This is a genomic window from Bacillus crepusculi, from assembly GCF_014764715.1.
GTDB lineage: Bacteria > Bacillota > Bacilli > Bacillales > Bacillaceae > Bacillus.
The window spans coordinates 1-47385 of the sequence record NZ_JACXXE010000016.1 but is presented as its reverse complement, the minus strand read 5'-3'; the positions used below and the strand labels follow the sequence as shown (position 1 = coordinate 47385).

Below are 47385 nucleotides of genomic sequence, written 5' to 3'. Positions count from 1 at the left end.
CGTTTAAGTCTGTGGTCTTTTCTTTATAATAGATCCAGCCAAATTTTGATCGCTGTCGCTGTAATCATCATAGCAAGCAGCCATTGCAGGTAGACGGCATTGATTTTCTGACCAACCTTAGCACCAATCGGAGCGGCAATCAAACTTGCCGCCATTAACACAACAGCAGGAAGAATCATGACTTGACCCGTCAATACCTTTCCAGTAGATGCACCGATGGCAGAAAGAAACGTAATCGCCAGTGACGACGCAATCGTCATCCGTACAGGAATTTTTAATATAGACAGCATGACCGGTACCAAAATAAATGCCCCGCCAGCGCCTAACACCCCTGATACACTGCCGATCACAAAGGCAATCCCAACAGCCAGCCCTTTATGAAAAGTCAATTCTCCCTCTACGTCTGCACGCTGTCCTTTTTTCGGAATCAGCATAAGGATAACAGCCACAATGGCGAGCAACCCATAAACGAGATTCATCCCTTTCTCCGGCAAAAAGTGTGAACCATAACTGCCTAATAAACTGCCCGCCAATATACTGCTCCCCATATATAAAATCAACGGACGGTGTAAAAATCCGCTTTTCCGATACGCCAGCACTCCACCGAGCGTCGAAAAGAGCACTTGGATAGCGCCAATCCCCGATACCTCATGCGCTGACAGTGCCATCACACCAACAAGAGGCGGGATATACAGCAGCATGGGATAGTTAATCACAGATCCGCCGATCCCCACCATTCCTGATAAGAAGGAACCAATACATCCGATGATAAAAAGTGTAATTAAAAACGCAAAATCCACGCTGGTCTCCTCCTTTGCAAAAGGAAAAGGGGCTCTTTAGCAGATACCCCTACATCCTTCAGGACCCTTTTCTCACCCAGAACTTCAGCACGTGGCCTTCTTCTGTCTGCGAAAGCAATTCATGTCCGCTTGACTTCGCCCATGCGGCCAAATCAGCTTTCGCCCCTTTATCTGTTGCATGTATTTCTAATACTTGGCCTTCTGCCAAGTCGTTCATTTTTTTCTTCGTTCGAATAATCGGCATTGGGCACGCAAGCCCTTTGACGTCTAGCATTTGATCTGATGTCATCTAATCGTCCCTCTCTTCTATTTTATTGAACATTATCGAATCGCACAACGGTTTGGACCAATTTCCATTTCACGCTGCGCTTCCTCGTCTAGATTCAGTTTCCCCATGTTGGTTTGCCGAATGTCTTGATACGCATTTGGCTGTGCAGGCAGATCCCGGGTAACCATTTGTCTAAATACGTCTTCATCTTCAATGTTCAGCCCATGATTTTCTTCAAACAGAGCGCCCAGTTCCTTCCAAACGCTTCCATCATCATTGACCTCTTCCATGATCATGAAATGCGCAGGCAGCACAATCAATTCTGTCGAAAGCGCCGTATATCGTGAATAAAGCGTTTCTCTCAAATCACCTACCCAGTCCTCCGCCATACCGGCTAGATCCGGTCTTCCGATCGAATCAATGAACAAAATATCGCCTGAAAGAAGATATTGGCCGTCCACGATAAAGGATGTGGAACCGATCGTATGCCCCGGTGAGTAAAGGGCGTGAATATCAATCGTCTCCGCTCCAATCGTCACACGCTGTCCTTCTTCAAGATGGTTGTACTCAAACGTCACCTCTTCTGCATCCTTTGGCGGTAGCCAGTAGATGGCCCCAGTCTGTTCAGCTAGCTTTTTCCCGCCTGATATATGATCCGCATGAAGGTGTGTATCAAACACATGCGTCACCGTGACATGATGCTTTTTAGCAAAATGAAGATAGACATCTGTCATTCTCGTTGCATCCACAATTGCGGCTTCTCCATTCGACATAATCATATAGGACAAGCATCCCTTGCCCATCCGAACAAATTGATACAACTCTCCACCACCAGTTAAATCACCTATCTTCACTGGCTCTACATGCTCACTCCACGCCTTCATACCGCCTTCTAAATAATGGACCGTTCTGCCTGCCTCTGACAGCATCTCCGCCACCATGATAGAGGAACCCTCTTTGGCACAAACCACCAGCACGTCTCGGTCAGTCGGTACTTTCTCCAACATATTCTCTACGCCATCGAGCAGCTCAAAGTAAGGCACATTGACATATTCAACGGCTTTTCCTTCAATCTTCCAGTCCCGAGCATCTGATTCGTTTCGTACATCTAACAAAAAGAGAGGCTCTTTATTGATGATCTTTTTTGTTAACTGCTCTGCTGTCATAGCTTTTACAGTCATGGTTCATTCAGCTCCTATTTTTCAATCTCTCCTGTCCAGCTATTCATGCCTGGCACTACATTGATTAATTGATGAAATCCTTTTTCTTTTAACTTTTGCGCAGCTAACTCACTTCTTCTGCCTGAATGACAAATGAGGTAAATGAGCGTCTCCCGGCTTAATTCTTCAGTGCGGTGTTCCACCTCTCCAAGAGGGATATGAACAGCACCTGGAATATGTCCCGCCTCGTATTCATCCATCTCTCGTACATCTAAAATAAATAAAGACTGCTCTTGTTCTACCTTTTGTTGAAAGGTATGCAAAGACATCTCCGAAATCTTCGACTGCACCTCTTCCTCTTTTGCTCCGCCCTTACGGATCAAATGATGGAGCACCTGTCCTTCTACTGTTGTTCCTAAAAATTCGTGACCAGCGCTTTTCGCCCAAGCCGCTAGATCCGCTGTCGACCCTTTATCAGTTGCTTGCACCTCAAGCACATCACCTGACAATAGTTCGTTCATTTGCTTTTTTGTTTTGACGATGGGCATTGGGCATGCTAGTCCTTTTGCATCTAGAATGACAGTTGGTTGCTGCATTGTATTTCCTCCTTTTTATAGGGGTGGGGGTATATTTTCACCCAAATTTAATGCCAAGCATTCATGCCACCCTTGATATTTGTAATATGAGTAAAGCCCTGTTTCTTCAACATTTTCGCCGCCTGCATACTTCTCATCCCGCTTTGGCATATCACATAGACCTCTTCATTTTTCTCAAGCTCATGAGCTCGTTCCTTTAAATGAGACAATGGAATATTTCGAAATCCTTTGATATGGTTTGTTTGAAATTCTACAGGAGAGCGCACATCAATGAGCTGTTGATCTTTTCTTCGCAGCTTCTCTTTCATATGGGCTACATCTATTTGCTTCACACCTCGTACCGGCAGAAAGCGGCTCACGAGTAATGCAATCACAATGATGAATAAAATCGTCTGCACCATGCTTGATCACCTCACTATATAAATAAATTCACACGTCCAATTTCAGCCTCTGCTAAATAAGCGGCCACACCGGCATATTGAATATCATCTAACAATTCCTTCTCCTGCAATCCTAAAAGATCCATCGTCATCGTACATGCCACGAGATTGATCTCCTGTTCCTTTGCCATATCAATGAGCTGCGGCAAGGTCATCGCGTTGTGCTTTTTCATCACATGCTTGATCATCTTCGGCCCCATTCCTGCAAAATTCATCTTGGACAGCCCCATACGATCAGCACCGCGCGGCATCATTTTGCCAAACATTTTTTCTAAAAATCCCTTCTTCATTGGCACCATCTCATCCTTACGTAAGGCATTCAGCCCCCAAAAGGTATGAAAAATAGTGACCTCGTGATCATAAGCTGCTGCGCCATTCGCAATAATATAAGCCGCCATCGCTTTATCATAATCTCCACTAAATAAAACAATTGTCGTCCGTTTCTTCTGCTCCTCCATCATACTCCTCCTCACTCTAAGTACCCATATGGGTATATAAAAAACAAAAAATATATACTTATACCGGTAAGGGTATATTATAACAAGTAAAAAAATCCGTCAACCTCCAAAGGCTGAGGAATTTCTTACCGGCTTTTCACCAAGAGCTCGACCGCTTCTTTCACAAGACCCTCCGTATCCTTACCTTGCTCAAGACTTTCACGGACACACTGCTCAAGATTTGTACTCACAATCACACCCATCGCCCGGTCAATCGCATTACGAGATGCAGATAGCTGCGTGACCACTTCGCGGCAATCCTTTCCCTGCTCCATCATCGCAAGAACCCCTTTAATTTGCCCTTCAATCCGGCGAAGACGGTTCTTCATCTGTTGATTATATTCCACGTTTAACACTCCTTTCTCTTTTCCCTATGATCAGATAGTATACCCTGATAGGTATTTAGTCAAACATGATGATGGTATTAAAAAGAAGAACTACTGATATAAATATCACAGCAGCTCCTCAATTTTAAGTACTTTATTCCTCCATAGATCGAGTAAATTTAGATTTCAAAATCTCCAGGATACTATAGGGTTATAAAATCTCATTCCTTTTCCGTATCACTTATTAAATCATACTTAGATAGATAAATTCCCCCAACTATCGAAAAAACAATACAGAGAATAGGAACTATAATTAGTATCATAATAATTGAGACAACTGGAGATAAACCAAACATAGGATGCCTAATCAGCATAAATTCATTCCCAAGTAGCATTGGATTATCTGAGAAAATGGAAAGAAATAAAATACAGATACAAATTATGAAACTATAAATTGTTTTAAAAATTAATGTTAAAAAAGCAAAGATAAAAGTGAAAAGAAATGTGCCAGCTATATTTAAGAGAATTGAATAAACAATAATTTGACTATAAGAGAATTGAAAGGACGAATATCTTAAAATACTCTCGCCGTAATCTGTCAGGTTATTTACTGTGCCCCCACTCAACTTCCATACAAACCAGGTTAAGGACAATATTATTATGTAAAAGATCAATATTGCGGTGGAACCAAATAATAGTTTACTTATCCACAATTTAAATATTGACTTTGTTCTAACTCTAATAAAGGCACTATGGGCAAATAGATCTTCTTTTATAAAAGTATTGACCAATATTGCACCACTTAATTGAAATATAATCCATCCAAAAGGAAATTCAATTGTTTGTTGTTCGACAAGTTTAAAGGGAACACCCGCAAAGGTTTTACCAATAACATCCCAAAATGCAACATTACTTTTAGTTAAACTAATATGCAGAAAATAAAGGTAGTATAGGAAATTAAACAACCCTAGAATAGATATAATGATAAAAGTCTTTGTAGTTCTATGAAACCCAAGAATCATATCTCTTTTAAAAAGTAATAATAAACCAATCATGTAAAAAGCCCTCTCTTATCAACTAACTAGAACATAGCATAACATAGCATTTTAAATAAAAAAATACAAAAAAAGGTGTATTTTTCTTTGTTTTATTGTATAATTCTCACGTACCGGTACAAATTATGGTTTTAGTGGGGAAAATAGTGAAAAAGTTATTTACATTTTTATTAATTTTAATAATGATATCTTTGATTAGTGCTTGTCAATCAAGTAATTTCAATAACACAATTAAAGACAAAGCTCCAGATCCTTCTGTAAGTATAGAAGATTTGGATAATAGCACAAAGGATGATTCTAAAATATTCTATTTTGATACTGAACAAAAGCAAAGTCTTTTTAAAGTTATATTTTGGGAAAATCTGAAAGAGGATCATTATTATCAAGGTCAGATAAAGAATAATGATGTGGCAATTGAGAATGTTTTCAAAGGAGAGGATATTGAAGTTGGACCACTTCCTAAAAATTATGAATTAGCGATGACCTTTAGTCAAAAAGAACCTCCCCCATCAAAAATCTTGGGAAAATTGAAAGATGATAGAGGAGTTACTCATCAATGGGAACAACCTTATGATAGATCAGATGTAGATCACGATTATTTAATTAATTTACCAACATTCAAAGGTCAGAAAGCAGAAATAGCATTAAGAATGATTTGGCTAAATAAAGATAATAATTGCATAGGTGTCGCAGATAAATACTTAATTGTAAGTAAACAATGAGGTGAAGACAGTTGAAAAACAAAATAATCATTAGCCTAACTTTAATTCTAGGAGTAACCTTTTCTACTATAGGAATTGTGCATGTCTATGCAGGAGAACCGACCGCAAACTATGAAGATACTAAATATAATTTTAGATTTTTAAAAGGAAATCCATATGACGAAACAGATTCTAGAATGAAATATACTAAATCTTACTATTATATGAAAAGTACAGAGAATAATACTTCATATGAAGCTTGGGCCAGATCTAAAGGAAAGGATGTTTCAGGTGGCCACTATTATACAATTCAAAAAAATTATAAAGGAAAAAAACTCCTATACAATTTGGCAGTTGAAAAAACATTCTTAGGAATAGGAACACCATTTGTTACGATAGGTGCTAAGAAGAATGCAGCTGGTCATGCTAATGGCAAATGGAGTCCCGATTACGATCCAAAAAGCCCTTGATTCTATTAGGCTCTTTAAATTCAAAAGAGAACTATGTGACACAGCGACTCAGAATTAACTGAGTCGCTTCTATATTTATTTTTAAATAAACGAAATGGAGAGATACATGTTTTATTTGCTTATATTACGATTAATAAAACGCCCATCTTTTTACATATCATTAGCCATTGGTGCAATTCTAGCAATTGCATATTTTTGGACAGAAGAAATGCCACTAAAAGAACATTTAGAACTTACTGGAGGAATTTCTTTTACCCCTTATACAAAATGGATAGGAATTGGTGGAATATCAGATTATCCAGCACTTTACATGTTCTTATTACCAATTTTAGCAACACTTCCATTTTCAGATCTGTACTCAAGAGATCGTTCAACTGGTTTTATTCGTTTTTTAATTATTAGAGGAAAACACAGACAATATTTCTTTAGCTTGTTTCTCATAAACTTTTTAGCTGGTGTGACCACAGCTGTCTTTCCTTTATTATTAAATATCTATTTGTCTTTCATGAGACTTCCAAATATAAAACCAGATAGAGCGATTAACAATGAGATGCCTTTGGCATCTGATAATACTTTCTTACCAGATCTATATTATACACATCCCTTTGTTCATATGCTTTTATATGTAATATTGATTGGTATTTTCTCTGGTATGTTTGCAAGTATAGCTTTGGGATTTGGAATGTTTATTAAAAAAGCATTTATCGTTCTACTTACACCTTTTGCAAGTTTATATGTCATAAATATGGTACTTTCAACAATAGGTCATCAAGAAATGATATCAACAAGCTTCTTGCAACAACAGGCTACTGATGGTGTGAGTCTAGCAAGTCTTGTTTTACACTTGTTTATCGGATTTATGTTAAGTTTTTCATTATACATTCTAGGGGTTAAAAAGAATGTTATTCGTTAAAGAACTCCATATCGTTTTAATCGATATATACCGTTATAAAGTGCGATTATTCATTTGGTTTTTTTGTTATTTGCTTTGTATTTTATATTTAGTCAAAGAAAGTATACCGCAGCAAGGAATAATGGGAATACCACAATCTTTAAATTTATTTTTCTCTTCTTATACATTTGTTTTTCCCGTATTACCTCTTTTTCTAATGTTTTTTTCATTTGGATTCGTACCTTTTTTTGACTCTTCTCGTTTTGTTCGTTATCAAAAAAGAGAAAGAGTATTTTTATCGTTATTATTACGTGTCTTTTGGATCTGTCTAATATTCACTCTTATATACCTAATCGGTGGTTTCCTTTTGGGTGGGTTCCTGTCAGGAAGGTGGGACAACGTTTGGCTATCTACAAAAGGATCTCCATACTTAATATATGGAGATCAACTACCTTTAGATGAATACTTTTCATCTAATATCATGTTAATGAGATATCTGATTACAAGTTTATTGGCATTCTACCTGATTGGACTATTTGTTGTGGTTTGCTATTTGTTAAGTAAAAATTATATATACAGCTTTATTATCATTTCATCTGCTGTGATTCTTGATAAAATGCTTAATGTTTATTTTGGTTTTTCTTTCATTAATGACTCACTGTCATTAGAAATGACATCTTGGCTTATACCAGGTTTATTTTCTAGAATGATTTATTTATTTAGTGGTTTTGGATTACTTTTTACTTTTCTAGCATATAAAATTTTTATCAAACAAGATTTTTTAACTGAATACGGCAATGATCATGAAAAAGAATGTTAATCGAGGTGAAACTCATGTCAGAAGAATATATTAAAATTGAGGCATTAAACAAATTTATTAAAAAAAACCACGTCCTTAAAAATATTAACTTATCATTAAAAAAGGGGAATATTTATGGTTTTCGTGGACCTAATGGATCCGGAAAAACAATGTTGTTTCGTGTATTATCCGGATTAGTAAAACCAAGTGATGGAAAAGTAACTGTAGGTGGGAAACAATTACACAGAGACATCTCATTTCCCGAAAATGTTGGAATACTAATAGAGTATCCTGGTTTTATCCCAGAATATACTGGTTTTGCTAACCTAAAATTACTCTCTATGATTCAGAATAAAATTAACGATAACGAAATTTCTGCTATGATTTCTCGTGTAGGGCTTGATCCAAATGACAAAAGAAAGTTTAAAAAGTATTCTCTTGGGATGAAACAACGTTTGGGAATAGCTCAAGCAATGATGGAAAAACCGGATTTGCTCATTTTAGATGAACCTACTAATGCTTTAGATGAGAAAGCAGTCGAAATAGTACATCAATTACTCGTAACATTAAAAAATGAAGGTAAAACAATTTTGATCGCTAGCCATGATAAAGAAACTCTTCAAAAGGTTTCAGATACGATTTATGATATTGAATCTGGTGAAATTATAAAAGAAACGATTGTTGATAGGGATAAAGAAAAATGAGAAAAAAAGTAATAGTAATTTCAGTTATGACTATAATTTTTATCTTAATCAGCATGTTCCGCTATCAACAAGTGAATAGTGAATACTCCAAATATAAAGTAACAGAAAAAAACCTTACGACAAATGAAACATTTGAATTTCTAAAAATAAGTCATACGTTTAAAAAAGCTAAGAAAATTAATACCATTGATGAAATGAGAAATAAAATAACTGAATACCGCATACCATTTACATTAAAAAATAAAACAAACGATAAACTTCCCCTACATCCTGAATTTTATAGAATGATGAGGGGAGAGGAAGAAACCCAGACCATAGACTTTATTAATAATAAGACAGGGAAAAGAATTAAAGATATAAATCCTCATCAATATTTAAATGGTACAGTCACCTTTACATTTGGAAATAATGGTGAGGGAAATTTAAAAACTCCTAAACTTCATATGATTGGGAGCGATGGAGTATCAGTTGAGAAATTCATTGTGGAAATTGATTACTTCAAGTAACATATACTATTCCAATCAAAAAAATACGTCCTTTTGTCCTCTTCTACTTTAAGAGGATTTTTTTATATAAAAAGACAAGTCTTACTAAAGTTAAAGTACAAAGTAAATTAATATATGAAAGCAGGTGAATTCATGCCAAACAATCAAAAATCCACCCCACTCATCACTGAAAAATCACCATACCTCCTTCAGCAAACAGACATGCCTTCATCCAAATACAAATAACCAATTGGAACTATACTCGTTGTTTTTTAAAAATCTACACAAAGTTAAAGAAGGATTCCTCATTCTCTCCAAACGATAGTTAGCCTTCAATTAAACGTTTTAACTTAAGCTCAGTTTCAGTATCCTTAACTGGAGTATAGACACTGCATCTTAAATCAGCATCCCCATACACTTGTAATGAAGTGAGATTAAACAACATTTTACCTACCTTAGCATGACGAAATTCAATTAATACTTCAGGAGCATAGCTTATCTCATTTTCATTCCAAATTTTACGAAACTCAGGATATGCCTGCTCCATTTCTTCTATAAATTGCTCATACCAGTCATCAGCCACATACTGTCCATAATACGTTCTAAATATTGCGATATATCCTCTAACAAAATGCTCCCAATTCACGGCTAAACTTTTAAATTCCTTTCTTGCGAATAGTAAGCGTATGATATTCCTTTCTGCAGGGATGATTTGTTCAAAGTCCAAAAATACATTAGCTGCTGCTTGATTCCACCCAACAATCTGACTTCTTCTATCAGATATAATCGTTGGGCAATAACGAAGTTCCTGCAAAATTTTTACTAAAGCCGGACTGATTTCCTTCTCATCCTCAATGATAAAGGATTGTTTCACTCCTTCCTCTAACGCTAAAGCGTACAAATATCTCCGTTCATCGTTATTTAATTGTAATGCTCGAGAAATAGCATCTAATACCGAAGTAGATACTTTTATATCTCTCCCTTGTTCTAACCATGTATACCAAGTAAGACTCACACCGGCTAGTTGAGCTACTTCTTCTCTTCTGAGTCCTGGTGTTCTTCTGCGGGTTCCTACAGGTAAACCAACCATTTGGGGCGTAATTTTCGAACGTTGGTTCTTTAGAAATTCTGACAATGCTTGAAGTCTTGTTTCAGGTTTCATTCAGATCTCCCTTTAAAATATTATTAATTATACTAGGATAAACAACAACTTGTAATAGGATAACACAATGGCTAAAGTTAATAAAAACAAGGAGGGAATGATCATGAAAAGAGTTGTCATTACTGGAATGGGAGTTATTTCTCCACTAGGAAATGATGTAAATAGCTTTTGGAATCAACTAATTAAAGGACAATCGGGAATATCTCTCATTGATTCTTTTGATACGACTGATTATAAAACAAAAATAGCTGGAATCGTTCGTGATTTCGATGCAGATGAAATATTAGGAAGAAAAGAAGCAAAACGATTAGATCGTTTTAGTCAATTTGCCTTAGCAGCAGCCGAACAAGCATTAGAACATTCACAATTACAGTTAGATCATGTTGATCTTGAACGTTTAGGGGTATATGTTGGTTCAGGAATCGGGGGCATCCAATCGCTTGTTGATAATGTGAATGTATTAGATAAACGAGGTCCCTCGAGAGTAAGCCCCAGCCTTGTACCCATGATGATTTCAAATGCAGCTGCGGCCCAAATCAGCATAAAATTAGGAGCACAAGGGCCATCATTGTCACCAGTCACAGCTTGTTCTATTGGGAACACCTCTATTGGTGAAGCTTTCAATGCTATCCGAAATGATGATGCAGATATTATATTTGCCGGAGGAGCAGAAGCTGCCGTCTCACAGATATCTTTGGCTAGTTTTGGAAACGCACATGCACTATCTACTAGAAACCAAGACCCAAGTCGAGCCAGCCGTCCATTCGATACAGATAGAGATGGCTTTGTTATGAGTGAAGGCGCAGGTATCTTAGTATTAGAATCATTAGAAAACGCGATTCTTAGAGATGCGCCGATATTATGTGAAGTAGTGGGGTACGGAGCTAGTTCAGATGCTCATCATATGGTAGCATCCCACCCAGAAGGTAAGGGTGCCTACTTAGCCATGAAGAAAGCATTGAGAAGTGCAAATATATCAACAGATGAAATTGATGTTATTAGTGCTCATGCAACAAGTACACAAGTAGGTGATCGTTCAGAAGTTCTAGCGATTAAGAAATTATTTGGTGAACGTTCAGGTGAAATTCCAACAACGGCAAACAAATCAATGACTGGGCACATGTTTGGTGCCGCCGGCGGAGTAGAAGCAATTGCTTTAGTCGAAAGTTTGAGACGAGGAATGATTCCGCCAACTATCAATGTAGAGAAGCAAGATCCAGATTGCAACTTAGATGTTGTATTAGAAGCGAGACACCTTCCATTGAAATATGGGCTATCCAATTCATTTGGTTTTGGAGGACATAATTCAGCCATCTTGTTAAAGCATTACGATTGAAGTAGTTAAAAGATGAAATAATGAATCTATCAAGGGTGTATAGCCCTTGTTTTTTTCATTTTGGAATACCTCACAGACAAAATATGACGAGCCTCAGCAATCTGATATATTAAATGGAGAAAGGAAAATACTAAAAAACATTTAGAAAGAAGGTGACCCATGCCAAACAACCAAACACCCAACCCACTCATCACGGAAAAATCACCCTACCTCCTTCAACACGCCCACAACCCAGTACACTGGTATCCGTGGGGGCAAGAAGCATTCGACAAAGCGAAACGTGAAAATAAACCGGTGCTTGTCAGCATCGGTTACGCCACTTGTCACTGGTGCCACGTCATGGCACACGAAAGCTTCGAAGATCAACAAGTCGCTGACATCTTAAACGAGCATTTCATTTCAATTAAAGTCGATCGTGAGGAGCGTCCAGACATCGACTCGATGTATATGTCTGTTTGTCAGATGATGACGGGGCAAGGCGGCTGGCCGCTCAACGTGTTTGTCACGCCTGATCAAAAGCCGTTTTATGCGGGGACGTATTTTCCAAAAAGAAGTGCTCATGGCCGTCCTGGCTTCATTGAAGCACTGACGCAATTGCTGGATGCGTATCACAACGACCGAGATCATATCGAATCATTGGCAGAAAAGGCGACAAATAATCTGCGGATCAAAGCAGCAGGACAGACAGAAAACACGCTGTCTCAAGACGTCATTCACAAAGCCTATTACCAGCTCATGAGTAGCTTTGATACGCTATATGGCGGCTTCGGTTCTGCGCCTAAATTTCCTGCACCTCATATGCTCACGTTTCTCATGCGCTATTTTGAATGGACAGGGCAAGAAAATGCATTATATGCTGTCACAAAAACGTTAAACGGTATGGCAAACGGCGGTATTTATGATCATATTGGTTCAGGATTTACTCGATATTCAACAGATGAAAAATGGCTTGTGCCGCATTTTGAAAAAATGCTTTATGATAATGCCTTGCTAATGGACGCTTACACAGAAGCGTATCAACTCACTCAACAACCTGAGTACAAAAAGCTTGTCCAGCGCCTGATCCAATTTATCAAACAAGATATGATGAATCCGGGCGGCTCCTTTTATTCAGCGATAGATGCAGATTCTGAGGGGAAAGAAGGACATTATTACGTCTGGTCAAAAGATGAGATCATCACTCATTTAGGCGAGGATCTCGGCGCGTTATTCTGCGCAGTCTATCACATCACAGAAGAGGGGAACTTTGAAGGAGCGAACATTCCTCATACCATTTCAACCTCTTTTGATGACATCAAAGCCTCTTTTTCGATGGATGACCATACGCTTCAGTCTAAGCTGCAAGAAGCCCGGCATATTTTACAATCAGTCAGACAACAGCGACCTGCACCGCTTGTCGATGACAAGGTGCTCACATCCTGGAATGCGCTGATGATCGCAGCTCTCGCCAAAGCTGGAAGGGTATTTGATGAAGAGGACGCCATCCGTATGGCAAAACAGGCGATGTCTTTCCTAGAAACACACCTCGTCCAACATGACCGGCTCATGGTTCGCTATAGAGAAGGAGACGTGAAGCACCTAGGTTTTATCGAGGATTATGCGCATATGCTTTCTGCCTATATGTCTTTATACGAAGCGACCTTTGAACTGGAATGGCTGACAAAAGCCACAACCGTTGCTGAGAACATGTTTGAGCTGTTTTGGGACAAGGAAAAAGGGGGCTTTTTCTTCTCAGGATCAGATGCAGAAGCGCTTATCGTTCGTGAAAAAGAAGTCTATGACGGGGCCATGCCGTCTGGTAACAGCACCGCATTCCATCAGCTTCTTAAACTGAGCAGAATGACCGGACGTCACGACTGGCTCGAAACATTGGAGCAGATGTTCAAAGCCTTTTACGTCGATGTCTCTTCCTACCCAAGCGGACATACCGCCTTTCTTCAAGGGCTCATGAGTCAATATGCGACGAAACGAGAAATCATCATTCTCGGGAGAAAGGGCGACCCGCAAAAAGAACAGCTTCTACAGGCACTTCAAAAACGATTCATGCCCTTTGATATCATTTTGACTGCCGAAACAGGACAGGAACTAGCAAAGCTCGCACCATTTGCAAAAGATTACAAAACAATCGGCGGCAGTACGACCGTGTATATTTGTGAAAACTACAGCTGCCGCCAGCCGATCACCAATATCGACGAGGCGATGGAACAATTATGCCACCATTGAGTTTGTCATATGATGACTGCGAGAAGACAAAATGAGGACAAACAGATAAAAAACATGTCAATCCGCTAACAATTCGTCTGTACGGTTTTAATTTCCCTAAAAAACGGTTAGAATGCGCACTAGATGTTCTCATACCGAAGGGAGAGAAAATAATGATGAAAAAGATATCATATACACTTATCGCTTGTCTGTTATCTGTTGGACTTGCAGCCTGCTCGTCAAACGATGCCAAACAAGATAAGCAAAACGATTCAGCCAAAAACAAGGAAACAACACAGGCTGACCAAAAAGAACAGCAAAAGCAAATGGAAGAAATGCAAAAGAAATTAGATGCACAAAAAATCGATGACAAAAAGGTCGTTGCGACCGTCAACAAAGACAAAATCACAGGCAGTGAATACAATAGCGCCTTATCCACTATTCAAGGGCAGCTTCAGCAGTCTGGGCAAGACCCAACATCTAAAGAAGGCGCAAAAGCAGTCAAGAAGCAAACCATTGATGCGCTTGTAGGTCAAGAGCTCATCCTGCAAGATGCTGAAAAGAAGGGCTTCAAAGCCTCTGACAAGCAAGTAGATAAACAGCTTAAAGAAGAAAAGAAACAGTTTAAAGACAACGCTCAATTCGAAGAAGCACTCAAAAAGAGCGGACTTACAGTGGATCAGCTAAAAAGTGACATTGCCGACAGCATCAAGTACAGCCAATATGTCGACAAAGAAATCAAATCAGCCTCTGTCTCTGAAAAAGACGTCAAAGCGTACTATGACCAATACGCAGAACAAATGAAAAAACAAAAGCAAAAAGCACCAGAATACAAAGAGGTTAAATCACAAATTAAAAAACAGCTAGAATCTCAAGAAAAGCAAAAAGAAGTACAAAAAGAAATTGAAAAACTAAAGAAATCTGCGAAAATTAATGTATCTATTTAACCGACATGAAAAAATCCGCCATTGTGCGGATTTTTTTCGTTACTTCACGATCTGTTTTTCCAAAATAATGACAAAAGCCTCATCATAAACATCTTCTCCATCCGATATGATGGGAGTACAAAAGAAAGCGTTATCAATTCTTTTGTCTCTGAAAAAGTACAAGATCAAAGACAGACCTCGTACTTTTGTTTCAGACATATCTACAAGAGGAGGATGTTTATGTTCAAATGGTTTAAACCGGCTCCGCATATCGACAGGCTCGATGATGCCAAAACAGACGAAACCTATAAACGGCTGCGGCTGCAAGTCTTTTTAGGCATCTTTATCGGGTATGCGGGCTACTATTTGCTGCGCAAAAATTTCGCTTTTGCCATTCCATATTTACAGGAAGAGGGGTTCACGAAAAGTGAATTAGGCTTTGTACTCGCCGCCGTCTCGATCGCTTATGGCTTTAGTAAATTCATCATGGGGATGATCTCAGACCGCTGTAATCCAAGATACTTTTTAGCCGCTGGACTCTTTCTATCCGCTCTTATCAATATTCTATTTGTCTCATTTCCGTGGGTGACATCCAGTGTATGGATCATGTTTTTATTCATGTTCTTAAACGGCTGGTTTCAAGGCATGGGGTGGCCGCCATGTGGACGTACGATGGCGCATTGGTTTTCGGTTAGTGAACGTGGAACGAAAATGTCCATTTGGAACGTCGCTCACAATATCGGCGGAGGCATCCTTGCACCGCTCATCACATTAGGCATTGTGCTGTTTGCAACTTGGAAAAGTATCTTTTTCTTCCCTGCCATCATTGCCATTATCGTCTCCTTCGTGATCATTCTTCTCGTACGGGATACCCCGCAATCCGCTGGCCTTCCGCCAATCGAGGAATACCGAAATGACTATCCGGCACAACAATATGAGGATCAAGAAAAAGAATTAACAGTGAAAGAGATTTTATTTAAATATGTACTCAACAATAAATTCCTATGGTATATCGCCATTGCCAACGTTTTTGTTTACTTTGTCCGTTACGGTGTTGTTGACTGGGCGCCGACCTACTTAACGGAAGCAAAGGGCTTTTCACCAGAGCATTCACGCTGGTCTTATTTTCTTTATGAATATGCAGGCATTCCCGGTACATTATTGTGCGGATGGATCAGTGACCGCTTCTTTAGAAGCCGCCGCGCACCAGCAGGCGTCCTCTTTATGGCTGGGGTGTTAATTGCGGTTCTCGTTTACTGGTTAAACCCTGCTGGCAATCCAATGGTCGATAACATTGCCCTCATCAGCATCGGCTTTTTAATTTACGGACCGGTCATGCTTATTGGACTTCAAGCCATTGATCTCGCTCCTAAAAAAGCGGCTGGCACAGCTGCCGGGCTCACAGGATTCTTTGGATATATTGGTGGCTCTGCTTTTGCTAATGCCATGATGGGCGTCGTCGTCGATCACTATGACTGGACAGGAGGTTTCATTTTACTAGTTGGTTCTTGTATCCTTGCGATTGTGTTCCTCGCCATGACATGGAATACAGGAAAGCGCGTAGAGCAAGCTTAATGAAAATCACATAAAAGATTCATCTCCGCCCAACATGCCCTTTACATCTATTTCTTATGATGGAGGCAGTTACCGTAAAAGGAGGATAAAATATGAAGAAAAGTAGATTACTTGCTTTCGTGTTACTCTCTTTTGCTTTACTGTCTTTTGGTTGGGTGCCGACCACCATATCGGCACATGAACATCTTTTATCTCCAGATCGCATTTTAACCGTTGCACACCGCGGAGCATCAGGGTATGCCCCAGAGCATACCCTAGCTTCCTACAAGCTCGCCACAAAGATGAATGCAGATTACCTCGAACTCGACCTTCAAATGACAAAGGATGGACACCTCATCGTCATGCACGATGAAACGGTTGACCGGACGACAAACGGAACAGGCTGGGTCAAAGACCTCACACTTGCCGAAATCAAACAGCTTGATGCTGGTACATGGTTTAACGAAGCCAATCCCGACAAACAAAATGCCAACTATATCGGACAGCAAGTACTCACATTAGATGAGGTGTTGCGCTATTTCGGCAAACGAGAAAATTATTATATTGAAACAAAGAAACCAGACCTTTATCCGCAAATGGAAGAAAAGCTATTGGCCACCTTAAAGAGACATCATCTTCTCGGAAAACACACGAGAAAAGGGCAGGTCATCATCCAATCTTTTAGTCAAGACAGCCTGCTAAAACTAAAGAAATTAGCCCCGCACCTTCCAAAAGTACAGCTACTAGACAGAGCCCAAATGACGTCCATCACAGATGATCAGCTCGACTTTATCAAAACGTACGCCGTGGGTGTCGGACCGAACTTTAGAGCATTAACACCTGAAAACGTACAGCAGGTCAGAAGCCATGGACTCCTCCTTCACCCATATACAGTCAATAGCGAGGCAGATATGACACGCCTTTTGCAATACGGCGTCACCGGTCTTTTCACCAACTTTCCAGATGTCTTTCAGCGTGTAAAAGCATCTCTATAAACAACAAAAGCCTTGCGGGTCAATCCGCAAGGCTTTCTATTATTTTACCGTTTGATCAGAAGAAGCTTGGTCAATCGGTTTTCGTTTTCCAATTCCAAATATATAAAAGCTAAGCGCCACTAAAATCAAGAACCCAATTGCCACAATGAGAGAAATTCGTGTATCTTGATTAATCAGCATAAACACAAGCACCATCAGCAAGAATCCGATGGTCAGATAGTTAGAAAACGGCGCAAGCGGCATCTTGAACGGATGCTGATCAAGCGCTGCCCCCTTTGCTCTTCTGAAGCCAATGTGACTAATCAAAATCACAAACCAAGGCACCATACCAGGAAGAACACTCGCACTGTACACATAGACGAAAATATTTGGCGGAGCAACATAATTGAGGACAACTCCTACCGCTAAACCGATTAGTACAGCGAATGTACCAAAATACGGTACACCGTTCTTTGAAATTTTTGTAAAGAAAGCCGGTGCCTGTCCATTCACACCTAATGTATAAAGCATACGTCCTGCACTGAAGATCCCACTATTACAGCCGGACATCGCTGCTGTAATCACGACGAAGTTAATAATACCAGCCGCTGCTGTAATGCCAATTTTTGCAAATGTCGCCACAAAAGGACTGCCGAGAGTATTCAGCTGATCCCAAGGATACACAGTCACGATGACAAAGATCGCACCAATATAGAAAATCAAAATACGCCAGATGATGCTTTTGATGGCATTTGTCAGCGTCTTTTGTGGATTTTGCGCCTCACCTGCTGTAATCCCAATCAGTTCTACCCCTTGATAGGCAGCAATCACCAGTGAGAGCGCAAACAAGAAGCCGCTAAATCCACCCGTAAAGAACCCGCCATGCGCCCAAAGGTTAGACAAACCAATCGCTGTTCCACCATTGCCAAATCCAAAGAATATAATGCCTAGACCTGCAATGATCATCAAGATAATCGTCACAATTTTGATCATCGCAAACCAGAATTCAAACTCACCGAACGATTTCACCGAAATTAAGTTCGCCGCACCTAAAATGATCATCGCAATTAATCCTGGAATCCATGCCGGTAGCTCCGGGAACCAATATTTCATATAAGCGCCTACGGCAATAATTTCGGACATCCCGACAATGACCCACTGGAACCAGTTACTCCAAGCCGTCATGTACCCTGCAAGTGGATGAATATATTGATGTCCAAAAGTAGCAAACGATCCTGTACTCGGTTCAAGATATAACATTTCTCCCATCGCACGCATAATAAAAAAGATAAAAATACCACACACTGCGTACGCCAGAAGAACCGATGGACCTGTCCATTGAATGGCCTTGGCTGACCCCATAAATAAGCCAACACCAATTGTGCCGCCAAGTGCGATCATTTGAATATGACGGGCACTTAACCCTCTCTTTAATTCCTTTTGAGCCACTTTTCTTCCCCCTCATCAACAAACAACATAAAAAATAAAAAATCAGAATTTTCATTCTGATTAAGAATCCTCAATCTTTCGATGTATATTATCATAATAAATCTACCCTTAAAAAACAATTGTTTTTTTGAGGAAAACACTATTGACAAAATATTCTGATATAAAAAGAGGTTCAAATTGTTTTATATTGATATATTGAATGAAAGGTTGAAAATCACTTCAACGCACATTACTTAATAGAAACCGACCGCCTCTTATATCGATCTCAAAGGTTCTCTGTCCATCCTTATGCACCATTTTTTCTTTGTCATGAACACAAGTAAAGTCATTCTGAAAAACTCCTGATCTTTTTTTCACATAACATACAAACCCATCATTTTCCGGAATCGCCACTTTGACAAATACTCCAGTTGAAGTAGACTTAAGTGAATTTAGCATGTTTGTAGAATGAATCTGTATCTTTCTACCTGTTACAAGCAGATCAACATCTAAAAAAGCTCCAGTCAATTCAACTTTTGACGATGTGGTGTGTAATTTTAATGTCTGCGCTGCCAGCTGTTGACTAGATATAAGTCCACCTACTGTCTGTAAATGAAGATGCTTGATTTCACCCGATAGCATCGACCTTCCAGATGTTAAATGGCAATGGACGTTTTCCACCTTGATCCTCTCTGCATGAAGATTCGCTCCTTTACAGTGAATGAATAGAGACTGTAGTAGTTTTTTAGGAAGATAAAGCTCCACATCCGTTTGATGAAGGTGAAATCCTAGGCTGAATGTTCTTTTTCTTCTATCTTGAATCACCAGTCGTCCTTCTCTTACCTCATGATGCAGTAAATATCGATGAGGAAATGCGTGTTCAGTCGTTTGATGAATCAATAGATACGGATGCTCATGGTGATGAATACGCACCTCTCCCAGAAGCCAGTCTATCGACAGTTCTACCACCGCTTCTTCAATTCGAACCGTATGCTCCACATATTTCCCTCCTTTTACATACAACTCATCTCGCCTGCAGCCGGTCCATTTTCCCCGGCAATTCCAAGATCACAATGAGAACAGCAACGATCATGACGCCTGACAGGACGAGATTCAATTGATCATTTCCATAGATAGCTATCGATACGTTTCCCAAAACAGCACATAGAACAATCGCAGTCAGAATGGTGATGAAAATAGATTTCTTCATCAGCCCCACTCTCATCGCCATCATACCAATACCATTGACACAGCAAGTAAAGACAAGGAACGTTTTGATCAAAGTAAAAAAGATATCAGCTGTCAGCTTATCATGGACAATAGGAAAGAGCATTTCGGTGACACTAAACACAACAAATGAGGGAATGATACTACACATCATCGCAATCGTTGAAAAACACAGTATCCAGACCATTTTGGAAAAGGGGAATGCTTTCTGGCTCGTTGAACTTGATGCCTGTTCCTTATATTCAGTCACCACAACCCGCCAATACATCATAGCTGTGACGATCGAAAAAAAGATCATCCATACTATACTGGTTAACAAATAAATATTCGAATATTGCTGAAATGCCATTTCCTGTTCAATCTGTGCAACAAACGCGACAAAATAGATAAATACCAGCAGTACAATACTTGCGACCATACTCGCTTGAATGTAATGTTTCATATGACTTTTTCTTAGCTCTAGTTTCATGAAGTGAAGCATAAGGCACCCTCCTATGACCTGAATTTTGCTTATTGTCCCTTAACTGACCATTTATGTTCCAGACTGATCATAGCCTCCAATATGAGCATAATGTGCTGTGACCTTTTGAATAAACAGCTCACTCACCACATCCACTCCAAGTCCTTTCATCATCTGCTTTAAAAAACACAATCGCTGTACAGTTTCTTCATGATTACGAACAAATAGTGTTGGGTTCAGCCATATATTCACAAGAAGCATAAACACCTCTGCCACTTCACCAGGAAAAGCAGTCGTCATCGACCCATCCTCAATCCCTTCCATAATGATCTGTTTGATTTTCACAGCATCCTGATTTACGCCTGTCTTCATTCCCTCAATGACAAATTGCGGGTTTTTGATCTGGTCAACCAAGATCCCATCAATCGAATGGGACTTTGGATCTGCCACAAGCTGCTCTAAAATACGCTGCAGCTTCTCTTTCGCATGAGCTGCCTCGGTATGCTCAATCAGATCTTCAAGCTTCTCAGTCGCATGGCGAAATTGTCTCTCCATCACGGCACGTAATATTTCTTCCTTCGATTTGAAATGATGGTAAATAGCACCCTTGGACATATTCAATTCATGGATGATATCCTGCAAACTCGTCTTTTCGAATCCTTTTTCCTGAAACAGCTTCGTCGACACATCCAAAATTTGCTGGATTGTCTTTTCTGGATATTTATTTCTGGCCAAATGAAACGCCTCCTTTTACATACCGACCGTTGGTATGTATTTTAATCTACTTAATCATAAACTGTCAATATAGGAATTAAAAAAAGACCGCTCACACGGTCTTCTCAAGCTGGAACATCTGGCAATGCTGGAGCCTCTACCATATTGGTTGTAGGTGTCCTCATGAGAATACCCCACTATCTCAGGCACCTGCCACAGCGACAGCTTATCCATCAAATGCGACTCCAATAGGAAATCACCTCTTCTTAATCATAAAACAAATCAGCACGCCTGTTTTTGATCAAAATTGCGCTCTATTCCATTTGTTCAATAAAATTGAGTATCTACATGATGTTGAGGAGGAATCTCAATATCAGTGACTCTCGATGTTAGATAGAAATTCTCTAAGATCAGCTGCCATTTCCTTTGATTTCGTATGGTGCAAATAATGGTCAGCTTTAAAAGTAACTATTTTCCCGTGGTTTGAATTTTTCAGCAGATCTTCATGCATTGCTTTCCAGTTTGGTGTATCAGCCTCCGATTGATCAGCTAGATAAAAAACAACGGGTAGATTCTTAGGAAAATGTAAACGTTGAGCGTTTTTAAAATTATTCGTGAAATTTTCTGCCTCACTAGCTTGGCTTTCATTCAGGAAATTTCGAAAGGTAAGCATTTTGATCTGAGCTCTCGTATGATCATCCACTTTAGGCATCAACACTTGCTCTGGATTCAATTTCAATAACAATCTGTAAAAGCCAGATTGATTGAGCAGCTGTAAGCTGGAGACTGGAAATTCTTCACCCGTATCCTGCTTAGGAACACTACTATCAATTCCAACAAACGCTTGGACTTCTTTTTCATATTGATTCACATATTCTAATCCATAAATGCCAGAAATCGAATGGCCCATCAACGTATATTTATTAATGTTGAGCTTTTGCAAACATTCATGAATCTCATCCATAATGTTTTGACTTGTCCGTACTTTATCTGTATCGTCACTTAAACCATAACCAAACGGTTCAATCACTACGACTCTATAATATGGTGATAATTCATCTACTAGAGGCTTAAAATCTAGCACTGGTGAAGGAGTTCCATAGCCTGGGAGAAGTACAATCGTTTCTTTCCCGTCGCCTTGAATGAGCACATTCATATGCTTCCCATCCACCACGACTTTTTTCCCGTAATCTTCTATTTTCCCCTTCTCCCTTTCATTACTATATAGATTTACAAAATAAACACTTGCTAGAAAAACTGCCATGACAGTGATAATGGAGCATATAGATATCAGCATGATTTTCAATAGTTTTTTCATTATTTTTCTCTTCCCTTCATGATGAAGAACCCTGGCTTACATCCATCGATGAAAGATTAATATTTTCTTTCACAATAGATGATGCCAATTGTATTTGCGCAAACACTTGATACATACATAAAAGTAATCGCTATATAAAACCACTCTGTTGGAGATGAGAATTGATGGACTAAAGATTGAATGACAGCAACCAATATATATGCTATAGCCACACCTATAATTGAAAAACTTCCTGCTTTCGCTAAAATAAATTGACCCCGTTCATCATGTTTATATTCACGGTTTTTCTTAAATTGAAAAGCTGTGCTTAAAACAGAAAGGATAATCAGAGAATAAAGTATGATTGTCGTCATCATCGTTGTTCCTCCTTATCGACCTCTTGAAATACATCATACAAATCAACTTCAAATGTTCTAGCAATTTGAAATGCTAGTTTTAAAGACAAAGAATATTTACCATTTTCAATCGCTGCCACAGTTTGACGAGTGACACCTAACCTCTCTGCCAAATCCTTTTGTGTCCAATCTCTTTCTGCCCGTAACACCTTGATTCTATTTTTAATCTCCATTTCAAATTCCTTTCTTAAAGGATGTTTTATTTAACTTTATGTTAAAAATAATTAACATTATGTTAAATAACAATAACTCCTTTTCTTTTTTATGTCAACTTCATCATGGGACTATCGCTAAAATAAAAATAAGAATCATCCATTTTGAAAACGCTTCCCCAAAATGAATGATTCTTCCTATTTTTATGTGATCTATCTGCATTAAAACACTTTTCTCTGATAAATAGCGGTAGATAGTCCCCAAGACATCAGGTAGATTAACATGACGAGCACAGCTGATCCGGTATATAACATCGGAATTGATAAATTCAACACAAAATCAGTGATCGCACTGAATTGCTCTGCTAAATAGGCCACAATTGGCGGCCCAATAGCGGATAAAAGGATAAAACCAATAATCACTGCCGTTGTGATATATCCAGGCTTCAGAATATAAAAAAAAGGAAATGTACACGCCGCAAACAATAAAAACAGACCACTTCCAATGGCAATATCCGTCACCGTAAACAGCTTCCCAAAACTAAATAATGCAGCACTTGTCAGCCCAATCGCAATAATCATATAAAAAACGGCACCAAGATAACGTGATGCGATAATTTCTTTACGTGTATAGGGCAAGGAGTTTAATAGAATATTTGTTTCTGCCTTTTCATCGTACGCATATGTGTTAAAAGGAATAAAGAAGCTAGCGTTGCTTTAAATCACTAACGAGTGTGAAAACGCCATAGAATGAAAATTAGGTCATTCTATGGCGTTTTTTTCTATTTAGAGGTACTTTTTCAGTTTCTTTTTGCGTTTTACATTTATTGTTTCTTTCGGATAAGTTAAGCCATATACCCCCTATTGATATAAACAATATTAATAGGAAGAACGGTAGTTTATATCCATTAAAATAATCCACTGATAAGCCAAATAGAGAGGGTGCCAGCACAATAAAAATTTGATTTAAAGTTAATCCAAAGCTTACAGTTAATCCGATAAACTCTTTATCTGCTTTTTCAGACATTAACACAATAAATAAACTGTACCATCCCACTCCTAAAAAACCTAAAATGAAACAAATTATATAAATTCCCCATAGTGGAAGATAATTCAAAAAATAGACTAGAACAATTAAAATACTGACAGTTAATAATATTGTAAGTTGTAATGGCTTACTTCTATCTCCATTAAACAAATTGTCACTGATCCATGCTAACAATATCCTTCCAATTGCACCGCCAATTAAAACCACACTTAACAACGTTCCAGAAATACTTAATGATATATGTAAGGTATTGCTTAGATAACTCATCAGGTGAGCTAATATGATTAATTGTAAAGAAATCATACTCATTCCAATAAAAAATACTGGATAAAGACTCGATTTTGCTTTGATCTTATTAATTTTCTCCAAAAAACGATCATTCTGTTGTCTTTGCGCAGTCATTCCATGATCTTTGTAGAAAATTGAAAAGATTATACCACCTGCAATTGCTACAATAGCTTGTGTTAATTTAGCTGAAGATAAACCATAATTATAAAAGAAAAAAGGTAGAGTTGTTGAAGCTAAAGCACCACCAAGTGGTATTCCGGTTTGACGAATCCCCATTGCAAGACCTCTGTTTTTATTTTTAGGGAACCAATTGATGATTGCGCTGCTCCCCCCTGGTTGAGCCGTCCCATACCAAACCCCGACAAAAGCAAGAACAATCAAAAGGTATACATATTCATTAATAGGAAGTGTTATTAACATGGTAAGTCCTAATAAAATTGATCCTATTCCTACAACCCAACGCTCACCGTATTTATCCATTATGTTACCGAATATTAGCATAGAGAATATAGGACCAATATTTACAGCTGATACAATTAAACCTGTTTGAAATTGTGATAAGCTATATATTTCTTGACAAAATGTTGCTAAAGGACCTACTCCGTAATTTACAAACGTTGCACATGTTTGTGAAAAGGTAGCTATTATGAGTATAACCCATCTATAGCTCCCCTTTTCATCATTAGCTTTAATTTGTGACATGTAACCCACCTCTCTTTTTATTCTAAATATGTAAACTTTATGTCATTATCTCAAAATAAAAAGAAGTTTGAATGGGATTTTTAAATTTTCTATCCGATTTAAAATACACTGGATGAATGTTATATAACGGTGACCTGTATAATTGTCAGAGAAAATTATAAAATTCAATCATCACCCTAGTAGGAATAGTTCTTAGATTCAATTAAGATGAAACCCGTATTTATACATATTTATTTTTTCCAATACTCATGATTAGTAAAAATTAATTTTGAGGATTCCTAAAAGAGTCATAGGAGATTACAGTCTTAAAGTGCTCTATTCTCAATAGTAAACTCCTTACCTGTTCACGTTTTAATAAAACATTTATCTCCAATATACCCATTTTCCCATAAGCCATTCCACAGGACCTCTTCTCCACTTTTTCAAATAGAGATAGCTGATGAACAGCTGTGCTGTGTAAAGTCCGACAGCAAGCACCAGCCCAAACATCGACCCCATCTGTCCAAATAAACCAAGTCCATAAGAATAGAAAATCGTTGTACAAATAATCGACTGCGCCAAATAGTTTGATAGAGACAAACGGCCAAGCCTTGCGAGCAGACGTTTCAAGCCTTGGGCAGCCTTTGAATAGTAAAAAACAATAAAGGCTTGAATATAACCGATCGTCAGCACATAGGCACCTAACGTCTTCACCATTTCACTCCAAGGGGCATCAATAAACGTCACACATTTTAAGGCGAGCCCGATGATGATCATCCACATCCAGCCCTTGCGATAGGTCATTCCTCGATCTTCTTCTGTCAGATGACCTTTTTCCCGATCGCCATGCCAAGCAGTGCAAATGGACCGATCATGATAGGAGCATAGAGAAGACTTAAAATTGGTGTCAGAGTAAGTGTTACAATTGCCATCATGATGGAGACGATTACCATATCATCTTCGATTGTAATCCGGCTCAACACAATATCGCCATATGTACCAGTCCCATATACATTTGTTAATAATTCAGAATTTCCGTAAATAAAATTCATTAGAGATGGATAAATCACTAAAGATACGGCACCTAAAATACCCGACCATATAAACACTGTTTTGATTCGGCTGTGTATAAACATCATTAGGAAAAACGTACAAGCTCCATAATAGAGAAGAATGTCACCATTCCAAATAAAGATTAAATGCAGCATCCCAAGCACAATAAGACCAAAGCCGCGGCGAACGACGATGGCATTCGTATTCAGCCCCTTGGCCTTTGTAGATTCAATCAGTTTGATAAAAGAATAACCAAACAAAAAGGAGAAAATCGGATAAAATGACCCTTGGAACAAGATTTCCGTCACATATACCCCAAACTCCTGTCCCCATATGCTCGGATCATACATCTCCTCAAAATCATAATCATATTGAAAATTAAGCATATTCACAATCAAAATACCTAATAAACTAAAACCACGTAAACTATCAATAAATTCAACCCTAGATCCCTTCAACACGACAGCTCCTTCGGAAAATATAAAAATAAAGCATATTTATCCTACCACACTTTTAAAAAATTGGATCTCATCCCCATGTGAAAAATCATGTTTTAAGGTAAATTTAATAAAAAAACCTAGAATTTATATTCTAGGTATCATACTAATGAATGATGACTATCTTCTTTCCGCATCACACGCTTTAAATAAAACAATATTCCCAATCCGAATAAAATCAACGTCAGCTCTCCATCTGTAGAAATCGGTAACCATTTCAGCATCATTAAAATTAGCAAAATCATTCCAACACCTGCGGAAAAAAACGACGTTTCTTTTTAATTCTATGTTAGATTGAAACAACAAAACACACCTATTTGTGTAAAGTCATTTTCTCTCATCACCCAAAACCATCTCCTGACACGCCCACGCATCCACCTCTACCTTTAAAGCAGGAGAAGCCAAAGCCACCACAAATATCATCGTCATACAAGGCAAATGATCCCCTAAAAACTGACTCATGACTCGTTTTCTGCCCGCGGCATCAAACTCGCCTACCAAATAAAACACAAGCTTCGTTATATCCTCCACTTTCATATCTGCGGCTTCAACGTTTCGTTTCACATTCTCTAATGCTAGTTCGAGCTGCTCCATCGGGCTCTCTGGGATGGTCCCATCGACTTCCATCCCCACTTGCCCTGATAGGGTTAACCACCGCTGTGGTCCGGTTGTCTCTATTTGATGGGCATAAGGTGCAACTGGCGGGTGAATGGTCTCAGGATTACGTGATGTTCTCATTGATAAAAACCCCTTTTCTGAAAATACAATCAATTTTCATCCATCATACCAAACTTTCAACCGTATTCAGATTTTTATGCTCGTAGTAAACTCGAAGAAACAATCGCATTTGCCTGCTATAATTCTTGTTTTCTAAAAAGAAACCATCCGATGAGAAAAAAGAAACCAATCAATACCGATACACCTAGAAAGCTTGTAAGTGCCTCATCCGAATAAGTCCCTCTATGAATCATCTCCTCAGCCGCACTTGTTACGCCTTTAGGTGCAAACTTCCCTAATGTATTCTCATAAAACGAAGGAACGGTAAAAAGGATGAGGTTGATCAAAAGAGAAACACCGCCCGCAGTCACAGAGCGCTTAAAGAACGCCGATGCACAAATGGTCGACACCACAATGAGCAGTAGGTTCGGATAATACAAAAGCGTTCCTTTTAACACATTGCCCCAATCCACATGCCCAAACTGGATGTCCACATAATAAACGGAAGCTAGCACCGCCACTATCAAACTAAACAAGGTTAAACAGGCATAGGCACATATTTTTGATATATAATAACTCGCTCGACTGACTGGTTTCACCATAATCATCGAAGCGACCCCAGAGGCACGCTCTCCCGCAATCGTCCCCATCACGATCATAATGAGAATAAAAACGCCGAGCGAATCGAATTTACTCAATGCACTTGCTAAAGCCTCTCCAGCGCTAGGCTCTGGTATATAAAATGTAGACCCTTCAGGTAAATTAGCTGATTTAGATAGAAGATCCGGCAGCATTTTGAGCGTAATAGGCTGTGTAATCATTAAAATCGTAAAAATGATAGGAACAAATAAGATTTTATAACTAGTGAATAACTCCCTAAATTCCTTTTTTAGCATCATCATGCATTCACAACCTTCATGAAAATATCTTCAAGCGTCAGCTTAGATAGTTGATAATGGAGGAGAATACCACCAGCTTCAGTGATAAGACCCGGCAGCTCCTTCAATGCCGTTTGTTGATCGTTGACTCGCACCTGATAAGCGTCTCCAGTCTCAATACAATCCTCCACCCAATCCCGCTCCTTTAACAAAGCCACTAGCTCCGCATTCTGTTGATCTAATTGAAATTCAATCATGGGCTGAATATAGTCTTCTTTGATCTGTTTCATGGAAGAGGACATCTCAATTTTCCCACTGTTGATCATGATAATATGATCCGCCACCCGCTCAATGTCATCTAAAATATGGGTCGACATAAAGATCAGCATCTCATGCTTTAGACGCTCAATCAAAGTCAGGACGTCTTTTCTCCCCATCGGATCAAGTGCAGAGACAGGTTCATCTAGAATAAGAACCTTCGGGCTGTTGATGAGCGCCTGCGCAATGGCAAGTCTCTGCTTCATGCCTCCACTATAGCTGCCAATAACGCGATCCTTCGCCTCATACACACGGCAAAGCTTCAACAGCTCCTCTGTTTTGGAACGAATGATTTTTTTCTCTAAATGAAATAACCCGCCAACCCAATGCATCCATTCCTGCCCCGTCATATCCTGATAAAATGCAGGATGCTGCGGACAATACCCCATCACATGACTGATTTGATTCATATCCTTTGTCACATCCAATCCCGCCACCTTCACAACACCAGTCGTAGGACGAGCAAGCCCCGTCAGAATCCGGATCGTCGTTGTCTTCCCCGCTCCATTGGCTCCTAAAAAGCCGACACATCCGACCTCCCCAACAGAAAACGAAACATTTTTTAAAACTTCATTCGGGCCATACGATTTCGTCAGCCCGTGACACTCTAGCATATTCAAGCGAATCCCCCCTACTAAGATTGTTTACGACCAAAAATGAAATACGCAATAGGACCGGCACTCGCCACAAACACAATCACCAAAGCCCAAACCCACTTCACTTCACCTCTAATCCTCGATGGATCTCTTTTCAGCAAATCAAACAAACCAATCACCATTAAAATCGCTTGCAGCAAAATAAGAGGTAAAATCATCTTCATATCCATCCACGCCACTCCTTTTTCAAACACCATTTTGTTTTGATATCACTACTTTTGACGACATGAAAAGTGAATTCGTTCAAATGGATTTTATTTTTATCAATCGAATGGTCTATAAGATATAAAAAAGCCCAGTGAAGGTTGTTCACTGGGCTTGCTTGTGATGATCATGATGAAACTCGCAAAATCTTTTCCATCGTCTTTCCTTTTGCTAACTCATCAATCAGCTTATCTAGATAACGAATGTTTTTCATCGTTTCTTCCTCAATGTCCTCTACTCGAACACCGCAGATGACTCCTTTAATTAAGCTACGGGAAGGATGCAGCTCTGGAGCCTCAGCAAAAAAGGCTTCAACGTCTATCTGTTTGTCCAACTGTTGCTGTAACTCATCTGCACTGTACCCCGTTAACCAACAAATAATCGTATCAACCTCAGACTTCGTTCGTCCCTTTCTCTCTGCCTTTGCGATGTAGAGAGGATAGACCTTTGCAAAGCTCATTGTGTAAATTTTATGTTTGGTCATGTGTCTGCTCTCTTTCTTTGTTAAATGCTTTACTTGTATTTCTTCTCATGTATAACATGCCTATCCCCTTTATTTTCAAACCAGTTCAGCATTCTATCTTTAATGAACATAGCACATTATAACCAATGGGAATTACATATCAATACAACTTATAAACGATGGTATAAACCTCTACTATTTCCCTTTTTATTCTCTTCATCTTTTTTAAAAGCCCTATATTTTAGAAATTGAACGATACAAAAACCAATGAATACACCAATTGGTCCTCCACTTGAAGCAGGATCACCAATCAACAAATAAGAGCTAATAAACAATGCGACATAACCAATCAAGAAAAAAGTAATTCCCCATTTTTCCTTTTTTAAGTATCGAATAAAAATGACATCTCCTCCTTGAAAAAAAATCTTTATATTGATGATCAAAGTTGTTCTATTCACAAAAATACCCCTTTAGAAAATGATATCTAAAGGGGTATCAAAAATCCGATTTTATTTAAAACCTACTCCACCGTCACACTCTTCGCAAGGTTACGTGGTTTATCCACATCACACCCGCGGTGAAGGGCTGCGTAGTAAGCGATCAGCTGTAATGGGACAACAGATGCAAGTGGTGCAAGTGCTGGGTGTACAGCTGGAAGGACGAAACGGTCGTCTTCGTCTTCTAGGCCTTTCAGTGAGATGACACATGGGTTTGCTCCGCGTGCAACAACTTCTTTGACGTTACCGCGAATGCTGAGGTTCACGTGCTCTTGTGTTGCAAGGGCAATGACCGGTGTGCCTTCTTCAATTAAAGCAATCGTGCCGTGTTTGAGTTCTCCGCCAGCAAATCCTTCTGCTTGGATGTAAGAGATCTCTTTTAGTTTTAGTGAACCTTCAAGGCACACATAGTAGTCAAGTCCTCTTCCGATAAAGAATGCGTTACGTGTCACTGTGAAGAAGTCACGAGCGATTTGTTCCATTTCATCCTTTTGATCGACAAGGGCTTCCATTGCGTTTGCCACAATACCAAGCTCTTTCACAAGATCAAAGTCAAGAGATTGACCATTTAATTCAGCGGCAACGGATGCAAGGATCGCGAGAACAGCAATTTGTGCTGTGTAGGCTTTTGTTGAAGCCACTGCGATTTCTGGTCCTGCATGAAGAAGCAATGTGAAATCCGCTTCACGAGAAAGCGTTGATCCTGGCACGTTTGTGATCGTTAATGCTTTATGACCAAGCTCTTTGACTTGAACAAGTACAGCACGGCTGTCCGCAGTCTCCCCAGATTGAGAAAGGAAGATGAACAACGGCTTTTTCGATAGAAGCGGCATGTTGTAAGAGAATTCACTTGCTACATGGACTTCTACAGGTACTTTCGCCCAGTCTTCAATATATTGTTTACCAACAAGTCCAGCATGGTAGCTCGTTCCACAAGCCACAATGTAAATGCGGTCTGCTTCTGCTACTGCGCTTGCGATATCGCCAGCGACTGACAGCTTGCCGTTTTCGTCTTGATATTCTTGGATGATTTTGCGCATGACAAGCGGCTGTTCATCCGTTTCTTTTAACATGTAGTGAGGATATGTGCCTTTCTCGATGTCGCTTGCATCAAGCTCAGCGATATAAGAAGGACGTGTCATGATATCACCGTCAAGGTTTTTGATGATGACCTCGTCTTTGGTGACAATGACCATTTCTTTATCCATTAATTCCGCATATTCGTTCGTTACTTGAAGCATCGCCATTGCGTCAGAAGCCACAACGTTGAAGTCTTCGCCGAAACCAACCAATAATGGGCTTTTGTTTTTCGCCACATAGATTGTTTCTTTGTTTTCGTTATCGAAAAGGGCAATTGCGTAAGAGCCTTTTAGTTGAAGAAGCGTTTGACGGAAAGCTTCCTCTGTATCAAGACCTCTGTTTACAAATTGTTCGATGACTTGAACAACAACCTCTGTATCTGTGTCGCTTTTAAGTGTGACGTCTTGTAAATATTCGCGTGTCAATTGTACATAGTTCTCGATGACACCGTTATGAACAAGCGTAAAACGGCCAGAAGCACTTTGATGCGGATGCGCATTTAGATGGCTTGGTACACCGTGTGTTGCCCAGCGGGTATGTCCAATTCCTGCTGACGATGCCACGTTTGCATCAACGACCTCACGAAGCTCAGCGATACGTCCTTTTTCTTTGAACACATGCACGCCTTCTTCGTTTGCCACAGCGATACCTGCTGAGTCATACCCGCGGTATTCAAGCTTCTCTAAACCTTTTAATAAAATTTCCTTCGCATCATTCTGACCAATATAACCTACGATTCCACACATAAATATTCTTCCTCCCGATCATGTGAAAGGGACAAGGAAAGCCTACTAAAATAGAAGGGACATTTCTTCGTCCCTCTCTACATGTTTAATTTGGGAGATCATGTGTATTCCCTTTGTACAAAGAATCACCTCTTTGCTTTAAAGAAACACTTACGGCTGTGATCTCTTTTGATCAGCCGGGAGGCATCCGCCGAAAATTCGATAACCTCCATCCTCGTCAACTAAGCATCTGTCGTCCGATCGCTTAGTTCGGGCGCTATAATTATAAGAGAGTTCCTGAACATCTACCCTGCCTTTCTTGATAGAATAAAAATCTTAGTAACACAAGGATGATTGTACTATAAGGTCTGACCTCCGTCAATCACAATGTAGGGGGTGATCCCTTTCATGTTAGAAAGCGAGACCTCCATACACTATATGCGATGAGGCTTGTCACGTTCTACCTTATGAAGGCAGCAGCAAATTGCCCTTGCTTATATGATTCTTACAATTCACTTCACTTATGACGATTATTCGAAAAAAAAAAGCAAACCGCTGCTTAGCGATTTGCTTTCATCTATTACTCAATACCCATTTCCTCTTTCACAACAGCGGTAATTCGAGTCACATATTCATCACACAGCTCTTTTGTTTTCGCTTCAGCCATGACACGTACAAGCGGCTCTGTTCCAGATGGACGAACAAGGATACGGCCGTCACCGTTCATCTCTTTTTCGACCTCTTGGATCACCGCTTTTACTTTTTCATTTTCTTCGACTTTATATTTATCAGATACCTTCACATTCACTAGAAGCTGCGGGAACTTTTCCATTTCAGCCGCAAGCTCTGATAATGTTTTTCCTGTCGCTTTTAGTGTATTCACAAGCATGATAGCAGAAAGCATGCCGTCACCTGTCGTATTGTAATCGAGGAAAATCAAGTGTCCTGACTGCTCGCCGCCGACATTATAGCCGTCCTTTTTCATCGCCTCGACCACATAACGGTCACCAACAGCGGTTTGGATGCTCTTAATGCCCTGCTTCTCCAGCGCTTTATAGAAGCCTAGGTTACTCATGACCGTGGACACGACGGTGTCATCCTTTAATCGGCCTTCACCCTTCAAATAACGTGCACATATGTACATAATTTGATCGCCGTCTACAATATCACCTTTTTCATCGACTGCAATTAAACGGTCACCGTCACCATCAAACGCAAGACCAATATCTGCACCCTTCTCCTTCACAAAGGCAGAAAGTGCCTCTGGATGAGTTGACCCTACACCATCATTAATATTCAATCCGTTTGGTGATGTTCCCATTGTCGACACATCAGCATCTAAGTCAGCAAATAAATGTGTCGCTAGAGAAGAGGTTGCACCGTGTGCACAATCAAGCGCCACATGAATGCCTGTGAAATCCTCGTCCGCCGTCTGCTTCAAGAATTGCAAGTATTTCTGACCGCCTTCAAAGTAGTCATTCACCGTTCCAAGGTCGGCTCCAACTGGACGTGGTAATTGATCGACTGGCTGATCCATCAGCTGCTCAATTTCATTCTCCTGTTCATCTGACAGCTTAAAGCCGTCACCGCCGAAGAATTTGATGCCATTATCCTGAACTGGGTTGTGAGAAGCCGAGATCATGACACCTGCTTCTGCATCCATTGCCTTCGTTAAATAAGACACACCAGGTGTTGAGATCACACCTAGACGCATCACTTCTGCTCCAATTGAAAGAAGACCTGCAACAAGTGCTCCTTCTAGCATATGACCGGATACACGCGTGTCTCGTCCAACGAGTACCTTTGGACGTTCTTTATCCTTCGTGAGCACATAGCCGCCAAATCTCCCAATTTTAAATGCGAGCTCTGGCGTTAATTCGCTATTCGCCACACCCCTTACACCATCAGTTCCAAAGTACTTGCCCATGTTTCAATCGCTCCTTTTTTACCATTCAAGAGGACGCTGCGTCCTCTTTTTTATCTTCTTTCATCCGCTGTCTCTGAATTGATTCTTTCTTTGCTTTATCTTGTGTCGATTCCTCTTTACTTTTCTTTTCCTGATCATCATCAGATGATTGATCCTTTCGATCATTCGTAGAAGCCGGCTGATCTTCTGTATCAGTAGAGGTAAGTTTCACCTTGACCTTTGATCTCGATAATGTCCACGTCACATTTTGAGGACCGTTCACTTGTACTTTGACCTCATGTGTTCCTTCGTTTAAGTCCCCCACATTGATATAGGCTTCAACATCTGAAGCCTTTAGTTTATCAATAGCACTCTTTGATCCCTTTGCTGTTAACGTAAGCCGCCCAGAAGACGGGCTTACAAAATCAGAGGTGAGATCCTTACTCAGACCTACGACAGAAATCGGTACATTATCGATCTTTTTTTCTTCAGCTGTTGCAACCTTCACTTTGATCTTAACAGTTTCGGGCGATACCTTTTTCACACCATCTGGCAGGGGAATGTCGGCATCAATCTCCGTATCATCTTTGATCTTGCTTAGGTCCAGCTTGACCCCATCAATAAAATCAAGTGCATCCAGCACCTTTTGAGAGCCGTATACTGTGACCTCACTCGGGTTTGTCTCAATGCTTGAAATACTGATCCCATCCGGTAAGCTGCCCGTCCGCTCAATTTTAAACGGGACCTTCTTGCTCGGACTCGTGATCGGGACTGTAATATCCACCACTGACGGACTCACTTCAACTGGCAGCTCGTTCCCTCTGCTATCATACACAGTAAGCTTCGCTTCTTTTTGGATTTGCTGATCGACATCCTCTAAGTTCACAAATGCTTTAATGACAGAAATTTTGTCGATGACATCCTTTGATCCAGTGACAGTCACTTTTTTCGGATTCACAATGGGCTGTTCGGGTGAATAGCCGTCTTTGATTTTATTTTGATTATAAAATTCTGTTTCAACAGGAAATTCAGCGGTCGTTTTTTCTTGTATCGTCACAGTCGTCACAGATGGATTAATTGATAATGTGATTCCCTTTGATACATCTCTTGCCTTCAGTTCCACTTTATGTGTACCTGTCGTTAAATTTTGCATATCTGCGTAAATTTCAAAATTCTTTGTTTGTCTTGCTGTTTTCACAGCACTTGTTGAGCCTTTAATCGTGACATTGACTGTCTGCGGCACACCAGTGACGACGTACTTCTCGTCATCATAATACGCTTTAACAGGAATGTCGGTTAAGGTTGCTTCATCTGTTGTCGATGTTGGGAAAAAGGATTCACCGATTTTTTTCGGCGTGGGCGCTTGCGCTGAATTGACTGCACCATACAGCAATAAAGCGAAGACCAATGCAAGAAACTTTACGGCCCAGCGATTATTCAAAATCTTATCCATTTTTCTTGCCCCTCCAATACCATTTGGTCGAGGAAGCATCTTTGCTGTTCTTACTAAACTCAGCAATCAGCATTTCTTCAAGCGCTTCTTCTGTCAATTCTCGATGGAGATCACCATTTCTTGCGACACTTATGCCGCCTGTCTCCTCAGAGACGATGACGGTTAAGCTGTCTGTCACTTCACTAATACCAACTGCCGCCCGGTGACGGGTTCCGAGTTCCTTAGAGATAAAAGGACTTTCTGACAGCGGTAAATAACAAGCCGCAGCTGCAATTTCATCACGCTTCATAATGACAGCACCGTCATGAAGTGGTGTATTCGGAATGAAAATATTAATCAGCAGTTCAGAACTCACCTTTGCATTCAAAGGAATTCCTGTCTCTATGTAATCATTCATCCCCGTATCACGCTCAATTGTCAGCAGCGCTCCTATTCTTCGTTTTGCCATATAGTTAATTGCTTTTGTAATTGCCTCGATCGTTTTCTGCTGCTGTTCCTCTACAGGTGTCCCGCTTCTTGAGAAGAAACGGCCGCGCCCAAGCTGCTCAAGCGCTCTCCTTAGCTCTGGCTGAAAAATAATAATGATCGCAAGGAAACCCCACGTAATCGCTTGATCCATCAGCCATTGAAGTGTGTTAAGACCGAGATACGCACTTCCCATCCTGACGAGAACAATGACCACAATTCCCTTTAAAAGCTGAACCGCTTTTGTTCCGCGGATGACCATCATTAATTTATATATCACATACCAAACAACGAGTATATCAACAGCATTACCGAGGTACTGCAAAAAAGGAATATCCCCTAAAGCCATTTCCTCGTCCTCCAGAATTTTCAAGTTTCTTCGTTTGATGCATTTTTTGATAAAAAAGAGCCTATGTGTTATTACATAGCGTGGCTATTATACCACATTTTATTTCAGCAAGGAAAATAGTTGCCATATCTGGCTGGCTTTCTAGTATGCGTAAATGTGAGCAATGGTGGTATAGAAAAAGAGCAGCCCCTAAGAGGCTGCTCCATGCTGTTTGATTTACTTTTGCTCCTCTGGCCCAATCACCCGCATCACACTTTGTGCTGTGGATTTCATTTTGTACCAGATCCAATCAAACACTTCATTGATTTCATTAATTTGACCAGTGACTTGTCCGGCAGAAGCAGTCAGCTGTTCTCCATTGACGACAGTAACATTCCCATCAACCTTGCCTTCTACAATCAGCTTGCCATTTTTGACAGTGACATCACCTTTCACGGTTTCCCCTTTAGGTACGGTCACTGTATCATTTTCAACCACGAGATTCGGCTGCTTTGACACACTGAAATTATGATCGGTATTCCAGCTTGTAAACAGACTGCCTCCCATCAAAATGAGAAAGAGGGCAGCGGCTACCATTAGCGGGTGAGCTTTGATCCACCTTTGAATCGACACACGCTTTTTCTCCTTTGGAAGACCTGCCATCACCTTTGCAGTGAAATCAGATGGTGCTTCTATATGAGATGTACTCTGCACTAGCGCGATGGATTTCTCAATTTGTTGAAAATGAGTACGGCACTCCTCACACGATTGCAGATGGCTCTTTAATTCTTTTTCGTCTTCGGGCACGATATCCCGGTCTAAATACTGATGCATAAGCTGGACGATTCTATCCTGACAGCTCATCAAAATCACCTCACTCAAAGGTCTCTCAACTGTTTCCGGAGAGCCTCTCTACCCCTGTGTATTCTCGTTTTCACCGTACCAACCGGTATATTTAGAATCTCACTAATTTCTTTTAACGAGAGTTCATCAATATACTTTAATACGATGACCGAACGATATTTATCGGGTAATCTTAGAATTTTTTGCTGAATGGTACTCGATAACTCAAGAGACACCACCTCATCCTCTGGCAAAATGCCATCAGCAGCAATTTGAGAATACATATTCAGTCCTTCTGTTCCTGCCACCTCTGCATCTAAATAATAATCCGGCTTTTTTTTGCGAATACGGTCGATGGTCAGGTTGGTTGCAATGCGGTACAGCCACGTGGAAAACTTACGATTCACATCAAAGCTCTCAATATTCACATAGGCACGAATAAACGCCTCCTGCGCAATATCCTCTGCTTCGTGTGCATTCCCAAGCATACGGTAGCACAGCTGATAAATTTTGTCTTTATACAGGTCTACGATGTCTGCAAATGCGTTCTGGTCGCCTTTTTTCAATTGCTTAATTCTCTTTTTAATCATTGTGTCCATAGTATATTCAACCTCTGCCTTCACCGGTCTTTATGTATACGAACCTCTTTCCAAAAGGTTTCATTCTCCTCTAAAAAATAGTGTAACAAATTTTTGACAGCATGTTACGCATATCAGCCGGTAAAAACCTTAATATATCCTTAAAATTACTGAAATAAAAAAAGAACGGGAACAAGTCCCGCTCTACAATAGCTTTTCACCCATTAACGAACCAATTAACGCCACAGCCGCTTCAGCTGTTTTATTTTTCTCATCTAATACTGGATTTACCTCCACAAATTCGGCAGAAGTCAAAATACCCGCTTCCTCTAAAAGCTCCATTGCAAGGTGACTCTCACGATAACTAATGCCTCCTGCCACTGGAGTTCCTACACCAGGGCACTCCGCTGGATCTAACCCGTCTAAATCAAGCGACAGGTGAACACCATCTGTTCTTTCCTTTAAATATGCAATAGCCTCCTCCATCACCCTTGTCATTCCTAAACGATCAATTTCGTGCATCGTATACACTTTAATGCCTCTCTCTCTAATCAATGCCCGCTCTCCTTCATCTAAGGATCGAGCACCGATTAAAACGACATTTTCAGGCTTCAATTTAGGAGAATAACCGCCAATGTTTGTTAAATCACCATGCCCTAGACCAAGACTGACTGCAAGCGGCATGCCATGGATATTCCCAGAAGGAGAGGTTTCCTCCGTATTTAAATCACCATGTGCATCATACCAAATAACACCTAAGTTTTCATAATGCTTAGCTACCCCTGCAAGTGTACCAATGGCAATGCTATGATCACCACCTAAAATCAGCGGAAACGAACCTGACTGAACAATACTGTCAACCTTCTCAGCAAGCAGCTGATTCGCACCAGCATTTTCCGTTAGATTTTTTAATTTTTCACTAGTATATAAACCTTTCTCATCATCTCTTTGCTCAACCGGAATATCCCCGAGATCCTCCACATCAAATGAAAGCGATTCCAATTTTTCTTTTACACCTGCACACCGAATCGCACTCGGCCCCATATCAACGCCCCTTCTCATTTGACCCAAATCCATCGGAACCCCGACAATCGTGACCTTCTTTTGATCTCCCATATGTACATCCCCTTTCCATTCATGCTTATATTTTACTTTCTCAATGCCTCTTGACTCAACTCGACAATATTTTGAATAGTTATACATTCCCTCTGCCAACATAAAAAAAAGACACCTTTTTGAAAAAGGTGTCTTGACTGGGCTAGCTGGATTCGAACCAACGCATGACGGAGTCAAAGTCCGTTGCCTTACCGCTTGGCTATAGCCCAAAAATGGTGGAGGGGGGCGGATTCGAACCGCCGAACCCGGAGGGAGCGGATTTACAGTCCGCCGCGTTTAGCCACTTCGCTACCCCTCCACATATGGAATTAATAAAGGAAAAACAGTGCCGGCAAGAGGACTTGAACCCCCAACCTACTGATTACAAGTCAGTTGCTCTACCAGTTGAGCTACACCGGCATATGGTGGAGGATGACGGGCTCGAACCGCCGACCCTCTGCTTGTAAGGCAGATGCTCTCCCAGCTGAGCTAATCCTCCACATCTTGGTGACCCGTACGGGATTCGAACCCGTGTTACCGCCGTGAAAGGGCGGTGTCTTAACCGCTTGACCAACGGGCCAGTTTGTCAAGTTTACTGTGTCCTTGAAGCTGACAAAAGTTATTATATACAGGTTGTCTCCCTTTTGTAAAGGGGAATTTTATTTTTTTTATTTTCTAATAATTCGCCAGCATGTAGCACAACATTTTAACTGAAATTTAATTTCAGTATTTAAATATAATATTGAAATTTCATATCACACTCAATATACTGAAAATGAAGAAATAAGGAGGTATGTCACATGCAGCCATCTCAACTGCGTTCTTTGACAACAGAATCAAGAAACCCCAACACAATGGGAATTTCACAAGCAGATCCGCTCGAAATACTCCAGATGATCAATGAAGAAGATATGAAAGTTGCTCATGCAGTCAATCGTGTACTTCCACATGTCAAAACAGCAAGTGACTTTGCCTATGAATCCATTTCGAATGGAGGCAGACTCATTTACTTAGGCGCTGGAACGAGCGGCAGAATTGGTGTGATGGACGCGGTCGAATGTCCACCGACCTATAGCGTTTCACCTGATGTCATTGTAGGCATCATGGCAGGCGGTGATTCCGCTTTTTCACATGCTGCCGAAGATGTGGAAGACAGTGAAGAAGCCGGCAAACAGGATTTAGCCTACATCCACCTCACGTCAAAAGATACGGTCGTCGGCATTGCCGCTAGTGGCAGGACACCCTATATCATCGGCGCTTTAAACTACGCTAAATCCATTGGCGCAAAAACAGTAGCTCTCAGCTGCAATGAAAAAGCAGAAATCAGTGAACTGGTAGACTGTGCCATCGAAGTCGTCGTTGGACCAGAAGCCATCACCGGGTCCACACGAATGAAAGCCGCATCCGCTCATAAAATGATTTTAAATATGCTTTCCACCTCTGTCATGATCAGACAAGGCAAAGTATATGAAAACCTGATGGTTGATGTAAAAGTAAGCAATCATAAATTAAAAGAACGTGCCATCACCATCATTCAACATGTGACAAACGCTTCCTACGAACAAGCCGTGAAGACTCTTGAAGCAGCAGACTTAGAAGTCAAAACCGCCATCGTCATGCTCCAAACAAACACAGATAAGAAAACAGCGAAAGATTTACTCAACAAAACGCATGGTCATATCGATAAAGCCATCTCGCGTCATCAATCCTAAAGGAGGCAAAGCCCATGTCAGCAGGTGGACTCACCCTACTACACACAATGAAAGCAAAGCTACCCCAATCTGAAAAAATCATTGCAGACTATATCCTTGCCCACCCTGACAAAGTCATTAAAAGCACTGTACACGACATCAGTCAGGCTGCCGGTGCAAGCAGCTCTGCAGTCATCCGTCTTTGCAAATCTCTCGGGCTAGACGGCTATCACGATTTGAAAATGCGGATTGCTGGAGACTTAATGCATACCGAAAAACAAGGCTACCGAGATATTGAACAAGATGAACCACTTCAATCCATTATTCAAAAAACAGCAGGAAACTCCATTCAATCGATTAAGGATACCGCCTCTATTTTAAATGTAGATGCTTTAGAAAAGGCCGTTCAATTGCTGCTGCATGCAAACCAAATCCATTTTATCGGTGTTGGTGCATCTGGCATCGTGGCTGCTGATGCCCAGCAAAAATTTCTCAGAATCAATTATGCGGCCACAGCCTTTACCGACATGCATATCGCATCCACCGTCATCGCAAACGCAGGAAAGGATGACATTGTTTTCGGAATATCCTTTTCAGGAGAAACGTTAGACATCATCCAAGCCCTTCAGCTAGCAAAAGACAATCAAGTGAAAACCATTGCCTTAACGCATCCAGGTCATACAAGCGTTTCTGCTTTATGTGACGTTCACCTATCTACGTCCGGTTCCAATGAAGCACCTTTTCGCAGTGCTGCCACTTCCTCTAGAATGGCGCAGCTCTACTTAATTGATGTCTTGTTCCTTAGTTTAGCCTCCCGTCAATATGAAAAGACAGCGCAATATATTGACAAGACAAGGCATGCCATCCGCTCCATGAAACGAAAATCAAAGGGGGATTCAACATGAGTCATCAAAAGAAATATCAGCAGCTGGCGAAGGATATTCTATCGCTCTGTGGTGGTTCTGAAAATATCTCTTCCCATACACATTGTATGACACGTCTCCGAATTACACCGATTGACAATGAACAAGTTCACATCACAGCAATCAAAGAACTCGATGGCGTCATAGGCGTCGTCGAGGCAGAAACGCTTCAAATCATTTTAGGTACTGGTGTTGTCAACCAAGTATCAAGTGCGTTTGAACAGCTGCTAAATGCCTCGGGCTCTTATGATTTAAACAACGAAGCACAAAAAAACAAGCAAGCCATTTCACAAAAGAACCGCACACCGTTCAAGCTTTTCTTACGGCGGATTGCCAGCATTTTTATCCCTATCATTCCGGCACTAGTTGCGTCAGGTCTCATTACTGGTATTACAAAAGCAATCGTGCAAGCAGGCTGGCTCGATGGAAAATCTCAAGCGGCGATTATTTTAACGGTTATAGGCTCTGGCCTGTTCGCCTATCTCGGTATATTAGTCGGAACAAATGCCGCAAAGGAATTTGGAGGCTCTCCTGCATTAGGCGCATTAGCGGGTATCCTCATTATTAATCCGGCCTCCGCAGACATTATGTTATTTGGCACAAATATTCTACCAGGCAGAGGCGGACTCATCGGTGTTCTTCTAGCCGCCATCTTTATGGCATTAGTGGAAACTCGAATTAGACGCTTTGTCCCGCAATCACTCGATATCATCGTCACACCAACCATCACACTACTCATTACAGGAATTTTCACATACGTTGTCTTCATGCCAGTCGGCGGTTTTATATCTGATGCCATCACATCAGGACTCACTTATTTATTAAACATTGGCGGTATCTTCGCTGGTTTTGTTCTTGGTGCGACCTTCCTTCCACTTGTTGTAACTGGACTTCACCAAGGACTGACACCGATTCATATGGAACTCATCAATTCAATTGGGGATGACCCGCTTCTACCTATTCTCGCTATGGGCGGTGCAGGACAGGTAGGCGCTGCATTCGCCATTTATATGAAAACAAAAAAGAAAAAACTCAAAAGAGCCATTGCAGGCGGACTTCCTTCAGGAATGCTGGGCATTGGTGAACCGCTTATTTTCGGTGTCACACTCCCGCTGGGAAGACCATTTCTCACCGCTTGTCTCGGCGCAGGAATCGGCGGCGCATTTCAATCCTACTTCCAAATTGCGACGAAAGCCATTGGTGTATCAGGTCTTCCATTAACCTTTATTGTTCACACACATCAAATGCTTCTTTACTTAATAGGATTATTCATTGCATATGTTGCTGGATTTATCTTCACATACTTATTTGGATTTCATGATGATATGGCTATTGAATTCGAGGAAACCAATCAATAAGGAGGTCTAGCTCTTGAAGAAATGTTTTCTTTTGATGACATGTCTATTCATGCTCTTTGGGCTACCCGTACAAACATTTGCAACTAGCTCCCATCCTGTATCGTCTTTGTCTAAAACAGCACCTGAAGAATATCCCGTCTTAAAAAAAGCAAAACGACCGGAACAAGCAGGTTTTTCTTCCAGGCAGCTTAGGAAGGTTGATCAAATGATTCAAAACGATATCAAAGCAGGGTTTCCAGGAGCCGCGCTTATCATTATCAAGGATGGAAAGATCGTTCATCAAAAAGCCTATGGCTACCGGCAAAAATACGAGGGCACAACCGAGCTCAAATCGTATAAGAAAATGAAAAAGAACACAATGTTCGATCTAGCATCCAATACAAAAATGTATGCCACCAACTATGCCCTGCAAAAGCTTGTCTACGAGCAAAAACTAGATGTGAACGAGAAAATACAAGCCATTCTGCCAGACTTTCAAGATGAACCAGATGCAAAGGTCACCGGCAAAGATCAGCTTCGGGTAAAAGATCTCCTCACACATTCTGCCGGTCTCCCATCCAGTGTCTTATTTTATAGCAAAGAAGCAGCTGGCTCTTTTTTCTCTCAAGATAGACAAACAACGATGAAATGGCTGCCAAAGGTGCCTCTCCAATACAAGCCAGGCACCCAGCATATTTATAGTGACATTGATTACATGCTGCTAGGCATGATCATCGAGAAAAAAACAGGTATGCCCCTTGATCAATATGTAGAATCGACGATCTATCGGCCACTAGGGCTCAAGCATACAATGTTCAATCCGTTGCAAAAAGGATTCAAGCCGAAGCATTTTGCAGCGACCGAACGTTTAGGCAATTCGCGAGATGGTGTGATTGACTTTGAAAACATTCGCAGGTACACACTGCTAGGTGAAGTACACGACGAGAAAGCATATTACTCCATGGCGGGTGTCTCAGGTCATGCTGGACTTTTCTCTAACACCTCCGATATGGCCGTGCTGCTTCAGCTGATGCTTAACAAAGGAGGCTATGGGAAAACAACCATCTTCGATCAAGCTTCTATCGATCTCTTTACGGCATCCTCAGACACGAACCCAACTTACGGGCTAGGCTGGCGAAAAAACGGTCATACTGACATGGAATGGATGTTTGGAAAATATGCAAGTAACGAAGCATATGGACATACAGGCTGGACCGGAACGATGACGTTGATTGATCCCAAACACAATCTAGGTATCGTCTTACTGACGAATAAAAAACATTCACCTGTCGTTTCACCTGAAACCAACCCTAATCAATTTGAAGGTGACCTTTTCCCAACTGGTACCTATGGAAGCATCATGACTGCAATCTACGAATCTTTTAAGTAAAAGGAGGAATTCGATGTTAAAATCTCTCTTCCCCGCTGCACTGGTTTTGACCCTGCTCACCTCTTCCATTCCAACGGAAAAGGTGAGCTCCGCCTCTCTTCCAACCGCAAAACAAATGGTGCAAGACATGTCACTGGATGAAAAGATAGGCCAAATGCTCATGCCAGACTTTCGCAATTGGCAAACAAAAGATGAATCTGTGCCTACAGGCTTAACAAAGATGAATCAAGAAGTATCTCATCTCGTAGAAAAATATCATCTAGGCGGTGTCATCCTATTTGCCGAGAATGTCATTGATACGAAACAAACCGTCAAGCTCACCCATGCATTTCAAAAAGCATCACCAAAAATCCCTTTACTCATTTCAATTGATCAAGAGGGCGGAATCGTCACAAGACTACAAAAGGGAACACATTTCCCAGGAAATATGTCGATTGGTGCCTCTAGAAGCAAGAAAAATGCATACGACACAGGAAAAATCATTGGAAAGGAATTAAACGCCTTAGGAATCAATACAAACTTTTCCCCTGTTCTTGATGTGAATAATAACCCAAACAACCCCGTCATTGGTGTACGTTCCTTTAGCTCTGACCCTGCACTTGTCACTAGACTTGGCCTTCAAACCATGAAAGGTCTTCAAAAGGAAAAGACCATTTCCACTTTAAAGCATTTCCCGGGACATGGTGATACAGCTGTCGATAGCCACTACGGCTTGCCGCTCGTAGAACATGACCTCGATCGTTTAAAGAACGTTGAGTTATATCCATTTCAACAAGCAATCAACGCTGGTGCAGATATGGTCATGACCGCTCATGTGCAATTCCCTGCCATTGATGACACAACCTATCAAAGCAAAAAAGATGGCAAGGACATCATGGTTCCAGCTACCTTATCGAAAAAAGTCATTACACACTTATTAAAAGAAGAGATGGGCTTTAAAGGCGTTGTTGTGACGGACGCTCTAAATATGAAAGCGATTGCAGATAACTTCGGACAGGAAGAAGCCTTAGTGATGGCCATTAAGGCAGGCGTCGACATCGCTCTCATGCCAGCACCAGTCACCTCTCTAAAAACGGAGAAAAACCTAGAGAATGTGTTCAATGCTATAAAACAAGCCATTTTAAAAAAAGAAATTCCGTTGTCTCAGATCAACCAATCTGTCGAAAAAATCCTTCAATTAAAGATCAAACGCGGCATTATATCCTCCAAAAAACCAATCAGTCTTGAGAAAAAAATAAAAAAAGCCATTCAAGTCGTTGGGAAAAAGTCGCACCGTAAAGCAGAACAAAAAATGGCACGTGAAGGAATCACCCTGCTTAAAAACAACAAAAAGACCTTACCTTTTAAGCCCAAAAAGAATGACCAAGTTGTGGTCATGGCACCTTACGAAGATCAAACAAAAGCAATGTCTGTCACGATTGAATCTCTGATCAAACAAAAAAAGCTCAAACCTGTACGTATCCAATCATATGCTTTTGCGGATAAAACCTTCTCCAAAGAAACAGCCAAACTGATCCAAGATGCTGACTATGTCATTACCGGCTCTTACGTTGTTCAAAATGACCCAGCTGTGAATGATGGCGTAATTGATGACAATGTACAGGACCCGAAAAAATGGGCAACCGCATTCCCTCGTGCTGTCATGAAAGAAGCAGCATCACAGAACAAAAAAATGGTCATCATGAGTCTTAGAAATCCTTATGATGCGGCTAATTTTGAGGAAGCCGATGCCTTACTGGCTGTTTACGGCTTCAAAGGCTACTCAAACGGACAATTCAACCAGCCAAATATCCCTGCTGGACTAGAAGTAATATTTGGAGCGGCATCACCTAAAGGCAAACTGCCAGTTGATATCCCATCTGTCACTCATCCAAATCAAACCCTTTACCCATTTGGCTATGGACTCAACTTGAAAGGGAAACAGATCAAATAGGAGGGATTCTCTTGAAAAAAACAGCAAGCTTGATACTCGCAAGCATTCTCATAATGAGCACATTGACCGCCGCCTCTCCCGCAGATCATGGACGAACAGACACTAAAGGAAAAAAAGCAGCAGTCAAAACAGGAATCGAAACACTACTCACAAGCAATCTCTCATGGCTAAAAGGGAAAAGAGTTGGTCTCATAACCAACCCGACTGGCATTGATACAAATATGAAAAGCAGTGTCGATCTCCTATTTGAGCATCCAAATATTCAGCTCACTGCCCTATATGGACCTGAACACGGCGTCCGCGGCGATGCACAAGCAGGAGAAGGCGTTGAATCCTATACCGATGAAAAAACAGGTCTGCCTGTTTACTCTCTTTATGGAAAAACAAGAAAACCAACTGCTGATATGCTCAAAAATGTAGATGTCCTGCTATTTGATATTCAAGACGTCGGTGCTCGTTATTACACCTATATTTACACGATGGCTTATGCGATGGAAGCCGCTAAGGAAAATAACATTCCATTTGTTGTCCTAGACCGTCCAAATCCCATCGGTGGGCTAAAAGTTGAAGGACCCGTATTAGAACCTGAACACGCCTCTTTTGTGGGGCTCTATCCAATCCCATTAAGACATGGAATGACCACTGGAGAGCTGGCAAATATGTTTAACAAAGAGTTTCATATCAATGCGGATGTAACAGTCATCAAAATGAAAAATTGGAAACGAGCCATGACGTTCGATGACACGAAGCTGCCGTTCGTCCTTCCTTCACCTAACATGCCGACCGTTGATAGTACCTTTGTATATCCAGCCACAGGATTAATTGAAGGCACAAACGTCTCGGAAGGAAGAGGAACGACAAAACCGTTCGAGCTCATTGGTGCTCCATATATCAATAGCAACGAGCTAGCGGATCATTTAAATCAGCTAAAGCTAAAAGGTGTTCAATTTAGACCCGTTTCATTCACCCCTACCTTTTCAAAACATGCCGGGACATTATCTCACGGTGTACAGCTATATGTCACAAACCGCTCTTCATTTGAAGCTGTGAAAACGGGGTTATCTATCATCAAAGCGATCCATGATTTATATCCCAATGACTTTCAATTCCTTCAAACAGGCAGCTTTGATAAACTCATTGGGAACGCTTGGATCAAAGAAGAAATCAATAAAGGCACTTCCGTCAAACACATCATGAAACGCTATCATCACGACCTCAAAACGTTCGAAAAGAAACGGAAAAAATATCTCATCTATTAACTCGCAAAAAAACCTCCATCCTTTGAGAGATGGAGGTT

At 40.6% G+C, this 47385-nt stretch carries 50 protein-coding genes, 5 tRNA genes and 2 pseudogenes; 18 read left to right on the top strand and 39 right to left on the bottom strand.

The window, feature by feature from the left end:
- Positions 1-23: 23 nt before the first annotated feature.
- The 8 genes from IEE86_RS17890 to IEE86_RS17855 form a co-directional block, all read right to left on the bottom strand.
- Positions 24-800 carry a sulfite exporter TauE/SafE family protein gene (locus IEE86_RS17890; RefSeq protein ID WP_191098376.1) on the bottom strand — a complete coding sequence of 259 codons (777 nt, stop codon included), beginning with the start codon at positions 798-800 and terminating at the stop codon, positions 24-26.
- A 58-nt stretch (positions 801-858) separates the two neighbouring features.
- The gene (locus IEE86_RS17885) at positions 859-1089 is read right to left on the bottom strand and encodes a sulfurtransferase TusA family protein (protein ID WP_191098375.1); all 231 of its coding nucleotides are present in this window, start codon (positions 1087-1089) and stop codon (positions 859-861) included.
- A 32-nt stretch (positions 1090-1121) separates the two neighbouring features.
- The gene (locus tag IEE86_RS17880) at positions 1122-2249 is read right to left on the bottom strand and encodes an MBL fold metallo-hydrolase (RefSeq protein ID WP_191098374.1); all 1128 of its coding nucleotides are present in this window, start codon (positions 2247-2249) and stop codon (positions 1122-1124) included.
- A gap of 14 nt (positions 2250-2263) precedes the next feature.
- Positions 2264-2824 carry a sulfurtransferase TusA family protein gene (locus IEE86_RS17875; protein WP_191098373.1) on the bottom strand — a complete coding sequence of 187 codons (561 nt, stop codon included), beginning with the start codon at positions 2822-2824 and terminating at the stop codon, positions 2264-2266.
- A gap of 47 nt (positions 2825-2871) precedes the next feature.
- Positions 2872-3225 carry a rhodanese-like domain-containing protein gene (locus tag IEE86_RS17870; RefSeq protein WP_191098372.1) on the bottom strand — a complete coding sequence of 118 codons (354 nt, stop codon included), beginning with the start codon at positions 3223-3225 and terminating at the stop codon, positions 2872-2874.
- 14 nt (positions 3226-3239) lie between these two features.
- A complete protein-coding gene (locus tag IEE86_RS17865; RefSeq protein WP_191098371.1) occupies positions 3240-3722 on the bottom strand; it encodes a DsrE/DsrF/DrsH-like family protein in 483 nt (160 codons plus the stop codon).
- Between the two features lie 125 nt (positions 3723-3847).
- Positions 3848-4108 carry a metal-sensitive transcriptional regulator gene (locus IEE86_RS17860; RefSeq protein ID WP_003217059.1) on the bottom strand — a complete coding sequence of 87 codons (261 nt, stop codon included), beginning with the start codon at positions 4106-4108 and terminating at the stop codon, positions 3848-3850.
- Between the two features lie 200 nt (positions 4109-4308).
- The gene (locus tag IEE86_RS17855; RefSeq protein ID WP_191098370.1) at positions 4309-5142 is read right to left on the bottom strand and encodes a hypothetical protein; all 834 of its coding nucleotides are present in this window, start codon (positions 5140-5142) and stop codon (positions 4309-4311) included.
- 146 nt (positions 5143-5288) lie between these two features.
- On the opposite strand from IEE86_RS17855, the gene IEE86_RS17850 reads away from it, so the two are divergent.
- The 6 genes from IEE86_RS17850 (at position 5289) to IEE86_RS17825 (ending at position 9214) form a co-directional block, all read left to right on the top strand.
- A complete protein-coding gene (locus tag IEE86_RS17850; RefSeq protein ID WP_318010307.1) occupies positions 5289-5864 on the top strand; it encodes a hypothetical protein in 576 nt (191 codons plus the stop codon).
- Positions 5865-5875: 11 nt separating this feature from the next.
- On the top strand, positions 5876-6313 hold the full coding sequence (locus IEE86_RS17845) for a hypothetical protein (protein ID WP_191098368.1): 438 nt from the start codon (positions 5876-5878) through the stop codon (positions 6311-6313).
- 106 nt (positions 6314-6419) lie between these two features.
- The gene (locus IEE86_RS17840) at positions 6420-7226 is read left to right on the top strand and encodes a hypothetical protein (protein ID WP_191098367.1); all 807 of its coding nucleotides are present in this window, start codon (positions 6420-6422) and stop codon (positions 7224-7226) included.
- The gene (locus IEE86_RS17835) at positions 7213-8025 is read left to right on the top strand and encodes a hypothetical protein (protein WP_191098366.1); all 813 of its coding nucleotides are present in this window, start codon (positions 7213-7215) and stop codon (positions 8023-8025) included. Before IEE86_RS17840 ends, IEE86_RS17835 begins: the two co-directional genes overlap by 14 nt.
- Before the next feature lie 14 nt (positions 8026-8039).
- The gene (locus IEE86_RS17830; protein ID WP_191098365.1) at positions 8040-8708 is read left to right on the top strand and encodes an ATP-binding cassette domain-containing protein; all 669 of its coding nucleotides are present in this window, start codon (positions 8040-8042) and stop codon (positions 8706-8708) included.
- Positions 8705-9214 carry a hypothetical protein gene (locus IEE86_RS17825; RefSeq protein ID WP_191098364.1) on the top strand — a complete coding sequence of 170 codons (510 nt, stop codon included), beginning with the start codon at positions 8705-8707 and terminating at the stop codon, positions 9212-9214. The genes IEE86_RS17830 and IEE86_RS17825 overlap by 4 nt, the downstream gene beginning before the upstream one ends.
- A 304-nt stretch (positions 9215-9518) precedes the next feature.
- On the opposite strand, the gene IEE86_RS17820 is transcribed toward IEE86_RS17825, so the two are convergent.
- Complete coding sequence (locus tag IEE86_RS17820) at positions 9519-10355, bottom strand: helix-turn-helix transcriptional regulator (RefSeq protein ID WP_191098363.1); 837 nt, start codon at positions 10353-10355, stop codon at positions 9519-9521.
- A 103-nt stretch (positions 10356-10458) separates the two neighbouring features.
- Between IEE86_RS17820 and fabF the strand changes: the two genes are divergently transcribed.
- From fabF to IEE86_RS17795, 6 genes and pseudogenes are all read left to right on the top strand, one after another.
- Positions 10459-11691 (top strand): beta-ketoacyl-ACP synthase II, encoded by a 1233-nt coding sequence (gene fabF, locus IEE86_RS17815; RefSeq protein ID WP_191098362.1) that lies wholly within the window; start codon positions 10459-10461, stop codon positions 11689-11691.
- A 159-nt stretch (positions 11692-11850) separates the two neighbouring features.
- Positions 11851-12342, top strand: a pseudogene (locus tag IEE86_RS19475) (thioredoxin domain-containing protein); the annotation flags it as partial.
- A gap of 84 nt (positions 12343-12426) precedes the next feature.
- Entirely contained in the window at positions 12427-13914 is a 1488-nt protein-coding gene (locus IEE86_RS19630) for a thioredoxin domain-containing protein (RefSeq protein WP_318010308.1), read from the top strand.
- A gap of 155 nt (positions 13915-14069) precedes the next feature.
- Positions 14070-14840: a SurA N-terminal domain-containing protein gene (locus IEE86_RS17805; protein ID WP_191098379.1), complete on the top strand. Its 771-nt coding sequence runs from the start codon at positions 14070-14072 to the stop codon at positions 14838-14840.
- Positions 14841-15059: 219 nt separating this feature from the next.
- Positions 15060-16394, top strand: coding sequence for a glycerol-3-phosphate transporter (glpT, locus tag IEE86_RS17800; RefSeq protein WP_191098360.1), 1335 nt, complete (start codon positions 15060-15062; stop codon positions 16392-16394).
- 92 nt (positions 16395-16486) lie between these two features.
- The gene (locus IEE86_RS17795; RefSeq protein ID WP_191098359.1) at positions 16487-17368 is read left to right on the top strand and encodes a glycerophosphodiester phosphodiesterase; all 882 of its coding nucleotides are present in this window, start codon (positions 16487-16489) and stop codon (positions 17366-17368) included.
- 39 nt (positions 17369-17407) lie between these two features.
- Here the strand turns inward: IEE86_RS17795 and IEE86_RS17790 are convergent, their stop codons facing one another.
- The 30 genes and pseudogenes from IEE86_RS17790 to IEE86_RS17650 form a co-directional block, all read right to left on the bottom strand.
- Positions 17408-18796, bottom strand: coding sequence for an amino acid permease (locus IEE86_RS17790; protein ID WP_191098358.1), 1389 nt, complete (start codon positions 18794-18796; stop codon positions 17408-17410).
- 219 nt (positions 18797-19015) lie between these two features.
- Positions 19016-19774, bottom strand: a complete 759-nt coding sequence (locus tag IEE86_RS17785) for a DUF4097 family beta strand repeat-containing protein (protein WP_191098357.1) — start codon at positions 19772-19774, stop codon at positions 19016-19018.
- A 25-nt stretch (positions 19775-19799) separates the two neighbouring features.
- A complete protein-coding gene (locus IEE86_RS17780; RefSeq protein ID WP_191098356.1) occupies positions 19800-20483 on the bottom strand; it encodes a bacitracin ABC transporter permease in 684 nt (227 codons plus the stop codon).
- Positions 20484-20534: 51 nt separating this feature from the next.
- The gene (locus tag IEE86_RS17775) at positions 20535-21167 is read right to left on the bottom strand and encodes a TetR/AcrR family transcriptional regulator (protein ID WP_191098378.1); all 633 of its coding nucleotides are present in this window, start codon (positions 21165-21167) and stop codon (positions 20535-20537) included.
- A gap of 382 nt (positions 21168-21549) precedes the next feature.
- Complete coding sequence (locus IEE86_RS17770; RefSeq protein ID WP_191098355.1) at positions 21550-22494, bottom strand: alpha/beta fold hydrolase; 945 nt, start codon at positions 22492-22494, stop codon at positions 21550-21552.
- A 56-nt stretch (positions 22495-22550) separates the two neighbouring features.
- On the bottom strand, positions 22551-22850 hold the full coding sequence (locus IEE86_RS17765; RefSeq protein ID WP_191098354.1) for a hypothetical protein: 300 nt from the start codon (positions 22848-22850) through the stop codon (positions 22551-22553).
- Complete coding sequence (locus IEE86_RS17760; RefSeq protein WP_191098353.1) at positions 22847-23062, bottom strand: helix-turn-helix transcriptional regulator; 216 nt, start codon at positions 23060-23062, stop codon at positions 22847-22849. Before IEE86_RS17760 ends, IEE86_RS17765 begins: the two co-directional genes overlap by 4 nt.
- A gap of 201 nt (positions 23063-23263) precedes the next feature.
- Positions 23264-23752: pseudogene (locus IEE86_RS17755) on the bottom strand (ABC-2 transporter permease); the annotation flags it as partial.
- A 46-nt stretch (positions 23753-23798) separates the two neighbouring features.
- Positions 23799-25079, bottom strand: a complete 1281-nt coding sequence (locus IEE86_RS17750; RefSeq protein ID WP_191098352.1) for an MFS transporter — start codon at positions 25077-25079, stop codon at positions 23799-23801.
- Between the two features lie 363 nt (positions 25080-25442).
- Positions 25443-25862 carry a DUF418 domain-containing protein gene (locus IEE86_RS19465; RefSeq protein ID WP_263479585.1) on the bottom strand — a complete coding sequence of 140 codons (420 nt, stop codon included), beginning with the start codon at positions 25860-25862 and terminating at the stop codon, positions 25443-25445.
- A 17-nt stretch (positions 25863-25879) separates the two neighbouring features.
- On the bottom strand, positions 25880-26569 hold the full coding sequence (locus IEE86_RS19460) for a DUF418 domain-containing protein (RefSeq protein ID WP_224741069.1): 690 nt from the start codon (positions 26567-26569) through the stop codon (positions 25880-25882).
- Positions 26570-26709: 140 nt separating this feature from the next.
- Positions 26710-26853, bottom strand: a complete 144-nt coding sequence (locus IEE86_RS17740; RefSeq protein ID WP_224741068.1) for a hypothetical protein — start codon at positions 26851-26853, stop codon at positions 26710-26712.
- 82 nt (positions 26854-26935) lie between these two features.
- Positions 26936-27346, bottom strand: a complete 411-nt coding sequence (locus tag IEE86_RS17735) for a RidA family protein (RefSeq protein WP_191098351.1) — start codon at positions 27344-27346, stop codon at positions 26936-26938.
- A gap of 116 nt (positions 27347-27462) precedes the next feature.
- A complete protein-coding gene (locus IEE86_RS17730) occupies positions 27463-28227 on the bottom strand; it encodes an ABC transporter permease (protein WP_191098350.1) in 765 nt (254 codons plus the stop codon).
- Positions 28224-29141, bottom strand: coding sequence for an ABC transporter ATP-binding protein (locus IEE86_RS17725; protein ID WP_191098349.1), 918 nt, complete (start codon positions 29139-29141; stop codon positions 28224-28226). Before IEE86_RS17725 ends, IEE86_RS17730 begins: the two co-directional genes overlap by 4 nt.
- Before the next feature lie 14 nt (positions 29142-29155).
- Positions 29156-29347, bottom strand: a complete 192-nt coding sequence (locus tag IEE86_RS17720; RefSeq protein WP_003217265.1) for a PLD nuclease N-terminal domain-containing protein — start codon at positions 29345-29347, stop codon at positions 29156-29158.
- A gap of 161 nt (positions 29348-29508) precedes the next feature.
- Positions 29509-29865 carry a DUF2200 domain-containing protein gene (locus IEE86_RS17715; RefSeq protein ID WP_191098348.1) on the bottom strand — a complete coding sequence of 119 codons (357 nt, stop codon included), beginning with the start codon at positions 29863-29865 and terminating at the stop codon, positions 29509-29511.
- Between the two features lie 149 nt (positions 29866-30014).
- A complete protein-coding gene (locus IEE86_RS17710) occupies positions 30015-30302 on the bottom strand; it encodes a hypothetical protein (protein WP_191098347.1) in 288 nt (95 codons plus the stop codon).
- Positions 30303-30364: 62 nt separating this feature from the next.
- Positions 30365-32167, bottom strand: a complete 1803-nt coding sequence (gene glmS / locus IEE86_RS17705; RefSeq protein ID WP_191098346.1) for a glutamine--fructose-6-phosphate transaminase (isomerizing) — start codon at positions 32165-32167, stop codon at positions 30365-30367.
- Between the two features lie 559 nt (positions 32168-32726).
- The gene (glmM, locus tag IEE86_RS17700; protein ID WP_106051005.1) at positions 32727-34073 is read right to left on the bottom strand and encodes a phosphoglucosamine mutase; all 1347 of its coding nucleotides are present in this window, start codon (positions 34071-34073) and stop codon (positions 32727-32729) included.
- A 25-nt stretch (positions 34074-34098) separates the two neighbouring features.
- Complete coding sequence (locus IEE86_RS17695) at positions 34099-35505, bottom strand: CdaR family protein (protein ID WP_191098345.1); 1407 nt, start codon at positions 35503-35505, stop codon at positions 34099-34101.
- Positions 35498-36319 carry a diadenylate cyclase CdaA gene (gene cdaA / locus IEE86_RS17690; protein ID WP_008344027.1) on the bottom strand — a complete coding sequence of 274 codons (822 nt, stop codon included), beginning with the start codon at positions 36317-36319 and terminating at the stop codon, positions 35498-35500. Before cdaA ends, IEE86_RS17695 begins: the two co-directional genes overlap by 8 nt.
- Before the next feature lie 216 nt (positions 36320-36535).
- The gene (gene rsiW, locus IEE86_RS17685; RefSeq protein ID WP_191098344.1) at positions 36536-37162 is read right to left on the bottom strand and encodes an anti-sigma-W factor RsiW; all 627 of its coding nucleotides are present in this window, start codon (positions 37160-37162) and stop codon (positions 36536-36538) included.
- A 14-nt stretch (positions 37163-37176) separates the two neighbouring features.
- The gene (gene sigW, locus IEE86_RS17680) at positions 37177-37740 is read right to left on the bottom strand and encodes an RNA polymerase sigma factor SigW (RefSeq protein ID WP_144522526.1); all 564 of its coding nucleotides are present in this window, start codon (positions 37738-37740) and stop codon (positions 37177-37179) included.
- 183 nt (positions 37741-37923) lie between these two features.
- Positions 37924-38835, bottom strand: a complete 912-nt coding sequence (rocF, locus tag IEE86_RS17675; RefSeq protein WP_191098343.1) for an arginase — start codon at positions 38833-38835, stop codon at positions 37924-37926.
- A 137-nt stretch (positions 38836-38972) separates the two neighbouring features.
- A tRNA-Gln gene (locus IEE86_RS17670) sits at positions 38973-39044 on the bottom strand.
- A gap of 4 nt (positions 39045-39048) precedes the next feature.
- Positions 39049-39133, bottom strand: a tRNA-Tyr gene (locus tag IEE86_RS17665).
- A 28-nt stretch (positions 39134-39161) separates the two neighbouring features.
- Positions 39162-39234 (bottom strand) — tRNA-Thr (locus IEE86_RS17660).
- 3 nt (positions 39235-39237) lie between these two features.
- Positions 39238-39313: transfer RNA gene (locus IEE86_RS17655), tRNA-Val, on the bottom strand.
- Between the two features lie 6 nt (positions 39314-39319).
- Positions 39320-39394, bottom strand: a tRNA-Glu gene (locus tag IEE86_RS17650).
- Positions 39395-39614: 220 nt separating this feature from the next.
- Here IEE86_RS17650 and murQ point away from each other — a divergent pair.
- The 6 genes from murQ to IEE86_RS17620 are packed head-to-tail and all read left to right on the top strand — an operon-like array spanning position 39615 to position 47347.
- Positions 39615-40526: an N-acetylmuramic acid 6-phosphate etherase gene (gene murQ, locus IEE86_RS17645; RefSeq protein WP_191098342.1), complete on the top strand. Its 912-nt coding sequence runs from the start codon at positions 39615-39617 to the stop codon at positions 40524-40526.
- A 14-nt stretch (positions 40527-40540) separates the two neighbouring features.
- Positions 40541-41410, top strand: coding sequence for a MurR/RpiR family transcriptional regulator (locus tag IEE86_RS17640; RefSeq protein WP_191098341.1), 870 nt, complete (start codon positions 40541-40543; stop codon positions 41408-41410).
- Complete coding sequence (locus IEE86_RS17635; protein WP_191098340.1) at positions 41407-42786, top strand: PTS transporter subunit EIIC; 1380 nt, start codon at positions 41407-41409, stop codon at positions 42784-42786. Before IEE86_RS17640 ends, IEE86_RS17635 begins: the two co-directional genes overlap by 4 nt.
- A gap of 13 nt (positions 42787-42799) precedes the next feature.
- The gene (gene pbp4b / locus IEE86_RS17630) at positions 42800-44155 is read left to right on the top strand and encodes a penicillin binding protein PBP4B (protein WP_191098339.1); all 1356 of its coding nucleotides are present in this window, start codon (positions 42800-42802) and stop codon (positions 44153-44155) included.
- Positions 44156-44168: 13 nt separating this feature from the next.
- Positions 44169-46088, top strand: coding sequence for a glycoside hydrolase family 3 protein (locus tag IEE86_RS17625; protein WP_191098338.1), 1920 nt, complete (start codon positions 44169-44171; stop codon positions 46086-46088).
- Between the two features lie 53 nt (positions 46089-46141).
- Positions 46142-47347, top strand: a complete 1206-nt coding sequence (locus IEE86_RS17620) for an exo-beta-N-acetylmuramidase NamZ family protein (RefSeq protein WP_411955709.1) — start codon at positions 46142-46144, stop codon at positions 47345-47347.
- Positions 47348-47385: the final 38 nt, after the last annotated feature.

Excerpts from the sequence above, each read along its gene's own strand:
- IEE86_RS17855 (WP_191098370.1), bottom strand. The coding sequence starts at position 5,142 with ATGATTGGTTTATTATTACTTTTTAAAAGAGATATGATTCTTGGGTTT.
- IEE86_RS17840 (WP_191098367.1), top strand. The coding sequence starts at position 6,420 with ATGTTTTATTTGCTTATATTACGATTAATAAAACGCCCATCTTTTTAC.
- cdaA (WP_008344027.1), bottom strand. The coding sequence starts at position 36,319 with ATGGCTTTAGGGGATATTCCTTTTTTGCAGTACCTCGGTAATGCTGTT.
- IEE86_RS17865 (WP_191098371.1), bottom strand. The coding sequence starts at position 3,722 with ATGGAGGAGCAGAAGAAACGGACGACAATTGTTTTATTTAGTGGAGAT.
- IEE86_RS17715 (WP_191098348.1), bottom strand. The coding sequence starts at position 29,865 with ATGACCAAACATAAAATTTACACAATGAGCTTTGCAAAGGTCTATCCT.
- IEE86_RS17780 (WP_191098356.1), bottom strand. The coding sequence starts at position 20,483 with ATGCTTCACTTCATGAAACTAGAGCTAAGAAAAAGTCATATGAAACAT.
- IEE86_RS17825 (WP_191098364.1), top strand. The coding sequence starts at position 8,705 with ATGAGAAAAAAAGTAATAGTAATTTCAGTTATGACTATAATTTTTATC.
- glmM (WP_106051005.1), bottom strand. The coding sequence starts at position 34,073 with ATGGGCAAGTACTTTGGAACTGATGGTGTAAGGGGTGTGGCGAATAGC.
- IEE86_RS17635 (WP_191098340.1), top strand. The coding sequence starts at position 41,407 with ATGAGTCATCAAAAGAAATATCAGCAGCTGGCGAAGGATATTCTATCG.
- glpT (WP_191098360.1), top strand. The coding sequence starts at position 15,060 with ATGTTCAAATGGTTTAAACCGGCTCCGCATATCGACAGGCTCGATGAT.
- murQ (WP_191098342.1), top strand. The coding sequence starts at position 39,615 with ATGCAGCCATCTCAACTGCGTTCTTTGACAACAGAATCAAGAAACCCC.
- rocF (WP_191098343.1), bottom strand. The coding sequence starts at position 38,835 with ATGGGAGATCAAAAGAAGGTCACGATTGTCGGGGTTCCGATGGATTTG.
- IEE86_RS17820 (WP_191098363.1), bottom strand. The coding sequence starts at position 10,355 with ATGAAACCTGAAACAAGACTTCAAGCATTGTCAGAATTTCTAAAGAAC.
- IEE86_RS17770 (WP_191098355.1), bottom strand. The coding sequence starts at position 22,494 with ATGAAAAAACTATTGAAAATCATGCTGATATCTATATGCTCCATTATC.
- IEE86_RS17740 (WP_224741068.1), bottom strand. The coding sequence starts at position 26,853 with ATGATTTTGCTAATTTTAATGATGCTGAAATGGTTACCGATTTCTACA.
- IEE86_RS17760 (WP_191098353.1), bottom strand. The coding sequence starts at position 23,062 with ATGGAGATTAAAAATAGAATCAAGGTGTTACGGGCAGAAAGAGATTGG.
- IEE86_RS17875 (WP_191098373.1), bottom strand. The coding sequence starts at position 2,824 with ATGCAGCAACCAACTGTCATTCTAGATGCAAAAGGACTAGCATGCCCA.
- IEE86_RS17750 (WP_191098352.1), bottom strand. The coding sequence starts at position 25,079 with ATGTCACAAATTAAAGCTAATGATGAAAAGGGGAGCTATAGATGGGTT.
- IEE86_RS17885 (WP_191098375.1), bottom strand. The coding sequence starts at position 1,089 with ATGACATCAGATCAAATGCTAGACGTCAAAGGGCTTGCGTGCCCAATG.
- IEE86_RS17720 (WP_003217265.1), bottom strand. The coding sequence starts at position 29,347 with ATGGATATGAAGATGATTTTACCTCTTATTTTGCTGCAAGCGATTTTA.
- glmS (WP_191098346.1), bottom strand. The coding sequence starts at position 32,167 with ATGTGTGGAATCGTAGGTTATATTGGTCAGAATGATGCGAAGGAAATT.
- IEE86_RS17695 (WP_191098345.1), bottom strand. The coding sequence starts at position 35,505 with ATGGATAAGATTTTGAATAATCGCTGGGCCGTAAAGTTTCTTGCATTG.
- rsiW (WP_191098344.1), bottom strand. The coding sequence starts at position 37,162 with ATGAGCTGTCAGGATAGAATCGTCCAGCTTATGCATCAGTATTTAGAC.
- IEE86_RS17870 (WP_191098372.1), bottom strand. The coding sequence starts at position 3,225 with ATGGTGCAGACGATTTTATTCATCATTGTGATTGCATTACTCGTGAGC.
- IEE86_RS17640 (WP_191098341.1), top strand. The coding sequence starts at position 40,541 with ATGTCAGCAGGTGGACTCACCCTACTACACACAATGAAAGCAAAGCTA.
- IEE86_RS17880 (WP_191098374.1), bottom strand. The coding sequence starts at position 2,249 with ATGACTGTAAAAGCTATGACAGCAGAGCAGTTAACAAAAAAGATCATC.
- IEE86_RS17805 (WP_191098379.1), top strand. The coding sequence starts at position 14,070 with ATGAAAAAGATATCATATACACTTATCGCTTGTCTGTTATCTGTTGGA.
- fabF (WP_191098362.1), top strand. The coding sequence starts at position 10,459 with ATGAAAAGAGTTGTCATTACTGGAATGGGAGTTATTTCTCCACTAGGA.
- IEE86_RS17765 (WP_191098354.1), bottom strand. The coding sequence starts at position 22,850 with ATGATGACGACAATCATACTTTATTCTCTGATTATCCTTTCTGTTTTA.
- IEE86_RS17625 (WP_191098338.1), top strand. The coding sequence starts at position 44,169 with ATGTTAAAATCTCTCTTCCCCGCTGCACTGGTTTTGACCCTGCTCACC.
- IEE86_RS19630 (WP_318010308.1), top strand. The coding sequence starts at position 12,427 with ATGAGTAGCTTTGATACGCTATATGGCGGCTTCGGTTCTGCGCCTAAA.
- IEE86_RS17830 (WP_191098365.1), top strand. The coding sequence starts at position 8,040 with ATGTCAGAAGAATATATTAAAATTGAGGCATTAAACAAATTTATTAAA.
- IEE86_RS17795 (WP_191098359.1), top strand. The coding sequence starts at position 16,487 with ATGAAGAAAAGTAGATTACTTGCTTTCGTGTTACTCTCTTTTGCTTTA.
- IEE86_RS17620 (WP_411955709.1), top strand. The coding sequence starts at position 46,142 with ATGAGCACATTGACCGCCGCCTCTCCCGCAGATCATGGACGAACAGAC.
- IEE86_RS17730 (WP_191098350.1), bottom strand. The coding sequence starts at position 28,227 with ATGATGATGCTAAAAAAGGAATTTAGGGAGTTATTCACTAGTTATAAA.
- IEE86_RS17735 (WP_191098351.1), bottom strand. The coding sequence starts at position 27,346 with ATGAGAACATCACGTAATCCTGAGACCATTCACCCGCCAGTTGCACCT.
- IEE86_RS19465 (WP_263479585.1), bottom strand. The coding sequence starts at position 25,862 with ATGACCTATCGCAAGGGCTGGATGTGGATGATCATCATCGGGCTCGCC.
- sigW (WP_144522526.1), bottom strand. The coding sequence starts at position 37,740 with ATGGACACAATGATTAAAAAGAGAATTAAGCAATTGAAAAAAGGCGAC.
- IEE86_RS17835 (WP_191098366.1), top strand. The coding sequence starts at position 7,213 with ATGTTATTCGTTAAAGAACTCCATATCGTTTTAATCGATATATACCGT.